The 57,671-nt window shown below is 44.6% G+C and carries 57 protein-coding genes, 5 pseudogenes and 1 other annotated feature (1 of these 63 running past the window's edge); of the genes and pseudogenes, 12 read left to right on the forward strand and 50 right to left on the reverse strand.

Features of this window, described 5'->3' with window-relative positions:
* Nucleotides 1-45: 45 nt before the first annotated feature.
* The 3 genes from DNHGIG_RS19910 to DNHGIG_RS19920 all read right to left on the reverse strand — a co-directional run bounded on the left by DNHGIG_RS19910 (nucleotide 46) and on the right by DNHGIG_RS19920 (nucleotide 1,910).
* On the reverse strand, nucleotides 46-702 hold the full coding sequence (locus tag DNHGIG_RS19910) for a CoA transferase subunit B (protein ID WP_282201235.1): 657 nt from the start codon (nucleotides 700-702) through the stop codon (nucleotides 46-48).
* Nucleotides 703-741: 39 nt separating this feature from the next.
* Nucleotides 742-1,440 (reverse strand): CoA transferase subunit A, encoded by a 699-nt coding sequence (locus DNHGIG_RS19915; RefSeq protein ID WP_282201236.1) that lies wholly within the window; start codon nucleotides 1,438-1,440, stop codon nucleotides 742-744.
* Between the two features lie 167 nt (nucleotides 1,441-1,607).
* Nucleotides 1,608-1,910, reverse strand: a complete 303-nt coding sequence (locus DNHGIG_RS19920) for a hypothetical protein (protein ID WP_282201237.1) — start codon at nucleotides 1,908-1,910, stop codon at nucleotides 1,608-1,610.
* Between the two features lie 231 nt (nucleotides 1,911-2,141).
* On the opposite strand from DNHGIG_RS19920, the gene mntR reads away from it, so the two are divergent.
* Complete coding sequence (mntR, locus tag DNHGIG_RS19925) at nucleotides 2,142-2,585, forward strand: transcriptional regulator MntR (RefSeq protein WP_282201238.1); 444 nt, start codon at nucleotides 2,142-2,144, stop codon at nucleotides 2,583-2,585.
* Between the two features lie 54 nt (nucleotides 2,586-2,639).
* Nucleotides 2,640-3,731: a D-alanine--D-alanine ligase gene (locus tag DNHGIG_RS19930; RefSeq protein ID WP_282201239.1), complete on the forward strand. Its 1,092-nt coding sequence runs from the start codon at nucleotides 2,640-2,642 to the stop codon at nucleotides 3,729-3,731.
* Nucleotides 3,732-3,820: 89 nt separating this feature from the next.
* On the opposite strand, the gene leuS is transcribed toward DNHGIG_RS19930, so the two are convergent.
* Complete coding sequence (leuS, locus tag DNHGIG_RS19935) at nucleotides 3,821-6,283, reverse strand: leucine--tRNA ligase (RefSeq protein ID WP_282201240.1); 2,463 nt, start codon at nucleotides 6,281-6,283, stop codon at nucleotides 3,821-3,823.
* A 59-nt stretch (nucleotides 6,284-6,342) separates the two neighbouring features.
* Nucleotides 6,343-6,579: a binding site (T-box leader), on the reverse strand.
* Nucleotides 6,580-6,792: 213 nt separating this feature from the next.
* Between leuS and DNHGIG_RS19940 the strand changes: the two genes are divergently transcribed.
* Nucleotides 6,793-7,086 (forward strand): SAV0927 family protein, encoded by a 294-nt coding sequence (locus DNHGIG_RS19940; RefSeq protein ID WP_282201241.1) that lies wholly within the window; start codon nucleotides 6,793-6,795, stop codon nucleotides 7,084-7,086.
* A 136-nt stretch (nucleotides 7,087-7,222) separates the two neighbouring features.
* Here DNHGIG_RS19940 and DNHGIG_RS19945 read toward each other — a convergent pair whose 3' ends face one another.
* The 13 genes from DNHGIG_RS19945 to DNHGIG_RS20005 all read right to left on the reverse strand — a co-directional run bounded on the left by DNHGIG_RS19945 (nucleotide 7,223) and on the right by DNHGIG_RS20005 (nucleotide 16,899).
* The gene (locus DNHGIG_RS19945) at nucleotides 7,223-8,527 is read right to left on the reverse strand and encodes a glycosyl hydrolase family 18 protein (RefSeq protein WP_282201242.1); all 1,305 of its coding nucleotides are present in this window, start codon (nucleotides 8,525-8,527) and stop codon (nucleotides 7,223-7,225) included.
* 155 nt (nucleotides 8,528-8,682) lie between these two features.
* Entirely contained in the window at nucleotides 8,683-9,258 is a 576-nt protein-coding gene (locus DNHGIG_RS19950; protein ID WP_282201243.1) for a cob(I)yrinic acid a,c-diamide adenosyltransferase, read from the reverse strand.
* Between the two features lie 293 nt (nucleotides 9,259-9,551).
* On the reverse strand, nucleotides 9,552-10,304 hold the full coding sequence (locus tag DNHGIG_RS19955; protein WP_282201244.1) for a class I SAM-dependent DNA methyltransferase: 753 nt from the start codon (nucleotides 10,302-10,304) through the stop codon (nucleotides 9,552-9,554).
* Between the two features lie 26 nt (nucleotides 10,305-10,330).
* Entirely contained in the window at nucleotides 10,331-10,678 is a 348-nt protein-coding gene (gene rsfS / locus DNHGIG_RS19960; protein ID WP_282201245.1) for a ribosome silencing factor, read from the reverse strand.
* Between the two features lie 51 nt (nucleotides 10,679-10,729).
* Complete coding sequence (gene yqeK / locus DNHGIG_RS19965) at nucleotides 10,730-11,335, reverse strand: bis(5'-nucleosyl)-tetraphosphatase (symmetrical) YqeK (RefSeq protein WP_282201246.1); 606 nt, start codon at nucleotides 11,333-11,335, stop codon at nucleotides 10,730-10,732.
* Entirely contained in the window at nucleotides 11,328-11,927 is a 600-nt protein-coding gene (nadD, locus tag DNHGIG_RS19970; RefSeq protein ID WP_282201247.1) for a nicotinate-nucleotide adenylyltransferase, read from the reverse strand. Before nadD ends, yqeK begins: the two co-directional genes overlap by 8 nt.
* Nucleotides 11,928-11,941: 14 nt before the next feature.
* Nucleotides 11,942-12,235 (reverse strand): ribosome assembly RNA-binding protein YhbY, encoded by a 294-nt coding sequence (gene yhbY, locus DNHGIG_RS19975; RefSeq protein WP_282201248.1) that lies wholly within the window; start codon nucleotides 12,233-12,235, stop codon nucleotides 11,942-11,944.
* A gap of 80 nt (nucleotides 12,236-12,315) precedes the next feature.
* Nucleotides 12,316-13,155, reverse strand: coding sequence for a shikimate dehydrogenase (gene aroE, locus DNHGIG_RS19980; protein ID WP_282201249.1), 840 nt, complete (start codon nucleotides 13,153-13,155; stop codon nucleotides 12,316-12,318).
* Nucleotides 13,156-13,243: 88 nt separating this feature from the next.
* A complete protein-coding gene (locus DNHGIG_RS19985; RefSeq protein ID WP_282201250.1) occupies nucleotides 13,244-13,468 on the reverse strand; it encodes a hypothetical protein in 225 nt (74 codons plus the stop codon).
* Nucleotides 13,469-13,560: 92 nt separating this feature from the next.
* Nucleotides 13,561-14,670, reverse strand: coding sequence for a ribosome biogenesis GTPase YqeH (gene yqeH / locus DNHGIG_RS19990; protein WP_282201251.1), 1,110 nt, complete (start codon nucleotides 14,668-14,670; stop codon nucleotides 13,561-13,563).
* On the reverse strand, nucleotides 14,671-15,195 hold the full coding sequence (locus tag DNHGIG_RS19995) for a YqeG family HAD IIIA-type phosphatase (RefSeq protein WP_282201252.1): 525 nt from the start codon (nucleotides 15,193-15,195) through the stop codon (nucleotides 14,671-14,673).
* Between the two features lie 28 nt (nucleotides 15,196-15,223).
* Nucleotides 15,224-16,171 (reverse strand): beta-ketoacyl-ACP synthase III, encoded by a 948-nt coding sequence (locus DNHGIG_RS20000; RefSeq protein ID WP_282201253.1) that lies wholly within the window; start codon nucleotides 16,169-16,171, stop codon nucleotides 15,224-15,226.
* A gap of 137 nt (nucleotides 16,172-16,308) precedes the next feature.
* A complete protein-coding gene (locus tag DNHGIG_RS20005; RefSeq protein ID WP_282201254.1) occupies nucleotides 16,309-16,899 on the reverse strand; it encodes a DsbA family oxidoreductase in 591 nt (196 codons plus the stop codon).
* Nucleotides 16,900-16,985: 86 nt separating this feature from the next.
* Here DNHGIG_RS20005 and DNHGIG_RS20010 point away from each other — a divergent pair, with 86 nt between their 5' ends.
* Complete coding sequence (locus DNHGIG_RS20010) at nucleotides 16,986-17,642, forward strand: YjbE family putative metal transport protein (RefSeq protein WP_282201255.1); 657 nt, start codon at nucleotides 16,986-16,988, stop codon at nucleotides 17,640-17,642.
* 101 nt (nucleotides 17,643-17,743) lie between these two features.
* On the opposite strand, the gene DNHGIG_RS20015 is transcribed toward DNHGIG_RS20010, so the two are convergent.
* The gene (locus DNHGIG_RS20015) at nucleotides 17,744-18,844 is read right to left on the reverse strand and encodes a citrate synthase/methylcitrate synthase (RefSeq protein WP_282201256.1); all 1,101 of its coding nucleotides are present in this window, start codon (nucleotides 18,842-18,844) and stop codon (nucleotides 17,744-17,746) included.
* Between the two features lie 110 nt (nucleotides 18,845-18,954).
* Here DNHGIG_RS20015 and DNHGIG_RS20020 point away from each other — a divergent pair, with 110 nt between their 5' ends.
* Nucleotides 18,955-19,836, forward strand: a complete 882-nt coding sequence (locus DNHGIG_RS20020; protein WP_282201257.1) for a LysR family transcriptional regulator — start codon at nucleotides 18,955-18,957, stop codon at nucleotides 19,834-19,836.
* A gap of 161 nt (nucleotides 19,837-19,997) precedes the next feature.
* On the opposite strand, the gene DNHGIG_RS20025 is transcribed toward DNHGIG_RS20020, so the two are convergent.
* The 7 genes from DNHGIG_RS20025 to DNHGIG_RS20055 form a co-directional block, all read right to left on the reverse strand.
* Nucleotides 19,998-20,558 carry a TIGR01777 family oxidoreductase gene (locus DNHGIG_RS20025; RefSeq protein ID WP_282201490.1) on the reverse strand — a complete coding sequence of 187 codons (561 nt, stop codon included), beginning with the start codon at nucleotides 20,556-20,558 and terminating at the stop codon, nucleotides 19,998-20,000.
* Nucleotides 20,455-20,898, reverse strand: coding sequence for an NAD-dependent epimerase/dehydratase family protein (locus tag DNHGIG_RS20030; RefSeq protein WP_282201258.1), 444 nt, complete (start codon nucleotides 20,896-20,898; stop codon nucleotides 20,455-20,457). The genes DNHGIG_RS20025 and DNHGIG_RS20030 overlap by 104 nt, the downstream gene beginning before the upstream one ends.
* Before the next feature lie 77 nt (nucleotides 20,899-20,975).
* The gene (hutI, locus tag DNHGIG_RS20035) at nucleotides 20,976-22,259 is read right to left on the reverse strand and encodes an imidazolonepropionase (protein WP_282201259.1); all 1,284 of its coding nucleotides are present in this window, start codon (nucleotides 22,257-22,259) and stop codon (nucleotides 20,976-20,978) included.
* A gap of 77 nt (nucleotides 22,260-22,336) precedes the next feature.
* Nucleotides 22,337-24,001 (reverse strand): urocanate hydratase, encoded by a 1,665-nt coding sequence (gene hutU / locus DNHGIG_RS20040; protein ID WP_282201260.1) that lies wholly within the window; start codon nucleotides 23,999-24,001, stop codon nucleotides 22,337-22,339.
* Nucleotides 24,002-24,116: 115 nt separating this feature from the next.
* Nucleotides 24,117-25,091, reverse strand: coding sequence for an agmatinase family protein (locus tag DNHGIG_RS20045; protein WP_282201261.1), 975 nt, complete (start codon nucleotides 25,089-25,091; stop codon nucleotides 24,117-24,119).
* A gap of 63 nt (nucleotides 25,092-25,154) precedes the next feature.
* Nucleotides 25,155-26,525: a purine-cytosine permease family protein gene (locus DNHGIG_RS20050; protein ID WP_282201262.1), complete on the reverse strand. Its 1,371-nt coding sequence runs from the start codon at nucleotides 26,523-26,525 to the stop codon at nucleotides 25,155-25,157.
* 117 nt (nucleotides 26,526-26,642) lie between these two features.
* Nucleotides 26,643-27,833 (reverse strand): helix-turn-helix domain-containing protein, encoded by a 1,191-nt coding sequence (locus DNHGIG_RS20055; protein ID WP_282201263.1) that lies wholly within the window; start codon nucleotides 27,831-27,833, stop codon nucleotides 26,643-26,645.
* Between the two features lie 188 nt (nucleotides 27,834-28,021).
* Here DNHGIG_RS20055 and DNHGIG_RS20060 point away from each other — a divergent pair, with 188 nt between their 5' ends.
* Entirely contained in the window at nucleotides 28,022-28,360 is a 339-nt protein-coding gene (locus DNHGIG_RS20060) for a DsrE family protein (RefSeq protein WP_282201264.1), read from the forward strand.
* 111 nt (nucleotides 28,361-28,471) lie between these two features.
* Here the strand turns inward: DNHGIG_RS20060 and pyc are convergent, their stop codons facing one another.
* Nucleotides 28,472-31,915 (reverse strand): pyruvate carboxylase, encoded by a 3,444-nt coding sequence (gene pyc, locus DNHGIG_RS20065; RefSeq protein ID WP_282201491.1) that lies wholly within the window; start codon nucleotides 31,913-31,915, stop codon nucleotides 28,472-28,474.
* A 441-nt stretch (nucleotides 31,916-32,356) separates the two neighbouring features.
* Between pyc and DNHGIG_RS20070 the strand changes: the two genes are divergently transcribed.
* Nucleotides 32,357-33,085, forward strand: a complete 729-nt coding sequence (locus tag DNHGIG_RS20070) for a FadR/GntR family transcriptional regulator (RefSeq protein WP_282201265.1) — start codon at nucleotides 32,357-32,359, stop codon at nucleotides 33,083-33,085.
* A 107-nt stretch (nucleotides 33,086-33,192) separates the two neighbouring features.
* Here the strand turns inward: DNHGIG_RS20070 and DNHGIG_RS20075 are convergent.
* From DNHGIG_RS20075 to sigK, 5 genes and pseudogenes are all read right to left on the reverse strand, one after another.
* A pseudogene (locus tag DNHGIG_RS20075) lies at nucleotides 33,193-33,898 on the reverse strand (LutC/YkgG family protein).
* Nucleotides 33,868-35,325: a LutB/LldF family L-lactate oxidation iron-sulfur protein gene (locus tag DNHGIG_RS20080; protein ID WP_282201266.1), complete on the reverse strand. Its 1,458-nt coding sequence runs from the start codon at nucleotides 35,323-35,325 to the stop codon at nucleotides 33,868-33,870. Before DNHGIG_RS20080 ends, DNHGIG_RS20075 begins: the two are co-directional and overlap by 31 nt.
* 20 nt (nucleotides 35,326-35,345) lie before the next feature.
* Nucleotides 35,346-36,062, reverse strand: coding sequence for a (Fe-S)-binding protein (locus tag DNHGIG_RS20085; protein ID WP_282201267.1), 717 nt, complete (start codon nucleotides 36,060-36,062; stop codon nucleotides 35,346-35,348).
* A gap of 368 nt (nucleotides 36,063-36,430) precedes the next feature.
* Entirely contained in the window at nucleotides 36,431-36,682 is a 252-nt protein-coding gene (locus DNHGIG_RS20090; protein WP_282201268.1) for a hypothetical protein, read from the reverse strand.
* A gap of 162 nt (nucleotides 36,683-36,844) precedes the next feature.
* Entirely contained in the window at nucleotides 36,845-37,552 is a 708-nt protein-coding gene (gene sigK, locus DNHGIG_RS20095) for an RNA polymerase sporulation sigma factor SigK (RefSeq protein WP_282201269.1), read from the reverse strand.
* A 246-nt stretch (nucleotides 37,553-37,798) separates the two neighbouring features.
* On the opposite strand from sigK, the gene DNHGIG_RS20100 reads away from it, so the two are divergent.
* The gene (locus tag DNHGIG_RS20100) at nucleotides 37,799-37,963 is read left to right on the forward strand and encodes a hypothetical protein (protein WP_282201270.1); all 165 of its coding nucleotides are present in this window, start codon (nucleotides 37,799-37,801) and stop codon (nucleotides 37,961-37,963) included.
* A gap of 811 nt (nucleotides 37,964-38,774) precedes the next feature.
* Here DNHGIG_RS20100 and DNHGIG_RS20105 read toward each other — a convergent pair.
* The 14 genes and pseudogenes from DNHGIG_RS20105 to DNHGIG_RS20170 all read right to left on the reverse strand — a co-directional run bounded on the left by DNHGIG_RS20105 (nucleotide 38,775) and on the right by DNHGIG_RS20170 (nucleotide 50,442).
* Nucleotides 38,775-39,098: a hypothetical protein gene (locus tag DNHGIG_RS20105; protein WP_282201271.1), complete on the reverse strand. Its 324-nt coding sequence runs from the start codon at nucleotides 39,096-39,098 to the stop codon at nucleotides 38,775-38,777.
* A gap of 330 nt (nucleotides 39,099-39,428) precedes the next feature.
* Nucleotides 39,429-39,656: pseudogene (locus DNHGIG_RS20110) on the reverse strand (transposase); the annotation flags it as partial.
* Between the two features lie 505 nt (nucleotides 39,657-40,161).
* Nucleotides 40,162-41,709: pseudogene (gene tnpC / locus DNHGIG_RS20115) on the reverse strand (IS66 family transposase); the annotation flags it as partial.
* 70 nt (nucleotides 41,710-41,779) lie between these two features.
* Nucleotides 41,780-42,136: an IS66 family insertion sequence element accessory protein TnpB gene (tnpB, locus tag DNHGIG_RS20120; RefSeq protein WP_282201273.1), complete on the reverse strand. Its 357-nt coding sequence runs from the start codon at nucleotides 42,134-42,136 to the stop codon at nucleotides 41,780-41,782.
* A 139-nt stretch (nucleotides 42,137-42,275) separates the two neighbouring features.
* The gene (locus tag DNHGIG_RS20125; protein ID WP_282200275.1) at nucleotides 42,276-42,494 is read right to left on the reverse strand and encodes a transposase domain-containing protein; all 219 of its coding nucleotides are present in this window, start codon (nucleotides 42,492-42,494) and stop codon (nucleotides 42,276-42,278) included.
* Nucleotides 42,437-43,547 (reverse strand): annotated as a pseudogene (gene tnpC, locus DNHGIG_RS20135) (IS66 family transposase). Before tnpC (DNHGIG_RS20135) ends, DNHGIG_RS20125 begins: the two are co-directional and overlap by 58 nt.
* Nucleotides 43,548-43,595: 48 nt before the next feature.
* A pseudogene (locus DNHGIG_RS21210) lies at nucleotides 43,596-43,853 on the reverse strand (transposase domain-containing protein); the annotation flags it as partial.
* Nucleotides 43,854-43,923: 70 nt separating this feature from the next.
* Nucleotides 43,924-44,280: an IS66 family insertion sequence element accessory protein TnpB gene (tnpB, locus tag DNHGIG_RS20140; protein WP_282200277.1), complete on the reverse strand. Its 357-nt coding sequence runs from the start codon at nucleotides 44,278-44,280 to the stop codon at nucleotides 43,924-43,926.
* Nucleotides 44,274-44,591, reverse strand: coding sequence for an IS66 family insertion sequence element accessory protein TnpA (gene tnpA / locus DNHGIG_RS20145; protein ID WP_282201276.1), 318 nt, complete (start codon nucleotides 44,589-44,591; stop codon nucleotides 44,274-44,276). The genes tnpB (DNHGIG_RS20140) and tnpA overlap by 7 nt, the downstream gene beginning before the upstream one ends.
* A gap of 319 nt (nucleotides 44,592-44,910) precedes the next feature.
* On the reverse strand, nucleotides 44,911-46,443 hold the full coding sequence (locus DNHGIG_RS20150; protein WP_282201277.1) for a beta-barrel domain-containing protein: 1,533 nt from the start codon (nucleotides 46,441-46,443) through the stop codon (nucleotides 44,911-44,913).
* Nucleotide 46,444: 1 nt separating this feature from the next.
* The gene (locus tag DNHGIG_RS20155; protein WP_282201278.1) at nucleotides 46,445-48,655 is read right to left on the reverse strand and encodes a peptidase domain-containing ABC transporter; all 2,211 of its coding nucleotides are present in this window, start codon (nucleotides 48,653-48,655) and stop codon (nucleotides 46,445-46,447) included.
* A gap of 46 nt (nucleotides 48,656-48,701) precedes the next feature.
* Nucleotides 48,702-49,925, reverse strand: coding sequence for a M48 family metalloprotease (locus tag DNHGIG_RS20160; RefSeq protein ID WP_282201279.1), 1,224 nt, complete (start codon nucleotides 49,923-49,925; stop codon nucleotides 48,702-48,704).
* Between the two features lie 77 nt (nucleotides 49,926-50,002).
* The gene (locus DNHGIG_RS20165; RefSeq protein ID WP_282201280.1) at nucleotides 50,003-50,209 is read right to left on the reverse strand and encodes a Blp family class II bacteriocin; all 207 of its coding nucleotides are present in this window, start codon (nucleotides 50,207-50,209) and stop codon (nucleotides 50,003-50,005) included.
* A gap of 41 nt (nucleotides 50,210-50,250) precedes the next feature.
* Nucleotides 50,251-50,442, reverse strand: coding sequence for a hypothetical protein (locus tag DNHGIG_RS20170; RefSeq protein ID WP_282201281.1), 192 nt, complete (start codon nucleotides 50,440-50,442; stop codon nucleotides 50,251-50,253).
* Nucleotides 50,443-51,055: 613 nt separating this feature from the next.
* Between DNHGIG_RS20170 and hfq the strand changes: the two genes are divergently transcribed.
* The gene (gene hfq, locus DNHGIG_RS20175) at nucleotides 51,056-51,301 is read left to right on the forward strand and encodes an RNA chaperone Hfq (RefSeq protein WP_282201282.1); all 246 of its coding nucleotides are present in this window, start codon (nucleotides 51,056-51,058) and stop codon (nucleotides 51,299-51,301) included.
* Between the two features lie 100 nt (nucleotides 51,302-51,401).
* On the opposite strand, the gene DNHGIG_RS20180 is transcribed toward hfq, so the two are convergent.
* Both DNHGIG_RS20180 and ku read right to left on the reverse strand, forming a co-directional pair.
* The gene (locus DNHGIG_RS20180; RefSeq protein ID WP_282201283.1) at nucleotides 51,402-51,551 is read right to left on the reverse strand and encodes a hypothetical protein; all 150 of its coding nucleotides are present in this window, start codon (nucleotides 51,549-51,551) and stop codon (nucleotides 51,402-51,404) included.
* Nucleotides 51,552-51,643: 92 nt separating this feature from the next.
* Entirely contained in the window at nucleotides 51,644-52,294 is a 651-nt protein-coding gene (gene ku / locus DNHGIG_RS20185; RefSeq protein WP_282201284.1) for a non-homologous end joining protein Ku, read from the reverse strand.
* Between the two features lie 248 nt (nucleotides 52,295-52,542).
* Between ku and DNHGIG_RS20190 the strand changes: the two genes are divergently transcribed.
* The 3 genes from DNHGIG_RS20190 (at nucleotide 52,543) to DNHGIG_RS20200 (ending at nucleotide 56,007) form a co-directional block, all read left to right on the forward strand.
* Nucleotides 52,543-53,733 carry an MFS transporter gene (locus DNHGIG_RS20190; protein WP_282201285.1) on the forward strand — a complete coding sequence of 397 codons (1,191 nt, stop codon included), beginning with the start codon at nucleotides 52,543-52,545 and terminating at the stop codon, nucleotides 53,731-53,733.
* Between the two features lie 243 nt (nucleotides 53,734-53,976).
* On the forward strand, nucleotides 53,977-54,894 hold the full coding sequence (locus DNHGIG_RS20195) for an ATP-dependent DNA ligase (protein ID WP_282201286.1): 918 nt from the start codon (nucleotides 53,977-53,979) through the stop codon (nucleotides 54,892-54,894).
* A 354-nt stretch (nucleotides 54,895-55,248) separates the two neighbouring features.
* Nucleotides 55,249-56,007 (forward strand): DUF3050 domain-containing protein, encoded by a 759-nt coding sequence (locus DNHGIG_RS20200; protein WP_282201287.1) that lies wholly within the window; start codon nucleotides 55,249-55,251, stop codon nucleotides 56,005-56,007.
* Nucleotides 56,008-56,270: 263 nt separating this feature from the next.
* Here the strand turns inward: DNHGIG_RS20200 and DNHGIG_RS20205 are convergent, their stop codons facing one another.
* The 3 genes in view from DNHGIG_RS20205 to DNHGIG_RS20215 are tightly spaced (at most 13 nt apart) and all read right to left on the reverse strand, a layout consistent with a single transcriptional unit that may run on beyond the window.
* Entirely contained in the window at nucleotides 56,271-56,804 is a 534-nt protein-coding gene (locus tag DNHGIG_RS20205; RefSeq protein WP_282201288.1) for a TcpE family conjugal transfer membrane protein, read from the reverse strand.
* Nucleotides 56,805-56,810: 6 nt separating this feature from the next.
* Nucleotides 56,811-57,083 carry a hypothetical protein gene (locus DNHGIG_RS20210; protein ID WP_282201289.1) on the reverse strand — a complete coding sequence of 91 codons (273 nt, stop codon included), beginning with the start codon at nucleotides 57,081-57,083 and terminating at the stop codon, nucleotides 56,811-56,813.
* Between the two features lie 13 nt (nucleotides 57,084-57,096).
* Nucleotides 57,097-57,671, reverse strand: the 3' portion of a protein-coding gene (locus tag DNHGIG_RS20215) for a metal-dependent hydrolase (protein WP_282201290.1). 13 nt of this gene lie beyond the right edge of the window; 575 of the gene's 588 nt are visible here — the last part of the coding sequence; the start codon falls outside the window, past its right edge — the gene reads right to left on this strand; it ends in the stop codon at nucleotides 57,097-57,099.

A 57,671-nucleotide genomic window follows, 5' to 3' on the forward strand; every position in this document is an offset into this window, starting at 1 on the left:
TTGTACCTTACGCGATCAAGATTCCTTTTCTCGTTTCCACAAGGTTTATATCTCCATGGTCGTTATCTCATCGGAGATGATCAATTGCGGTTCTGTTACTGCTTGTATGTCTTCAGGTGTGTACCCCGGGGCGACTTCTACGAGCAACAGCCCGTTTTCTGTTACATCGATGACAGCAAGGTCTGTTATGATGCGATTCACTACGCGTTTTCCTGTCAAAGGGAGGGAACATTCTTTTAGAATTTTCGGTTGCCCCTGTTTATTCACATGTTCCATTGTGACGATCAGTCGTTTGGCTCCATGGACGAGATCCATCGCGCCGCCCATCCCCTTGACCATCTTGCCAGGAATCATCCAGTTCGCCAAATCCCCTTTTTCCGAAACTTCCATCGCCCCCAAGATAGCCAGATCGATATGTCCACCGCGGATCATGGCGAACGATTCCGCGCTGTCGAAATAGGCGGCTCCGGGAATAGCGGTGACTGTTTCTTTGCCTGCATTGATCAAGTCAGGGTCTTCTTCCCCTTCAATAGGATAGGGACCGATGCCAAGAAGTCCGTTTTCGGAATGAAGGACAACTTGAAGGTCTTTCGGGATATAATTCGCTACCAGTGTCGGCATCCCGATACCCAAGTTCACATAGAAACCGTCTTGAATTTCTTTCGCTGCACGCTGCACCACTTGTTCACGCGTTAATACCATGGGAAACCCTCTCCTTCCATCATCCGGTATCCTCTCTTCTCATGTGCGCGGGCGAACCGTCCGCCTTTCAATCCTCTTCTCCGGTTTCTCATTCAACACGATGCGTTGAACGTAAATGCTCGGGGTATGAATTTGATCCGGATCCAATTCACCCACTTCAACAATTTCTTCCACTTCGACGATTGTAATTTTCCCTGCGGCCGCCATGATCGGATTGAAATTGCGGGCGGTTTTCCGATACTGCAAATTCCCCATTTTATCTGCCCGCCACGCTTTGATCAAAGCAAAATCAGCCGTAAGTGGATATTCTAGCAAGTATTCCTTCCCATTGATCACGCGTGTTTCCCGACCTTCAGCGATCGGAGTTCCTACACCTGCAGGTGTATAGAACGCTCCAATACCGGCACCGCCGGCACGAATTCTTTCCGCCAACGTTCCTTGCGGATTCAGTTCCACTTGCAGTTCCTCGTTTAAAAACTGTCTTTCAAATTCCTTATTCTCACCGACATAGGATGAAATCATTTTGCTGATTTGGCGTGTTTGCAAGAGCAATCCCAATCCCCAATCATCAACGCCACAATTGTTGGATATACAAGTGAGCCCTTTGACTCCTTTATCACGAAGTGCAAGAATCAAGCTTTCCGGAATTCCCACGAGCCCGAACCCGCCAACCATCAATGTAGCCCCGTCGTGAATATCCGCCACCGCTTCCGCAGCAGATGGGAACACTTTGTTCATAGGTTCACCCTCCCATAGTGTAATATGTAGCGAACATATATTAATAGTACCAAATGGAAGCGCATTCATAAAGGTAATAGATTTGATTTCAAGCAATTTTTAATAAATTATAGCAAAACCCTCCCCATCTTCATAATAGATGGAAAGGGCTTTTCATACAAACGTAATCACCAAATAAATCCTGCTCCGAAACCGAACCCGGGATATAGTCCATAAATACCGCCAAACGGAACAAAAAATCCACCAAAGAATACATGGGCAATCTTATTTTCGGCGTTATTGGATTTATAGATCCCATGTACATTCTCGGACTTCCGTCCATTTGACTCACTTGCCAGTTGTGTGACATTCGTAAGAACGATTCCGTCCGGCAGTACGCGGGAAACAACCCCTCGATGAACACCGTAAACCGAATGACAACGCACCCACTGCCCAAGATACTGATGCGCTATTGTCGGATGAAATCCCATAACAATCCCCCTGTATGCGCTTTTCTACATCTTACGGTCCATGCATTTTTTTCTCTTGTGGAACTGCCATCGTTAGGGAGAAAGGTGCGCATATCCTATAGCAAAAAACATACTGCACATTTTAGGCTTATGTCACATAAACTGTCTGAAGCAAAAGACGGTTATTTGCACGAATACCCTTCCCATAGTAAAATAGACAAGAAACTTTTCTCTTGAAAGCGGGGATTTCAAATGCTTACACCCAGCATGGAGGATTATCTGGAAAAAATCTATGAACTAATGAAAGAAAAGGGATATGCCCGTGTTTCTGATATAGCCTCCTTGCTGTCTGTGCAACCTTCTTCTGTTACGAAGATGATTCAAAAATTGGATGAAATGAATTATGTCACATATGAAAAATACCGTGGCATTATCTTGACACCTAACGGCGAGAAAATGGGCAGACTGATGAAACAGCGGCACAAGATGTTGGAGGAATTTCTACGCATGCTGGGCATCTCGGAAGAAACGATTCAAAAAGATGTCGAAGGGATTGAACATCACGTATCCCCCAATACGATGAATCGCTTACAAAGCTTGGTATTCTTCTTCGAAGACAATCCGAATTGTTTGCGTGAGTTTAATGAATTCCGTAAAAAGTTCGAGGAACTGGATAACGAAGGAGATAAAAAGTAGCCTCACCTTTTCCAGGTGGGGTTTTATTTCGAGCGTACGAGGAGGAATGGGAACATGTCTCGAAAATTACGCGTTGGCGTCATCTTCGGCGGAAAATCGGGAGAACATGAAGTTTCGATTCTTTCCGCGAAGTCTGTGATCGAAAACTTGAATCCTCTTCTTTATGAAATTTTGCCCATTGGCATTACGAAAGAAGGCATGTGGCATACAGGTATAGGAGCATATACAGCACTAGGGACGGAACCGCCAAAACAACTTCTTCAACAAACGAACCATTCTGGATCGGAAAGTATGATCACATTTGGACCTGCTCCTACACTAACAAGCGCAACGGCTGAGGCGATCGATGTCGTCATTCCCGTTCTTCATGGTCCGTATGGGGAAGACGGAACTGTGCAAGGACTGTTTGAACTATTGAATATCCCGTATGTCGGCGCCGGTGTATTGGCCTCGGCAGTTGGCATGGATAAAGCGATGATGAAAGCCGTCTTCGCTCAGGCAGGCCTTCCGCAATGCAAGTATGTGACATTTTTACGCAGCCGTTTTGACAAATCTCCTGAGATCCTTTTAGATGAGATCGAAGAAACACTCGGTTATCCTTGCTTTGTCAAACCTGCGAACATGGGTTCTTCAGTCGGTATCTCGAAAGCGAAAGACAGAACATCCCTGAAGGCTGCCATCCAAAATGCGGCAAAATACGATCGCAAATTGATCGTGGAAGAGGCTGTTGACGCCCGTGAAATCGAAGTCGCCGTACTTGGCAACGATGAACCGCGCACATCCGTACCCGGAGAAATCATCTCTTCTTCCGAGTTTTACGATTACAACGCCAAATATAACGACGGGAAATCCACACTGATGATTCCCGCCGATCTCACGCAAGAGCAGACAGAGACAGTCCGTCATATGGCAAAAATCGCTTTTCAGGCGATCGACGGTTCCGGCTTATCCCGTGTGGATTTCTTTCTTGAACGTAAGAGCGGCAAATTTCTAATCAATGAGATCAATACATTCCCAGGGTTTACGATCTATTCGATGTATCCGAAACTGTGGGAAGCAACGGGAATCCCTTACGATAAGCTGTTAGATGAACTGATTCGGCTTGCGCTCGAACGTCACCAGGAAAAAAATCAAATGGGCGAGTGAAATCATACTGATAAAGGAACCCCAGAGGCATACAAGCCTGCTGGGGTTCTTTTTGTTCCGACGTGAAATACGTCTTTCTATACACAATCTTAACTGACCACGAGGTTGACCAATTTATCAGGGACAACGATCCATTTTCTGATCGTTTTTCCTTCCAATTGTTCTTTCACTTTCTCGCGGTTAAGAACGAGCTCTTCTAATTCTTCGCGTTTAAGTCCTCTTGGGACGACAACCTTGTCACGCAATTTCCCGTTGATCTGAATTACATACTCGATTTCTTCCTGCACCAACGCCGCCGGATCGTACTCAGGCCATTTTTGTTGATGCACGCTCGTTTCATGACCGATCTTATGCCACAATTCTTCGGTGATATGTGGTGCAACGGGCGCCAACAAAAGGATCACAGTCTCAATCGCATCCAGCTTTGTTCCCACATCCGCATCTTCGGGATAGGAATAGATCGCGTTAACGAGCTCCATGATCGCGGAAATCGCCGTATTGAACTGATAGCGTGTGCCTATATCCTCCGTTACTTTCTTGATCGTCGCATGTGTCACTTGAAGCAATTTCTTCTCTGCAGGAGAGGTCGCCGAAGCGGGTTGACGTACGGCGAACATCTCGCGGTGTTGCTCCACCATCCGCCAAACGCGGCCGAGGAAACGATGTGCCCCCTCTACCCCTTGATCGCTCCAATCGAGATCACGATCGGGCGGCGCGGCAAACAGAATGAATGTTCTGGCTGTATCTGCCCCGTACTTCGCGATTATTTCTTCCGGAGAGACAACGTTCCCCTTCGATTTCGACATCTTCGCTCCATCTTTGGTGACCATCCCCTGTGTCAAGAGGGATTCGAACGGCTCGTCAAATGAAACCAGACCTGCATCGTACAACACTTTTGTGAAGAAGCGCGAATACAAGAGATGCAGGACAGCATGTTCGATACCGCCTATATATTTGTCGACTGGCAACCAGCGGTTCACAGCTTGAGAATCGAATGGTTTCGTATCATCCTTCGGTGAAATATAGCGTAAATAATACCATGATGAATCGATAAACGTATCCATCGTGTCCGTCTCGCGCGTTGCCGGTCCCTGGCATGTCGGACAGGTCGTATGCAGGAATTCCTCATTCGTTTTGAGAGGGGACAGATTTCCTGCAGCGAATGAAACCTCTTTCGGCAAAATCACCGGAAGCTGTTCTTTGGGTACAGGGACGGTTCCGCAACGGTCGCAATAGATGATCGGGATCGGCGCTCCCCAGTAACGTTGGCGCGAAACTAACCAGTCGCGAATGCGGAAGGAAACCGCCGCTTTTCCGACACCTCGTTCCTCAAGATGGGCCACGATTTTCGTCAACGCTTCTTGATTCGACAGTCCGTTAAACTTGTCCGAATGGACGAGAACACCTTCACCTGTGTATGGAGTTTCTAACGGTTTGTTCAATTCCTCACCCTGCGGTTCGATCACCACGCGAATCTCCAAACCGTATTTGGAAGCAAAAGAGAAGTCGCGCTCATCGTGAGCGGGAACCCCCATGACTGCCCCCGTACCATAGTCGGGAAGTACATAATTCGCGATCCAAATGGGCAGTTTTTCCCCCGTTAAAGGATGAATTGCGTAACGTCCGATAAACATGCCCACTTTTTCCGCATCGGCTGCCGTTCGCTCGATATCGGAGGTCTTGCGAATCTCTTCCACGAAACGGGTGACTTCTTCCTCTTCCTCCGTTCCCTCTACCAACAGTTTCACCAGTTGATGCTCAGGCGCCAAGACGAGGTATGTAACGCCATATAACGTATCAGGACGTGTAGTGAAGACCGTGATCGAATCGTCGGATCCTTCGATTGCAAACTGTACTTCGGCACCTTCGGATTTGCCGATCCAGTTGCGTTGCATCGTAATGACTTTCTCCGGCCAGCCGGTCAACTTGTCGAGATCCTTTAACAAACGATCCGCATAATCGGTAATGCGCAAGAACCATTGTTCTAAATCACGCTTGACGACTTCTGTGCCGCAACGCCAGCAAGCGCCGTCTTCCACTTGTTCATTGGCAAGAACGGTCTGGCAGTCAGGACACCAATTCACCGCTCCTCTCTTTCGATAAGCCAATCCTCTTTCATAGAAAAGAAGAAACAGCCATTGCGTCCATTTGTAATAATCGGGCGAACAGGTGGTCACCTCGCGTTCCCAATCATAGGAGGATCCCAATTCTTTTACTTGTTTGCGCATGAAATCGATATTGTCATACGTCCAAACAGCAGGATGCACTCCATTTTTGATCGCAGCATTCTCTGCAGGCATACCGAACGCGTCCCAGCCCATCGGATGCAAAACATTGTAGCCCTGCATCCGCTTGAAGCGAGCGACGACATCCCCTATGGAATAGACGCGGACGTGCCCCATGTGCAAACGTCCGGATGGGTATGGGAATTGTTCTAAACAGTAAAAATACGGTTTATCGTCTTCATCCGAAGTTTTAAATGCGCCTGTTTCTTGCCAGATTTTCTGCCACTTTTTCTCTATATGAGCAGGTGAATATGTATGTTCGTTCATTCTAGCCCTCCTTCACGTTCCATTAAAATAATAAAACCTCCCACCCCCAGTAATCAATGACTAGGGACGAGAGGTTAGGATCATCGTAACCTTTCCCGCGGTACCACCCTTTTTAGCACAAGAATTCTTGTGCTCACTCAAGCATCCAATAACGCGGATGAAACGGTGCCAAGTACTACGGTTCTTCCCAGACACAGCTCCGAGGCGAGTTCACCTTCGTGACATGACCGACTCGCACCAACCGTCGGCTCTCTTGACATGCACATCAGGCTACTGATCCTCTTCATCACATCATTCGACAAAGATGTCGTATTCGATTTTTTGTTAGTATACTCACATTGTTTCCACTTTGTCAATAAACGAAACATCAAATGCAGAATTTTACATGAAGATGCATTTTCATTTTTATAAAAGAACTAAAAATTCTGAGACCAATTTGCAAAAATGGTTGTCTGACTGTTGATATTTTTAGTTATAATTCATATAATTGTCTCAAAGGAGGGGATGCCATGGAACACATTTTGTTCGATGAAATGGAAACGACCCGTACACGTCACATCGGTTTCATCAGTGGGGGAAAACGTTTTGACTTCATGTTGACTTTTTCTGAACACTTTCTCGGTAAGACCGTTGTGCTGTGTCTGCAGTCGAAACGGGGAGATCTTCTCGACAGTCACGATGTTCACGATGTCGATCTTCTCTGCCGAAAATTCGCCATGACTCCCGAAGATGCCTCACACTTATCCAACGCATTGCAAACGATGATCTCCGATGAATTCATTCGCCCACAATATATGGATTGACATACAGAAAACGAGAAAGCGATTCCACTTTCTCGTTTTTCTTTTAATTACGAATATTGACTCTCTCATCAACCGCCCGAGACGTTTTAATAATATGGGAATCGGTGGTATGCGCGCGCATGTGACAGCGGGATGATCATGAGAATTGACCGACCTTTTGACGTACAGTGAATGTTTTCTCAAGAAGCGCCCAATTCTGCGGAAAGGGACAACCGAGAACCCAATAACTGATCCCCCGCACTCCCATTTCTTGAACAAGATGAAATTTCGCCATGACAGAACGCGCATCTTCAAACCAAACCTGACGAAATTCTCCTCGCTCTCCGCGATACGTATAGGTAGGGGATGCGGACGCATGATGCCATTGAATCACAGCCCCCTGATGAATCGCCATGTTCACAGCCGCCTTTGGAGCGATTCCTCTGGCACGTATGCCGGGAACGAACGGGGTTGACCAATCATACCCGTAGAGCGCCATTCCCATGAAAATCTTGTTGGCGGGAATCAAAGAAATTGCATACTGTAATACCTTTTTCACAAGATGAAGCGGTGCAATCGGTAAAGGAGGACCTCCTACAGATCCCCAATCATATGTCGTAATCATTACGCTATCAGCGAGCGTACCTAATGTATTATAGTCGAAGGCTCCCATCCAACGGCTCTGGAAATCATCATTCATCTTAGGTCCCAGTGTAAGCGACACAGAAATTCCTTTCGGTTTCATGAAAGCGGCAAGTCCGCGAATGAAATCATTATACAATTCTCGATCTTCCGGATACATATGCTCAAAATCGACATGTACGCCCTGATATCCCTTTCTGCGAATGACGTGAAAGATGTTTTCATAAAGGGTTTGTTTGATACCCTCTCTATTCATGATCGCACGGGCGAGTTCAGGGTTGAAACGGTTCCCGTCAAAATTGCTGACGGTCATATGCGGCATCACAGCCTGACGTTTCACTTCAGACAACAAATGTGTATCGGATACATCCACGAGACGGCCGTCCTGAGTAACACGATAACTATATGTGGACAAATAGGTGATATGCGGAGCGACATCACGAATGACTTCTGCGTCTGCTTGTGTACCTGTTGGTATGATGTACGCGTTCACTTCAATCTCTCGTTTTTCACGAATCGGAACAGGTAACCAAACCGTTTGTCCTTGTTTGAATCCAGTCCGTTGTATGCTTTCGTTCGATCCTACAATGATTCGCGGTGGAACGCGAAATTCCCGTGCAAGAGTATCGATCGTGTCTCCTTCCTGTATGATATAAGGAACGAGAGTGGCCGCTGGTCCGGCCGGAATCAAAAGATGTAAACCAGGCACGATTCTGTCGCTTGGGAGTTCATTCAGCTCCCGAATCTTTTCCGGCGTTCCCCCATAATCTTTCGCAATGGAAATAAGGGATTCCCCCGGTTTGACAACATGTACAAACAAGCATATCCCCCTCCTGAAAAACTGTTCACGGAGCGGGGTGTACCCGCCCTTACAGCGCATTTTCGATTACATATGGATCTACCATAGGCTATTCGGGGGCTTTCGTCTATGTGCAAAAAAAAAACCACACAGGTGTGTGGCAGAATATGTTACACTTACTTGAAAACTTCTTCCCCGCCTTTATATTCGGTATCAGTTACACCTGTACGTACATTGCTCGCGCGAGCCATCGCAAAAAAGAGATCGGAAAGGCGGTTTAAGTAGCGGCGAATCTCCTCATTGATGGGTTCCATTTCGGCAAGTGTGACCACGCGTCTTTCCGCTCTTCGTGCGACGACTCGGCAGATATGTAAAGCGGCCGACGGCCCGGATCCCCCAGGAAGAATAAATCGTTTGATCGGTGGGCATTCGCCATCATACTTATCAATCAACTTTTCAAGCTTTGTCACATGATCGCCATTGATTTTGTACGATAGGTCGTACCCTTCCGGTGCTTTCACAAGTGCCAGATCAGCGCCGGAATCGAATAACTCGTGTTGAATTTCTGTCAAATCTTGTACCATGTCATGGAACTTTGCTTCTTCCGTTTTCAGAAGAACGAGCGCCTGTCCGACGAATGCATTCAATTCGTCGACCGTTCCGTAAGCTTCTACACGGACAGAATCTTTCTTGACTCGCCCCCCGATAACACCAGTCATTCCTTGATCTCCTGTACGCGTATAGAGTTTCATATGTGCCCTCCCGTTTTAAATAGAAAAGTCTGCATGAAAAATGGTATGGCGGGCGTTTCCTTTGCACTCGCGCTTGATGGCGATCCCCTCGCTCTAAATATGTCGCGAGATGAACTTCCATCTCGTTTGACGCAAAAGCGTACGCCCGACCTGAAAACAGTTTTAGTCTGTCTGGTGTCAAACTGCGGCATGGAGTTATTATGAAAAGGCTCCCGAAAAAGCCTTAAATGGCACCAAACGTAGCGGCATCACGATAACGATTGTAAGTAAGTCACGTTGACCAGGCGTATATGTCACTTACGTGCAACAAAGAACCAGCGTTCCGATGTGTCTGTAGGCTTTTCAAAGCTGAAATCAGCAAATACTTCGACCGTTTGAAATCCCGCATCGTACAACCATTCCACAACCCGTTCACACGGGTACGCCCTTTGAAGGTGTTGTTCTTGAAAACGACGATACAAACCGTCACCAACTTCGGCAAAGAATGTGATGTCATATTCAACGAGACAACGGGTACCATCAAAAGAGCTTTGCCAAATATAAGCGATTTCCGGCCGCACTTCATAAAACACCTGATCACCTAAAAGATGCTCCAATTTGTACGGCGTATGCATGTCAAAAAAGAATAACCCGCCATGATGAAGCTGACGGTATACCGCATGGAACGTTTGCTGCACGTGTTCTTCTTCCAATAAATAATTGAGTGTATCACAAAAACTGATCGCCACATCCACGCATGTTGGAAGATGCAATTCACGAATATCTTGCTGCAAAAACGTGGGAAAAAGGTGTTTCCCCTCTCTTTTTCCCTCTGCCATGGCAAGCATATCTTCCGATGCGTCAACTGCAAATACGCGATATCCTTGCTCCGCCACTCTGATGCTGATCGTTCCGGTACCACACCCAAGATCGGCAACGATTCGGGGCTTTATTTCGTAACGATCAAGTATTTCCGCAAACATCTGTAACCAAAGATCATACGGGGCATCTTGCATTAATAGATCGTAATATTCCGCAAAATCCCCATACACAAGATTCTGACTCACAACATATGCTCCTAACGTGGCGTTTTTTAAGAGATACTGAGTTGTGTGGCATCTCCCCACACGCGTTCAAGATTGTAGAACTCGCGTTCCTCTTGGCGGAATACATGCACGACCACATCGCCGAAATCCAGCAAGACCCACCGTGCTTCGTCGAAACCTTCCATGCCCTTCATCATCAAGCCGCGTTTCTCCAGTTTCTCGCGTATTTCCTTGACGATCGCTTGCACTTGTGTGCTCGAATTCCCGCTGCAGATCACGAAATAATCGGCGATCACAGACAATCCCCGGATATCGAGAATCACGATATCTCTCGCTTTCTTGTCTGCGGCTGCATTCGCTGCCAATTGCGCCAATTCCACCATCTTGTCACTCATTTACATGCCTCCTAGGAAAAATTAAGAACTCCATACTACTTACTACATATTTTATGTAGAAAATGATGAAACGCTCCCGCCTGTCCGAATTTTCTTCGTTTGTACTTGCTCCCAAAGCTCATTTCTCGCGAGAACGGTCAATGGAAAGATCGGTTGATTGCATTTGATGAGAAATTGAATGGTACCGTCCATCTGCCGAGCTAGCGCTTCTTCCAGATCATGCTCTGCGATTTGACGCAGCTGTTCAACTCCCGGGTAACTGCGTCCCGGTTCGATCGCATCCGCGAGACACACGATCTTTTCAAGCAATGACATCCCCGGACGGCCAGAAGTATGATAACGTACCGCGTTTCTTACGTCTTCATCCTCAATACCAAACCATTCAGGTGCATTTGCTGCCGCGATAGGCCCGTGCAAAAGCTCCTTTACTTCAAAAAACGACGGGTCAACTCCGGACTCCTTAGCCGTTTGCGTTAAACGCTCGACCGGCCATTCGCGAGCAAAATCATGAATCCATGCGGCGAGACGCGCCTTTTCCACATCGGAACCGAATCGTTTCGCCAGTTCTTCAGCCATCTGCACCACGCCACAAACATGTTGAAAGCGGCGGGGACTCAATTCCTTTTGCACTTTCAAACGGATGCTGCTTTCATCCATACAAACGATTCTCCTTTATGTAGCATATCACGCGATCAGGAACCAGATGGGCAACAGACAATCCCTGATCCAAACGTTCGCGTAGCCACGTTGAAGAAATCTCAAGGCCCGGCATGTCAACGAAATGAATATGTTTCCGCCACGATGCGGGCAACAATCGTAAATATTGTTCAGACATCGCTTGATTGAAACCCGGCCGTGTCACCGCGATGATGTCGGTCAGTTCGATCACGCGATCCGCTTTCTGCCAATTGGGAAGATCCAGCAACATATCGGCACCCATGATGAAGAAAGGATCATGGGAAGGATGCGTGCGGCAATACCAAGATAAAGTATCTACCGTATAAGACGGTTGATTTTGTTTCAGTTCCCAATCGAGCACCTCATATTCATCATATCCTTGTATAGCCAATTGTACCATACGGTACCTGTGGATACCCTCCGTAATTCGTTTGTCACGTTTATGCGGAGGAACACCTGCAGGAATGAAATAGACTTTATCCAGGTTGAGCGCTTCTTTGGCTAACATGGCCACAACGAGATGGCCTGTATGAATCGGGTCAAAGGTTCCGCCGAAAAGTCCGACTCTCATCCGTCTTCCCCCCATCAGCGAGGAAGTTCGATCTGTTTCTTTTCCACAGACTCCCTATAAAGCACGATCGTCTTGCCTATCACTTGCACCAATTCGGATTCGGTACCTTCCGCAAGTTGATGAGCGACTTCATCTTTATCTTCCTCACAATTATTTAAAACGGCTACTTTAATCAATTCGTGTGCTTCAAGAGCAAGGGAAACCTGTTCCAGCAAATTTTCCGAAACACCGCCTTTTCCCACTTGCAGAATGGGATCAAGATGATGTGCCAAAGAACGCAAGTAACGCTTTTGTTTTCCTGTAAGCATGCGCTTCTCCTTCCTGTAATCTGTTTATTCTTCCGATGACACCCGCATGAACCCGAACCCCGTTTGCCAGTATAGCATTCCTAAAAACAGGATTCCACTGTCTGTCTCATTACATCCACCGGAGCAGGTAAACCGGTCCACAGCGTGAATGCTTCTGCCCCTTGATAAACGAACATCCCGATTCCGTTATGTATGATCGCACCTTTTTGTTTGGCTTCTTTCAACAGTCGGGTTTCCCGAGGATTGTAGATCAGATCCGAAACCACCATGCCTTGACGGATACCTTTCGTATGAATGGGAACTTGATCCAAATTCGGATACATGCCGAGGGAAGTCGTATTTACCAAGAGATCGATCTCCGGTACCACATCTGGAACTTCATCAAGATGAATGGCTCGAACTTCCATTAGGTGTCTCAGATGTTCGGCAATTTTTTTTGCATGTTCCCAAGTCCGATTGGCGATCAGCAACTTTTTCACGGGTACCAATGCCATTTGCGCGGAAATGGCCCTCGCGGCACCACCTGCCCCCAGAATCAGAACCGTTGTATCTTCCAGCTTAAGCCCCACCTCCTCCCGTAAGGACCGAAGATAACCGATTCCATCCGTGTTATATCCGGTAAGAACTCCATTCTCATTGACAATTGTATTGACAGCACCGATCAATTTGGCCTCCGGTGAAATTCTGTCAAGGAAACGCATGACTTCCACCTTGTGCGGGATCGTCACATTCACACCACGCAAGCCCATCGCACGAATTCCTTGGACAGCGTCAGCCAACCTCTCCGGAGAAACATCGAACGCCAGATAAGCAAAATCCAACCCCATATGGTGAAAAGCAGCATTGTGCATCTGCGGGGACTTGGAATGTATCACAGGGTGTCCAAATAAACCGGTTAAACGAGTCGTACTTGTGATCACGAGATAACGACCTTCCTTTCCTCTTTGCAATAATATACCATAGAAAAAAGCTCTCAGGTTAACACCCGAGAGCTTTTTCACGAATCATTTATAAGCGGAAATCCATATGTAAGATGATCGCCCGATCCCGAAATTGGAAGCTCAGATCATGCAAATGATACGATTCCAAAGACGGATCCGCTTCCCTTGCCAATTCCACTTCTCTGCGCAGCCTGTCCATGAATTCTTCGATACGTAAATTTTGACCGGAAAACGGATTCTCAATCCTTCTTTCAACCTGACGTTTACGCGCATATTCGGGTATCACATTCATGAGATTCCACCCTCCGTTCTATGAGTTTGTGTACTCCAACTTATGCGAACGGAAGGTTGGAATATACCACTTTATAAAACACGTTGAAATTGTCAGATGATCGCTTTCCGCACGGAAACATGAATTCCTCGGGGCACATGCACGCGTAAGTCGGCTTCTTCTTTCCCGCGCACAGAGATCCATCCGAGACCAGCGATCACGATATCGACAGCAGGCCCCTTGCGAATCTTGAACTTGTGAGTGACAAGATCGCGCAAGGTTGCAGGGTCATCAGGCCCCGGCGGTTTGAGCAGTTCTCCCAGATGTTTCTCATATAAGGCGTCTGCATTTTCAAGTTTCGTGCGATGCATCGATAGCTGATTCGCGAAATACCCGACGAATGATTGGGAGCCACCGGCGACAAAATCAAACCGGACGAGTCCGCCCACAAATAACGTCTGTCCGCTGTTTAACTGATAGATCTTCGGATTGATCACTTTTTCCGGCGTGATCAATTTTAAAGATTCAGGGGACACGAGATCGGTCAGGCGAGATGTAGTCAAAACGCCTGGAGTATCGACGATGACATGATGAAATTGTGGGATCTTCATCTTAACGGTCGACAATGTGGTGCCAGGGTAGCGGGACGTTGTCAAGCCAACATCCTGCGATTCGCCAAACAGGTGTAAGAGTTTGTTTACGAGAGTCGATTTGCCGACATTGGCTGTTCCAACCACATAGATGTCCCTTTCATTTGCATACGATTCGATCAGTGTCTTCACTTGTTCGACACCAATCCCCCTGCGCGCGGAAACGAGAATGACTTTGTGCGTTTCCAACCGTTTTTTCTTCACTTCATCCATTAGCCATGTTTCTACTTTGGCTAAATTGGTTTGTCGCGGTAATAGATCGATCTTATTGGCCACCAGGACGAGAGGGTTCTCCCCTACAAATCGTTCAAGTCCCTGAATCCATGAACCTTCGAAATCGAACAAATCCACCACATTGAGGATCAGTGCTCGCTTTCCGCCAAGTTCCTTGAGAATCCGTTCAAACTCTTCTTTTTGTATCGAAACGGGCGAAACTTCATTATAATGACGGATACGAAAACACCGTCGGCACAAAATCTGTTCTCGCTCTTTCGTCGATTGAGGAATATAACCGGGAAGTGCAGGGTCTACCGTTTGCAAGGGAGCCCCACAGCCCATACAAGTCGTAATCATTCAGCGTACATCCTCCCACGTAATCAGACCGCGGCGGCGCAACATGTTCAATACCAATCGTTCGGCCATACGGAGAATTTTTGTTCCGATCCATTCTTTCGTCGCGACGGGGACGACAAGGATCGTGTACATCCCCATACGTTTTCCGCCTAACACATCGGTAAAAATTTGATCACCGAGGACGACCGTCTCTTCCGGTCGGGTACCGAGGATGGAGAGCGCGCGGATGAAAGGTGCATTGCGCGGTTTACGCGCGTTGTAAATGGCGGGAATGCCGAGCGGCCGGGCAAAGTCTTCCACGCGGGCCGCCCGATTATTGGACACGATTACCACTCGAATGCCGTATTTCTCTCTTACCTCTTCCAGCCATTTCGTGACCTTAGGAGTCGCTTGCATAGCATTCCATGCAACGAGCGTGTTGTCAAGATCGGTGATCAGTCCCTTAATCCCCGCTTTCTTTAGGGCCGCCAGGTCGATATGATAAATCGATTTGACATACAGATCCGGGACGAACCTTTTTAGCATGCCCCCTCACCTCGAACTTTTGATCGTATTATTTTCCCCACACGAGCGCCATAGCTGCCCAAGTCATCCCTCCGCCGAAAGCTACAAGAACCACACGGTCTCCGGTTTTCAGTCGTCCTTCATCCAACGCTTCCCTCAGCGCGATCGGTATGGTTGCAGAAGAAGTATTCCCGTATTTATGGATATTCACATACACCTGTTCTTCTTTCAAACCGGTACGACGTCGAGCTTCCTCTATAATTCGTACGTTCGCCTGATGGGGCACTAACAGATTCACGTCCTGAGATTCCCATCCGGCCTTATTCATCACGCGCTTTGCTGCTTCTCCCATCGTCCGGGTAGCGAACTTAAACACTTCGCGCCCGTTCATCTCGATGGCAGCCGTATGTTCTCGTTTCAGCAGTTCTGCTCCCGAACCGTCTGCCCCCAGTTCGAAAGAGAGAATGCCAAACTCTTCGGGTACTCGTTCAATGACTGCTGCGCCCGCACCGTCACCAAAAAGAACGCACGTGTTGCGATCCGTATAGTCAGTGATGGTTGAAAGGGTTTCCGCACCGATGACTAAGACTTTTTGATAAGCGCCTGTCATAATGAATTGTGCGGCTACACTAACCCCATAAACAAAACCGGAACATGTAGCTTCCAGGTCAAAACATGCGGCCTTGCTCGCACCGATCCGTTCTTGCACTAAACAAGCGGTAGGCGGAAATGTCAGATCGGGAGTTACAGACGCTACTATAATCATATCCAATTGTTCCGCAGCCACACCCGCGTCCAACAACGCACGTTCAGCCGCACGCGTAGCCAAGTCAGATGTGCGCTCTCCATCGGTGACGATTCTTCTTTCTCGAATCCCCGTCCGTGTCACAATCCATTCGTCGCTGGTATCCACCATCTTTTCCAAGTCGTGGTTCGTTAAACGTTTCTCCGGCAATGCCACTCCTATCCCTGTAATCCCTGCACGATACAGATTCACGTTACCTATCCCCCTTGATTCATTCGTTGCTTGATTTCAGTATACTACATTTTAGTATCAGATACTAATACTTATTAATAAAAAATGTCGCGCTTACATCTGGACTCTACCGTTAAGAAAAAGAAAGCCCGATGTGATCACGGGCTTTCGGTCTCCATTGACAACAAGCTCTTAACATCTTCATAACGAGGCAAGTCTTTAAAATGATGAACCTGTATCGTTCCGCCTTTTCCCTGAAAGGAAGGGATCGTCCAGATCTTCTCTTTTGCAACATATTCATATTTCTGTAGAAGTGAACGCTTATATGTGCCCGATTCCTTTTTTTCATGAAAATCCTGCAGGTTCAGGTTCAAACCTGTCAGAATTTCGTCGATCACTTTGGGATCGGCTAGATCTTTGCCTTCTCCAAAACGTGCACGAAACGCCGCTTCATGATAAGCCCACTGTTTTTCGGGAGAGAGTTCCGCCACATAAAAGCCCGCTTCATGCGCTAATGTGGTATCTGTTTTTCTCATTGGGCGGTACGGAAGTTCGAGTTCGGCCATCATCGTAGCCAAAGCCTCTTTCGCCGTTTCCTTGTAACCTTCGGGTTTGGCGGGAGGATCAGCATCTTCCGGCATGGTCCACGGGATATATTCGATCGTAACGCCTTCACTCAAAAATCGTTTAATCATCGGGATTTCACTATAACAAAAAGGACAATTATAGTCATAAATGAATTTGAGCACGATTTCACCTCCAAGAACCAGCATAACATTCCAGTCGTAAAAAGGACAACAAGTGAATAATGTAGAATGAAAGAGGGGGCCACATAATGCACGATTTGCTTCAATTGCTTTCCGTTATCCTTGTGGATATGATCCTATCCGGAGACAATGCCATCTTGATTGCCATGGCTACCTTCTCATTGCCACCGCATATGAGAAAGAGCGCCATATGGGTCGGTTTGGGACTGGCCATCATCATTCGAATCAGTTTGACAATCACCACTACATTTCTGTTACGAATTCCTTTTTTGCAAGCGATTGCAGGTTTTATACTATATACCTTATCTCTTCGCCTCCTCATGGTTTCGAACGACAACACACAGTATGCAAAGGATCAATCCACATGGTTAGGTGCGGTTTGCACCATCGTATTTGCGGATATCACCATGAGTCTTGACAATATATTGGCGGTCGCCGGGGTTTCAGAAGGCCATATGTTTTTTATTATCTTGGGCTTAATGTTCTCCATGCTATTTCTCGTCATATCGAGCCGCATCATCAGTTACATCATGGATCGTTTTCACAGTATCTTATGGATCGGAGCGGGGATCATAGCTTGGGCGTCTGGGAAAATGATTGCACATGACAGGGCGTTTCACCAGATCACCCATCCACACTCGATTCTTCTGCCATCTGTTGCCGTCATGATTCTACTTATCATGAACCTCAGAAATAATAGAAGGCCAATCAAACGGTTCCGTTAGAACTCAAGATGAAAAGCAAACTCCCTTGGCGGTGTAAGCAGCAAGGGAGTTTGCTTTTCATCCGAAACCTGGGGAGTATTTTTCTCAGAGTTTGGTCATCATCATTTGGGCATTTGTCCAATATAGAGAGATTCTGGACGAATGATACGATTGTTGGCCGCTTGTTCCAAGATGTGAGCGCACCATCCGACCGTACGGCTGACTGCAAATGTAGGCGTGAATAACGTATCCGGCAAACCGACCGCCCTCATGACCGCAGCCGCATAAAATTCGACGTTTGTATTTAATTTACGGCCCGGCTTATATTCTTCGAGCAGCTTGAGCGCTACCTTTTCCACATGTGTTGCGAGAGCAAACCATGGATCATCCGCGGACAATTGGGAGGCAACGACTTGCAACGCTTCCGAACGGGGATCCCTCGTTTTATAGACACGATGGCCGAATCCCATAATGCGCTCGCCGTTTTCTAATGCTTTGCGCAACCAGGGTTCCGCGTTTTCAGGCGTACCGATCTGCTCCATCATTTCGATGACTCCGGACGGTGCACCGCCATGCAATGGTCCCTTGAGAGCACCGATCGCTGCCGTGACGGCTGAAATCAAATCGGAACGAGTGGAAGAAACAACGCGTCCGCTAAAAGTTGAAGCGTTCATCCCATGCTCTTGCGTAAGGATGAGATAAGCGTCCAAAGCACGTACATGTGCCTGGTTAGGTTCCGTACCTTTTAACATATATAAGTAGTTTGCCGTATGATCCAGGTCGGAACGAGGCTCCACCGGTTCACGTCCTTCCAGTCGAGCTTGGCGGTAAGCGACAATTGTCGGAACCTTTGCCGTTAAGGAAATGACTTGATCCATGGTTGGCGGCCAATCATGTCCTGCGTTACCGAGCAAAGATACGCCTGTCCGCAATACGCTCATCATGTCCACATCGGACGGAATCAAGTCGATTGCTGCTTTCACATATGAAGGCAATGTCCGATTCGCGACCAGTTGAGACTTTAACCTGTTCAGCTCTTCCCGATCCGGGAGATGACCATACCATAAAAGGTGAGCAACTTCTTCAAATGTTTTCTCGATGGCCAGGTCTCGTGCCCAGTGATTTCGATAGACGAGAAGACCATTGATACCATCCACTAAACTCAATTCCGTTTCTGCAACAACAATTCCTTCTAATCCTATGGAAATCACTTGTTGACTCATTAAAACTACCCCCTTTTTCTAATTTTCAGTATATCGTAACATTTATTAAAAGGATAATTGAGATTAGTAGAGTATTTGATTATAAAATATAATCGATCACGAGGTTGAATATGGATACGAAACTTTTGCGTACATTTGTCGTCATGGCAAAAGAACTGAATTTTCACCGAACAGCCGAACGATTGTTTCTGGCACAACCCACTGTCAGCGTCCACATTCGACAACTTGAAGAATACGTAGGTTATCCCCTGTTCGAACGCACAGGACGGAAAGTTCGCTTAACTGCTGCTGGAGAACGGTTTCTTATTCATGCCAACCGTATCCTGGAAGCGCACGATGATGCTCTTTCTGACATGACGCGTTGGAAAATGGGGTTTGATGACCGGCTAGATCTGCTGATTTCTCCTCTTTGCGCGGAGATTTTACTCCCGGCTATTTGGAAGCAATTTACTTCGATGTATCCGAATGTAGAAGTGAGAATTTATACGACATTGTCACAATCCGTCGGCCCTGGAATCGCTGCAGGACGCTCACACCTCGGTATTTCTCTTGTACCTTCCAAACATCCTGAAACGGTCACTTGCAAATTATATAATGATCCTGTCGTTTTCATCGCTCCCGGAACGGTGAATCCTGATCGTGCGAATTTCCGTGAACTTCTGTTGGAGCATCCGTTACTGACAAAAAACCATCCCGATTACTGGGAAGATATCTTGTATCAATTGCATGATCTTCAAATTCCAATCCGTCCTATGACCGTAAGTCAGGTACACATCACACGCAAGCTGATCATAAATGGTCTCGGCGTTTCTTTTTTACCTTTGTCGGCGGTGGAGGAAGAATTGATGAACGGAAAACTGGTCAGGATCGCGACGCCGGACCTGCATCTACCGAGAGCAGCCACGTATGTAATTACTCCGAGAAACAAAGAGCTGCCGCGCTCCGCGAAAAATTTCCTCGTCCTGCTTAATGAGTTGCTGGACCGTCGATGACGGATATTCTCCCAGTCTGCCGCACATAATGAATCTTGTGTTCAACATCATGCGGGATTTTACAATGAAACGGAGGATCGTTGACAGATGTCCAGAATCGTTCGCTGTGAAGCAATCACTCCGACGCATACGCCTGTACAGGGCAGTCATGAACTTTTCCGTTACGCTCTCTTCGCTAACAAATCGCGAATCGCTTTTTCCAATGAATCATGTTGAAATGTATAACCCAATGCTCTTAATTTTTCAGGCAAAACTTTTTGCCCTTTTAGAACGATCTCCGACATTTCACCCAATAGCAGACGAAGGAGCGATTCAGGAACGGGGAGCCAATGGGGGCGACGCATGGTTTTTGCGATCATTCGGCCAAACTCATCCATCCTTACAGGTTGAGGAGCAGTCAGATTCATCGGTCCGTCAATCCTTTCATCCGCTATACACCGTTCCAAGACGCACGCCACATCATCGATATGAATCCAGGAAATCCATTGTGTTCCATCCCCAACACGTCCACCCAAGAAAAAGTGATACGGCGCGATCATCCGCGGAAAAGCTCCTCCATCTCTCCCCAGCACAACCCCTAGTCGTGCTAATACCACACGGGTCACATCACTTGCTCGTTTAGCCGCGTTTTCCCATTCTCTCGTCACCGTTGCCAAGAATCCTTCCCCTGCTTCCGCTTCTTCCGTATAAGTAGCCGACCGTGAAGATCCGTAATAGCCGATGGCAGATGCATTGACAAAAACACTGGGTTTCATGGGTACCTTTATAATGGCGGAAAATCGCTTGTGTCAGATCCACCCTTGAATGCAGGATCTTTTTCTTTCGGGCATCGGTCCATCTCCCGGACTGAATCGATTCACCTGCCAGGTTAACTATCGCATATGGGCTGTTTATGTCGGCCAAGATCTGGGCGATCTCTGATGGACGATAGACAAAACAGCGACCGTAATCGACATGCTGATCTTTGCGAGATGCGATCCATACGTCGTACCCGGATTCATGCAAATGACGGGATACATGGCTTCCTATAAATCCAGTTCCGCCGAACAAAATCACTTTCATGTGCGACACCTGCCTTTTAAATCCTCTTACCTCCAGCCTAACACTCGTTTTACCGAGGAGCAAGCGGCGCCCTCCATTCAGCCAACAAGTTTGCCCTCTGAGACTACGACTTTTCCCTTCTTAATCACCGTATCGACGTGATTGATGCCAAAGTGATACGGAAGATAAGCTAGATTGGAAGCGTTATAGATGACGAGATCTGCCTGTTTTCCTGTCTCCAAACTGCCAACAACGTCCCCCCTCCCGATCGCATATGCGGCATTAATCGTCATCGCTGTGATCACTTCTTCCGGCGTCATTCCTAAATTCAAACATCCGAGAGTCATCACGAACTGTAATGACTCCGTGGGCGAACTCCCTGGATTGTAATCGGTCGATAACGCGACGGGCAAACCCATTTCGATCATCTTGCGGGCGCGGGCGTGGTTGTTCGCTCGCAAATTGAAAGAAGTTGCGGGAAGACACACGGCGATTACACCTGCACGTTTCATCGCATCCAACCCTTCATCGGTCGCCGCCAGCAAGTGTTCGGCGGAAATACACCCTAATTCGCCCGCAAGTTGTGCGCCTCCCAATGGCTCAATTTCATCCGCATGAATCTTGATCCCAAACCCCATTTCTTTGGCCGCCGACAAAATCTTTCTCGCTTCCTGTACCGTAAATTCGCCCTGTTCACAAAACACGTCACAAAACTCGGCGAGACCCTGCCGCTTCACTTCCGGAAGCATCTCCTCTACGATCAAATCTACGTATTCTGAAGAACGTCCCTTATATTCCGGAGGAACCGCATGAGCTCCCATAAACGTTGACACGATTTCGACAGGATGATGTTCATTGAGACGTTTCGCGACACGAAGTTGCTTCAATTCGTTTTCCAGATTCAGTCCGTATCCGCTTTTCGCTTCGACCGTTGTAGCCCCAAACAACAACATCAGATCAAGGCTTTTCCGTGCTTTTTCATAAAGCTCGTCTTCCGTGGCATTGCGTGTAGCTCGAACCGTACTGAGGATTCCTCCTCCCATTGCAAGGATTTCGAGATAGGAAACTCCTTTCAATTTCAATTCCAGTTCATGTTCGCGGGAACCGGCATGAACCAGATGGGTATGCGGATCGATGAGACCGGGAGTCACAAGTCGCCCTTGTGCGTTCAATTCTTCACGAACTGATAGACCTGAGATTTTTCTGCGTACGTCTTTTTCCTCACCAGCGGCGATTATTCGTCCATTCGCAATAGCGACAGCACCATTTTCAACCATTGAAATTTCCGACATTTCATGGCCTTTGCGTGGACCTTTTTTCCCCTGCATCGTGACCAGTTGACCGATATGATAAACCAGCAAATCAATCTGATTCGCTTGCATATGAACCTCCCCGTAACGTCTGGCGGCCTGACACATCTAAGGCCGCTCAGATGGAATGAGTTACTATATGGACAGAATTAGATATCGAGCATCGGTACGCGTACACCTTTTTCTTTCGCCGTTTGTATCGCAAGATCATACCCTGCATCCACGTGTCGAATGACTCCCATACCCGGATCTGTAGTAAGCACGCGGGAAAGACGTTCTTCCGCTTCTTTTGTCCCGTCAGCAACGACTACCATACCGGCATGCAGAGAGTATCCCATGCCGACACCACCCCCGTGGTGAACTGAAATCCATGTAGCCCCTGCCGCTGTGTTGATGAGAGCATTAAGGATCGCCCAGTCGGCCACCACATCGCTTCCATCCTTCATCGCTTCCGTCTCGCGGTTGGGAGATGCCACGGAACCGCAATCCAAATGGTCGCGTCCAATGACGATCGGCGCGGAAATTTCACCTCTTCGCACAAGCTCATTGATGGCTAAGCCCATTTTCACGCGCTCACCGTACCCAAGCCAGCAAATGCGTGCAGGCAATCCCTGAAACGCAACTTTTTCTCTCGCCATCGTTATCCAGCGGCGGAGATGTTCATTCTCGGGGAATAGTTCCAAAACCAGTTCATCCGTTCTATAAATATCCTTCGGATCACCAGATAATGCCGCCCAGCGGAACGGCCCTTTTCCTTCACAGAAGAGGGGGCGAATATAAGCAGGAACAAACCCCGGAAATTTGAAAGCATCTTTCACGCCTTCGTCAAAAGCGACCTGACGTATATTGTTTCCATAATCGAATACGACCGCACCCATTTTCTGCAGATCCAGCATCGCCTGAACATGAACGGCCATCGAATGTTTGGCCAAACGCACGTATTCTTGTGGGTTTGATTCACGCAACTTAGCTGCTTCTTCAAGAGAATAGCCCGAGGGAATATAACCGTTCAACGGATCATGTGCTGACGTTTGATCTGTGACGAAATGGGGAACGACTCCTCGTTTAACAAATTCCGGGTAAATCTCTGCCGCATTGCCGACGAGCCCAATGGAAAGCGGTTTGCCTTGTTTTTGGGCTTCCCTTGCCAACTGGAGCGCTTCGTCAAGATCATTGACCATCACATCGAGATAACGCGTATCGATGCGTCGTTGAATCCGCTTCGGATCCACCTCAACGCAAATGACTACGCCCTCGTTCATCGTCACAGCAAGCGGTTGAGCCCCACCCATTCCGCCAAGCCCCGCCGTCAATGTCAACGTCCCTTTTAATGTGCCCCCCGCGTGTTGACGGGCAGCCTCAGCGAACGTCTCATACGTACCTTGCAAAATCCCTTGGGTACCGATGTAAATCCAACTGCCAGCCGTCATTTGACCGAACATCATCAAGCCGTTCTTTTCTAATTCACGGAAGGTTTCCCAGTTCGCATATGCGGGTACAATCACGGAGTTAGAGAGTAAGACGCGCGGTGCAAACGCATGCGTTTTAAAAATTCCGACCGGTTTTCCCGATTGAATCAACAACGTTTCATCCGCTTCCAAATGTGTTAAACATTCGACAATCTTATCAAAACATTGCCAGTTCCTTGCGGCTTTTCCTATCCCCCCGTAGACCACGAGATCTTCGGGACGTTCCGCTACTTCCGGATCCAGGTTATTCATTAACATGCGAAGTGCAGCTTCTTGTTGCCATCCTTTTGCTGTCAATTTCGTACCGCGCGGAGCACGGATCGTACGCTTGGCTTGAACGGTCATTGTTCTACTCTCCTTTTGCTGTCTTTATGATGAAGATAAAATTGTGAAACCAGCCGACCGGCCGTATTCAACTTAACCCTGTTGCTTTTTGATTCATTAGCAACATGCATACGGATTACTGTTTGCCGCGTTTCATAATTCCCGTAAGGAAGGTTAAAATCACATGGAGCCCCATACGGACAGTTGCCTTGCGAGGATCCTGCAAAGGATCGATACAGACGATATCGAATCCCTTTACTTTCGGGTGTTGCCCCAATCTGAATACGGCTTCTAACAGTTGCCAGGAAGTCATTCCGGACGGCACCATTGCAGGTACGCCAGGAGCGTATGCTTGATCGAGAACATCCATATCGACCGTCACATAGATCGCTTCCGTCCCCTTATCAGCAACTTCCAGCGCCTGATCGATAATCGAATGGATCCCCTCCAGCGCCACCTGTCTTGCTGTGAATTGAGTGATTCCCTGGGCGGCTGCATACTCCCGATACGGCTTGGAATTTGCGAAACTGTGAATCCCGACTTGTGCGATTTGGCACCCTTCCACAGTTCCCGATTCGATCAAGCCGCGGATGGGCGTACCATTCGTCGGCCCTCCGTCTTCCAAATTTCTGACATCCATATGCGAATCAATTTGTACGATTCCGACTTTTCCACCAAAACGTTTCTTAAACGCTTTTACAGAAGGGCAGGTAATCGAATGATCTCCTCCTACGATCAACGGAAAAATTTCAGGTAACGTTTGATATAGATGGGTTAATCCCTGTTCGATATTGATGTGACACTTGTACAAATCCGTTACATGCATCTGAATATCTCCCATATCCCGAGCATGCAACTCTTGCAGATCCACATCATGATCGATGTTATATGTGGTAACCGTTGTGAACAATTCACGCATTGCATTTGGCGTCATGGACGCGGCTGACACGCTAATCGATGTTTTCGAAAGGGGGATACCGATAAATCCGATACCAACCGCTTCTTCTCCATCCCACGGAAGCAGCCATTGAGCGACTTTGGTTTCGAACCGATCACGCCAATTGGAGCGGCGTATGATTTCCGGTGGATTGAGAAACTCGATTTTTTTCAAGTGAAAACACTCCTTCAGGTATGAGACTCACTCAAACTCAAAAGTCGATGATTAAACATTCACTTACATTGCTGGCGGATGGTGCCGCATGTTCTCTTCTGAAAGCCTTCTCTTCATCGGATAATAATACAGGGCAGCCGGTATGATCATCCCGACAATCCAAGCGATATCCGCACCGTTCAGATATTTTGCGACAGGGCCAACAAATAGCTCTGTATTCATGAACGGGAACTGTATGAGAATTCCTAAAATATATGAGCTTATTGCGATCCAGTTCACTCTCCCATATTCTCCGTTCGGATCAAAAATAGCCTGAATGTTGTAATCTCCTTTACGCAAGAGATAATAATCCACTAAGTTGATCGCAGTCCAAGGAACCATAAAGTACAAGAGAAGCAGCAGAAACTTCGAGTAATTTTCCAAAAAGTTCCCCTGACCCCAAATGCCCACGATCGTACCGACCATCGAAACGATCAGGATAAAAATCACGCGTGTTCCCGAAAAGACCTTCCAATTCGCAAACGCACTGATCGTTGTTACAACAGACATGAAGCCACCATATAGATTCAAAGTGTTGATGGCAAGAACCCCAAGCACGATCAGAATATATGTCAGGAATGAAACTCCAGAGCCGGACAAATTCCCGAAATATCCAATCATATTTTCGGATTCCTTGGGTGCAACCAACGCCGCGAGAGAACCGAGGATCATCATCCAACTCGAGCTGATCACCGAACCGCAATAGGTGTACCAAAACGTCTCTTTTAATGATGTATCAGATGGTAAATAACGGGAGTAATCTGCTACATACGGAGCGTACGCAATCTGCCAAGTCGCCATTATGGAGAGGACAAGCAGGAATGGCCCCCATGCAAACGCCGGCAGATTGGTATTCGCTTGAATCGGTTGTGATAACAAACGGATGGACAAATACAGAAACAAAACGAAAAACAGATAAGACACAACCTTTTCAAATTTGTGAATAAAATCATACCCGTAAATGACGAGCAAAACCGCCAACATGTTCACGATGATAACGCTTACATTTTGCGGTACGTGAAACGCGGCGGAAAATGCCTGAGCGCCAAGAACCCCGCTCGTTGCGAAAAATCCTACATACATAATGACGACCAGAATGAGAGGAAGTACGGCACCGACGACCCCAAACTGGGCCCGGCTTTGGATCATCTGAGGGATGCCGAGCTTAGGCCCTTGGGCGGAATGATAAGCCATGAAAATACCCCCGACCGCATTTCCGAGAATGATGGCCACAATCGCAGACCACAGATTGAGTCCGAGAGTAATCGCAAGTGCACCTGTAACGACCGTAGTAATCTGAGCGTTCGCAGAGAACCAGATGGCAAACAGATTGCGTGCGCTCCCATGCCTCTCAGATTCCGGTATGTAGTCGATACTACGCCTTTCGATCTGCATGTGAATCCCTCCTTAACCTGAGAAAAGAACGGTTATTGATTATTTAAAACATTCCGCCTGCTTATCTTTATCATACGGGGATCCGGTTGTTTTTTCTTGCGCAGAACTTGCGGAAAACTAGCACAATCTTGCTGAGCGGTAGGCGGTCGGGCTGTAACGCGTATATTTCTTAAACATGCGACTGAAATAGTTGGCATCTTCAAATCCAACCCGATATGCGACCTGCTGTATAGTTAAATCTGTCGTTTCCAGAAAGTGAATCGCCTTTTCGATTCTTGTCTTATTCAAAAAATCCAGGAAACTCATTCCGGTTTCTTTTTTAAACAGGTGGCTAAAATGGTATTTACTCAGACAACAATATTGTGCGATTTCATGTAAAGAAATTCTTTTTTGATGGTTCTCTTTGATATATCGGATCGCCTGGCGAATCACGGGAGAAACTGCAAACATATGGGTACTCGCCACCTGTTCCGTCAACTGTCTCCCGTATTCGCATACTTTTTTCACAAAAGTATCGTAACGAACCGTATGATATAAATCTTGGATAAATCGGGCATTCTCAGACAAAATGGTCGCAGCACTGACGCCATACTCCAGAACCAGGCGGGACATCATCATTACCAAGTCAATCACTTCCGATTTAAACATATCTACGTTATGTTTATACGCTTGCGCCATTCTTTCCAAGAGAATTTTTAAATAAGCGACGGTTCCCTCTTCATCCCCGATACGAACACGGGCCAGTAATTCCGCCTTCTCTTCTTGAGAGAGAGGATCTTTCCAATGATCTCTTACGTTTTTCTTTTCATACTGGAATATCAATCTGTTTCCCTGAAAAAATCGATCAATCATCGAGTTTTTTGCTTCCGCAAACGAGTAATGAAGCATAAGAGGATCTTCATAATAGGTTCCAATTCCAATGGATACGGAAATCTGTTTTCGATCGGCTGATTTTTGAATACGTCTAGCCATTTGAAAGATTCGTTCCCTGATGTTTTTTCTAAATCTTTCTTCGTTAGGAAGTTCCAATAGGACAGAGAGCACTCCTTCTTCGATCCAGACCCATACGAAGGGGACATGCAAAGCTTCATGTACCGCATCGACCAAACTTCTACCAATCTCTATTTTCCACGTTAAAGGTTTGCCAAACGCCAATTCTGGATATCTGTCAATCGAGACGAGCATGACAAGCTGCGGACGTACATCAATCCTATACTTCCGCTGCATATCAGAGAAGGTTCCTTCATGAACGAGTGTTCCGGACAATAACAAATAACAAAAAGCGGCTTGCGCAGGATCAAGTTTCACGATGTACACCCCCATATGTTTGCAAGTGTTTACTTATATGGATCATTCCTTTAATCAACATCGATTCTCTGAAAACAGGTTAACAAACAGAAACATAGATACTTACTCGCACTTGTACGTACACATATGAAAACATATAATCGTTCCAGGATGTAGTCATTCATTGCAAAAAGAAGGAGGATTTTTCCGTGAAAAACAAAGTAATCCTGGTCGCTTCCGACAAATTCGGAAAGGGAGATGAAGGCTTAGGGGAAACAGTAATGGAGACTTTTTTCGTGCTTTTGAAACAGAAGGAAGAAAAACCTGCGGCTATTTTTTGCATGAACCGAGGAGTATTTACATTAACGAACGATTCCCTCGTCGCCCCCCATTTAAAAGAATTGTCTGATGCAGGGGTTCCTGTTCTCGCTTGCAAAACATGTGTCGATTATTACCAATTGGAAGGTCGGCTTTACACAGGTGAAATTTCCGGAATGAATCACTTTATCGATTTGGCGAGTAAATATGAAGTTTTCACCATTTCCTGACCATTAGGTCTTCCCGGTCTCGGAATTTTTTCTCTGATTCAATAAATAGAACCGTCATCGCTTGCGGCAATGACGGTTCACCTGAATATTGAAAGATTGCTTGACAGTAGCTTAGCCCAAGATTATCATCAGATCTCCCGTTTCTAGACGATCTCCCTCTTGAACCAGGATTTCCTTCACAACCCCGTCAATCGGCGCTTGTACTTGCGTTTCCATTTTCATCGCCTCGGTGATGATCAGGTGCTCACCTTTCTTCACCTTATCTCCCTTCTCCACAAGTACTTTGACGACGTTGCCTGACATCAGCGCCCCGATTTGTTTGATATCTCCCTGATCGGCTTTTCGGCGGACAACTGTTGTTACATTCGCGGATTCATCGCGAACGACCACCTCGCGGGGCTGACCGTTAAGTTCGAAGTAAACGGTACGTGTTCCGTCCGGATCAAGACCTCCTACACCGATCAGCTTGATCATCAATGTTTTTCCGTCTTCGATCTCAACCGTAATCTCTTCCCCCGGACGCATACCATAGAAGAACGTTGGCGTATCAAGGACAGAGACATCGTGATATTTCTCGAAGTGATTCATCATATCAAGGAAAACCTGCGGGTATAAGGCATATGACACCAAATCGCGCTCTTTAAGCGGGCGATTGATTTTCTCTGTAAGCGTTTTACGCGACTCATCGAAATCGACCGGCTCCAGCATTTCACCCGGGCGGCATGCGAGCGGTTCTCTCCCTTTAAGGACGATCCGCTGCAGCCATTCAGGAAATCCTCCCGGCGGCTGTCCCATATAGCCCATGAAGAAGTCAACGACCGACGCAGGAAAATCGAGCGTTTCGCCTCGTTTGCGAAGCTCTTCTTCCGTCAAGTTGTTCTGCACCATAAACAGTGCCAGATCGCCGACCATTTTGGAAGATGGCGTAACTTTAACGATATCTCCAAGCATGCGGTTCACTTCTGCATATGCTTTCTTCACTTCTTCCCAACGATCCCCGAGACCCAAGGATTCCGCTTGTTGTCTAAGGTTTGTATACTGTCCGCCCGGCATCTCATGCAGATATACATCCGCAGTGGTCGTCTTTAACCCTTTTTCGAAGGCTTGGTAATATTCGCGAACCACTTCCCAGTAATCGCTTAATTTCTGCAACTCTTCAAGATTCAATCCTGTCGCACGCTCAGACTGTTCAAGCGCGGCCACTAGGGCGTTCAGACTGGGTTGTGAAGTGAGACCTGACATCGAGCTGATCGCGCAATCTACAATATCGACTCCCGCTTCAGCCGCCATCAGCAGAGTCGCTACCCCGTTACCGCTCGTATCATGCGTATGCAAATGTATAGGTATGCCGATCTCTTCTTTTAACGCCTTGATTAAATGATAGGCGGCATACGGCTTCAACAGGCCCGCCATGTCTTTGATGCCGAGGATATGGGCTCCTGCCCTCTCTAATTCTTTCGCCATGTTGATATAATACTTCAGATTATATTTTTCACGCCGCGGATCCAGAATGTCTCCCGTGTAACAGATCGTCGCTTCCGCCACTTTGCCGATCGAACGAACCGTATCGATGGCAACGGTCATATTCGGCAACCAGTTCAAGCTATCGAAAATGCGGAAAACGTCGATTCCGTATTTTCCTGCTTCTTCGATAAACTTCTTGACGACATTGTCAGGGTAATTACTATACCCGACCGCATTCGCACCACGGAGCAACATTTGAAATAAAATATTCGGGATTTTTTCGCGCAGTTGCTCCAGCCTTTCCCACGGATCCTCCTTGAGGAAACGCATGGACACGTCGAATGTCGCTCCTCCCCACATCTCGAGGGAAAAGAATTTGGAACCGATTTTGGCGGTCGCTTCCGCGATTTGCAGCAAGTCATAGGTTCGAGCACGCGTCGCGAACAGTGATTGATGCCCATCACGAAATGTCGTATCCGTGATTAACACGCGTTTCTGATCTTGAATCCATTGGGACAGCCCGTCCGCGCCAAGGCGATCCAAAAGTTGTTTTGTTCCTTCCGGGGTAACGGAATCAAAAGGAAACTCCGGAACAACGGCTTTCTTAAAGAACGGTTTCTTTTCTTTCTTCGACATCCCCGGGCCCACATTGACTGTTGAATTGGCAATGAACTGTAATAATTTTGTCCCCCGATTCAATCGTTTCTTAAAATTGAATAGTTCCTGACGCTTCTCAATAAATGAAGTATCATATTCCCCTTTAAGAAAATCAGGATGACTTACAACATTTTCGAGAAACTGAAGATTCGTTTTCACGCCACGAATTCGGAACTCCTGAAGGGATCGCTTCATTTTTGCCGCCGCGTCGTTAAAATCGATCGCCCAGCTAGAGATCTTTACGAGCAGAGAGTCATAATAAGGCGTAATCCGTGCTCCGGTGAACCCGTTTCCTCCATCAAGACGAATTCCGAAACCGGATGCCGAACGATACGCCAGAACTCGTCCCGTATCAGGCATGAAGTTATTTTCCGGGTCTTCCGTCGTTACACGGCATTGAATCGCATATCCGCGCTTTGTCACCGCTTCTTGTGAAGGAATTCCAATTTCTGCAGATGAAAGCAATTGTCCTTCCGCTATGCGAATCTGTGCGTGTACGATATCCACTCCGGTAATCAGTTCGGTGATCGTATGCTCCACTTGAATCCGCGGGTTCACTTCGATAAAATAATAACTCCCGTCTCTGGTCAGCAAAAATTCCACCGTTCCCGCGTTTTTATATCCAACTTTACGCATCAACTGAACAGCTGAATCACAGATTCGGTATCTCAAATCTTCATCGATGAAGGATGGGGCTACCTCGACCACCTTTTGATGACGCCTTTGAATCGAACAATCTCTCTCGAACAAATGAACGACATTTCCGGACTGGTCAGCAAGGATCTGGACTTCGATGTGTTTCGGGTTTTCCAAAAATTTTTCCATATAAACGCTCGCGTTGCCAAATGACGCCTTCGCTTCCGATGAAGCACGCGCAAAAGCTTCCTCCAGATCGGCTTCATTGCGGACGACGCGCATGCCTCTTCCGCCACCGCCCGATACTGCCTTGATAATCAAGGGAAAACCGTGTTGCTTCGCAAATTCTCGCGCCTCTTCCAGTGATTCGACCGGCTCTTCTGTACCCGGAATGACGGGAACCCCTGCCTCGATCGCCACGCGTCTCGCAGACACTTTATCGCCAAACATCTCCAGATGTTCAGGAGTGGGTCCGATGAAGACGATTCCATTTCGCTCACACGCTCGGGCGAAATCTGCGTTCTCGGAAAGAAATCCGTATCCGGGGTGAATCGCGTCACATTCATTCTTCTTCGCGATCTCGATAATCCCGTCGATATCCAGATAGGCTTCGACTGGCCCTTTATCTTCCCCGACCAAATAGGCCTCATCCGCTTTATAACGATGAAGAGACAAGCTGTCTTCTTTTGAGTAGATGGCTACCGTACGGATCCCCAGTTCTGTACAAGCGCGGAAAATCCGAATGGCGATCTCCCCCCGGTTTGCCACCAAAATTTTTCTAAACCTTCTTTCTTTTATCATCGGTTTCTCTCCCCCTCTTTCACGACAACGATTCATGTCTGATTCATGAGTCGTTTTATTCAAGACTCATTATAGTCAAAAAAAATTTATTTTTCATCTATTCATCTTAGAAAATTCAAGAATTCGCATAAATATTCTTTGTTATGATCAGTCAATCTTTGTCCCTTGCTGTAATTCTCAAATGTAATGTGTATAGGCAACTATATATGTTTTTATTATGAGAACGGGTGCAAAGCTTTATGTAGCGAAAGAACGATCAACTTTTATCCGACAGTTGCAACACTCCCAAGACGCGTAACCGTGTATTCTTCCAACACACGATACCCGAAACAAAAGCTTAGAAAAACCGTTTTTTATACAAAATCACCTCTTCTCAACACCATTCACTAATATGTGATATAATTTCTTCTATGATTTATGAAGTCGGTGAGGTGTATCATGAAAACGCCTTTTAAGGTGCGTAAAACTTACGAAGAAGTAGCCGATTATCTGCGCAACCAGATTGTGTCCGGTGTTTACAAACCTGGGGAACGTCTTCCTTCCTTGCGAGAATTGGGGGAAATGTTGGGGGTGGGACAATCCACCATACGGGAAGCGATCGGCTCCTTGATAACGATGGGTCTCGTATCGATCCGGCAAGGAGAGGGAACCTTTGTCACGCAATTTGAACCGGAGGAATTGCTGGCAATGCTTGAATCGATACGCCCCGTGACGAAACAGGATATTATTTCACTACTGGAAGTGCGTAAAATCATTGAATCAGGGATCGTTCGTTTGGCTGCGGAACGGCGGACAGAAGAGGATTTGCAATTCATCAAAAAAGCGGTTGAAGAATTAGAAGAAGCTCACCGTTCCGACATACGCAACAAGGGGGATCAGGCAGACTGGGAATTTCATTTTGCGATCGCCAATGCGTCACACAATGAGATTCTCGTATCGATGATGCATTCGATTTCGGAAATCATGAAACGCACAATGAAGCTTGCTCGTCAAAAGATCTATGAGATGCCTGGCGTACCGGAAAGGTTACTGCAGGAACATCTGGATATATATAAAGCTATAGAATCTGGAAACGGAGAGCAAGCAGAAAAGATGCTCTTAGATCACCTTCGCAGAGTAGAAACGATTATGGTGGAACAATCGAACGCAGAATCCGCCGAATCGTGATCTTCCAAATTTGTATGCCAGATCAAAAGAAAACCACTCCATGTTAGAGAGTGGTTTTTGTTTACCATCAAGCCTTTTCCCTTTCATGGCTTGATTCTTCTTCATTATTATTTATCTTCCACAACGATGTAAGCGGTTCGAACAGGACCATGTACACCAACGATCAAGTTCATTTCGATATCCGCACTGTTGCTCGGCCCCGAAATAAAATTTATACAAGACGGAAGTGCTTCTCCGCGCTCCACTCGTTTGTGGATTTCGTGCGTAGCTTGTGTCATCCTCGGGACGATGGTGCTTTTAGGTACGATCGCAATATAAGATTTTGGGAGCAAGCTGACGGAACGTCCTTTCCCACTTCCGCTAAATAGGACTACCGTACCGGACTCCGCCAATGTGATATCGCTAAACGTGATACCGATGTCTGCTTTCTCAGCTATTTCGATGTTTCGAACGCCGATTTCGGGGTCCCACACATGAGTGCAGAAACGTTCCCCATTTCTGAAATACTGAATGTAATTCGTATTCGTCAAATCGCGGATCGTCCCAAATGACGACAGATTGTCCCTCTAATTCCTCGATCGTTTCAAATAGAACTTGCGGCAATGTCTCGGTTGTCGCCATTTTGAAAAGTGTATGAATCCGCGCGCATTGTTCTTTCAACTCATTGACCAGTTCATCCTGTGTATACCCATTGTATACCTGCCACTGAGGGGTGAAACTGTAGTGAGGCCTTATCACTCCTTTCGTTCTCCGGTTCCTTCCCAGTTTTTCGGCGATACGATTTAAAAATCTTTCTTGATTGTAGATGGCCATGATTTTCCCTCTCTTTTTCGACGTTTTTTAAACCAATCCCGAAATGACTCTCTACTCGGAGCTGGAAAGTCACGTATATCTGTCCATGGTTTCATCGGTCCCGGGCCTTTTGTTATCATTTCGTCTTTCGTAAACGGCCCCAGAACACCGGGTACTACTTTTTCTCCGAGAGCAAACATCCTGGGAGACCGTGCAGCCAAAGCAAATCCTTTCATGGCAAGCTTTTCCCCAAAAGATGATTTTCCTTCATCCTCGACAATTCTCCTTCGATGTCGTATCAGCAATTCGTGCAACGGAATTTTAACAGGACACACTTCCGTGCATGCGGCACAGAGGCTTGACGCATAGGGGAGCTCTTTGTATTCTTCGTAGCCGCCAAGAAGGGGAGTTAAAACCGCTCCGATTGGTCCCGGATAAATGGAACCGTACGAATGTCCGCCAATATGACGATATACAGGACAAACATTAATACACGCCGCACAACGGATACATTGAAGAATACTTTGAAATTCTGTTCCTAAAATATCGGATCGACCGTTATCTACAATGACAAGATGAAATTCTTCGGGACCATCGACATCCCTCTCTCCTTTTGGACCCGTTAATCCGGTCACATAACTTGTCAACTTTTGTCCGACGGAGCTTCGACACAGCATACTCACGAGAATGTCGAGTTCTTCCCAAGTCGGTACAATCCGTTCCATTCCCATGACTGTAATTTGGGTTTTCGGGATTGTCGTACAAAGACGGGCGTTACCTTCATTTGTAACAAGGCTAATGGTCCCTGATTCTGCAATCGCGAAGTTGCAACCAGTGATACCGATATCCCCCGATAAAAAGATCGGGCGCAGTTTTTTCCGTACAAACGCTGCCATCTCTTCCGGTTTCGACGAACCCTTATATCCGACATGTTTTGCAAAAGCTTCACGGATCCTCTCCCGATCTTTATGCAAAGCCGGTACGACGATATGTGAAGGGGCATCATGGTCATCGACCTGAAGGATAAACTCCGCGAGATCGGTTTCTATCACTTCGCAACCCATTTCTTCTAATGCCATATTCAAACCGATTTCTTCAGTCACCATCGATTTTGATTTTATAATTCTTTTTCCATTTCTTTTTCTTACGACGCTTTTGATATAGTCATTCGCTTCTTCCGCCGTTTGTGCAAAGAAAACATGTCCGCCCGCCTTTTCAACATTCTCGCTGAGTTGCATCAAGTAGTAATCTAAGTTTTCCAGTGTATGTACACGGATTTGCTCAGCAAGTTTTCTCCATTCTTCCCAGTTACCCAGTTCGTCGATTGCTTGTAACCGTCGATTGCGCAGTCCGTCTTGCGCAGAACTTACAGCCGTTCGCATGAACGAATCTTTGATGCCTTTCTCTACTCTCTCGAAAAACGGTTCATCTCCAATTTGAATCGACATCGTAACACACCTCATCCTCATTATCTTTGATTCAACACTTCTGCTATGTGCATGACTTTGATGGGCTTTCTTTTCCGTTGAAGCCGACCTCCAATATTCATCAAGCATCCACAATCGGCCCCGATTAAAAGATCGGCTCCCGTCTCTTCGATATGACGAATTTTCTCATCCACTATCTGTTCAGAAATAGGAACCATTTTCACTGAAAAAGTACCTCCGAATCCACAGCAATCATAGGCATGTGGAAGTTCAGTCACATGGAGACCCCGCACGTGATGTAACAGTTTCATGGGTGCATCTTTGACTCCGAGAAGTCGTATCATATGGCATGATCGGTGGTACGTCGCGTTCGCCTTAAGGCTGGAGCCTACATCCTCGACCTTTAGTACATCGACCAAAAATTGAGAAAATTCATATGTTTTATCTGCAAGTACTCTCGCCTTCTCCTTCCATATGTGATCATCTGCAAATAGCTTCTCATATTCATGAAACATCATCGCACAAGAACCAGACGGTGCCACGACATATTCTGCATGTTCAAAAGTACGGATCATGTGTTTGGCAATCTCTTTTGTTTCATTCTGATAACCGCTGTTATATGCCGGTTGTCCACAGCATGTCTGTTCCGTTGGAAAATCGATTTCACATCCAAGTCTCTCAAGAACTTCCACTGTAGCTTTTCCAACTCCAGGAAAGAATACGTCATTTAGACATGTAATGAATAAGGAAACTCTCATCAGGAACTCTCCCTTCTTTCTTGTTCGGGTGATATAATCATCAGATGACCATATGATAACACAAAATCTCATCAATTTAAAAGCCAATCTTTCTTTTCTCACTTGGAAGAGGAGACGTTAACTTTGTTTCGTTTGGACATACGATTTTCTATGTTCATTTTTTAAAAAAATTACAAAAAACGAAGGCTTATTTGCCTCCGTTTGTAATGAAAAGTCGGATCAAAGGGGAACGAATTTCGTCTCCAACTATAAAACTTTTTGGAACGACCGGTACATGTGTACGTAAATCGTTATATATCACTCATTTTAAGGTTCGGTTATCAACCGTTAGGCTGTCATGCCAGCTTCAATAAGGGACTCGTTTTCATTTAAAAGGTAATATCCTCTTCCTCAATTTCGGCGAGATCATAAGTAATACCAGACTCTTCTTCATGAACAAGCTTGTAGAAGTAATTCAGATCTTCAAAACGAACCATCGCTTCATCCTCACCCGTTACGAGAATGAATCCTGATTCTCTGCCAAAGTTATAAACGGAAAGCACACTTTCCAAATGCTCCCCTTCCGGGGTAACAATGTCTCCAACAAAACGTCTATTTTGGCTATCAACGATTTTAAACATCGTATCATCTCCCTTCTGATTTAGTTTAGTGATGTTATCCCGGAGATGACACTGTTTCCTCAAGATTTTATTTTCAAACCCTTTGCTGTCAGTAAGAATGATGCAAAAACTTAACCCTAATGCTTAGAGCATCAGGGTTTTTCGTTCTTCTCCCTAAATGGATTACGAACGTCCTTCACCGCGTGGGCGAAGTTCATGAAGTAACTTCGTGAGTGCCCTTTTCTCAATGCGGGATACATAGGAACGGGAAATCCCAAGTTCTTCTGCAATTTCTCGTTGTGTTTTCTCATCCCCGTCGGGTAATCCGAAGCGTCCGCGAATGACTTCCTGTTCCCGTTCATCCAAGAGAGACAGACGTTCATGGATCTTGGTTTTCTCCAATTTTAACTCGACTTCGTCAACCACATCATCCGTATCGGAGCCCAGAATATCTATCAATGTGATTTCATTACCCTCTTTATCTGTACCAATCGGGTCATGTAAAGATACGTCTTTACGCGTTTTTTTTAGAGATCGCAAATGCATGAGGATTTCATTCTCTATACAGCGAGCAGCATATGTTGCAAGTTTTGTTCCTTTATTCGGTTGAAAACTTTCAATTGCTTTGATCAAACCAATCGTCCCGATCGAAATGAGGTCTTCGCTGTCTTCTCCCGTATTTTCAAATTTCTTAACGATATGAGCGACAAGTCTGAGATTATGCTCCACAAGAACGTTGCGTGCATCTTCGTTTCCTTCACTCATCAGTTGTAAGTATTTTGCCTCTTCTTGTTCAGGCAACGGCTGCGGAAACGCGTTGTTTTTAATATAGGAAACAAAGAGCGTCAGTTCCCGAATCAGCAAAGCCATCGCAGCCAGGAATCCGGGCATGTTGTTCTGCCACCTCCACCCGTCCACATTTGATAACGTTCCGTGGTTCAATATATGAGGATGGCATGGGCATTTGTGCCTGTCTGAATAAAAAGGGTTCGTCTTTCACATGGATTCCGTCATGCATGTGATCCGCCCGTTATCGATTCCTATTATAATAAATGGATTCTATTCCAATAGACTTTGTCCATACCTTTCTTATTCTCCTGACATAAAATAAATCACCTCAGTAAAGGAGGGATGGAAATGCCTCGTCGTAGAATGGTCATTACTCTCAGACCGGGTCAAAGTATAGTGGTTCGTTGCGATCCTATGCGTCGAGATCGTGAACGTGAAAGGGAACGAGAAAAAGAACGTGAAAGGGAACGTCGTCGCCGTCGCCGTCGTCGCCGTCGTATGCGCCGCCGTTGATGGTAAATAAGTGAGCACCTGTAGGTTACAGGTGCTCTTTTATTTGAACCCTTCGATTTGCGATGATTGCTACCGACAAAACTTCCGATCGTTTTGCCTTCATTTTTGCAGGAGTGTTAATGCCTGATGACTGAAAGGCAACAAGTTCCATGCTTCTTATAATGGAAGATTTGCGCAATAGAAAGAATGGGTAATCCTTTTTTTCTGATGTACCATCAGACAATCCAACGAAGTGATTTCAATATCCGCTTCACCGCTTCTTTCTTCGACATTATTTTTCTCCACACTCAACCCTTTAAGGTGTCTCATTTTCATTTTGATGGTTCTAATAAATGAGAGCATGTTATACATTAAGTAGTGGGTAGACCCAGACAAAAACCCTACTCCATAGAAGTGGTGTACCGGGTATGACTGAGATGGACAAGCCGTGAAAAACCCCGATAAATCAATGATATTCACCTATCGCTACCCGAGCTATTCTGAACGAATTGGGGACGTGGTGACGAGTTTAGTCCCCAATTCGTCCCCAACCGTCACCACAAAAACAAATACCAACTCCATCGTTCTGAGGAGTTGGTATGTACAAAATTTATTAATAAAAAATAGATCCCACCGAGAAGAAAGCCTTGAACTACGAGGATTCAAGGCTTTCTTAATTTTAACTTCAGCATATCCCTTGCATACTTAATTGCTCATGATCTTCCTCATACCAGTTGAGTCCGATATACTGTGTAAAAATGGTTCAGTGATCTAGAAAAAATTGAGCCATTTCGCTTCCTCTTTGGTAGAATAAGGTTGCCGACCAATCTACTTAGGAGGAATGGAAAATAGCTTTACCTCTAAATGCGACAAGAGCTCCATCAGAAGTATCTCCTATCTTAGTAGCCCCTACATCTACTGCACATACTGGACAGACATTATCTTGGAAAACAAAATCACGTATGTCATCGTCATAATAAAGTTGTTCATCAATAATTTCTCCATAATTAAGATCAGAGTTAGGATCAATTGGCTCCATCTCCTCTGGAGCAACAAAAGATCCTGTTAGATGATCAACATGTGGTTTCAAAAGCTCCCCCAATACATTTTCAAGTTCTTTGTCCAATAGTTCATTATCATTTGGACTATAAGACATAAAACTCCCCCTTTAATTACAATATACAATATATATTCATTTACCTTTTGGTATTTTCCTTTAAAAATTTTGAACTTTTTTAGCCTCAGACATTATTATTACCTAATTCTGTAACGCGTTTGTTAACACCGACCTATAATTGACCCAGAAACGCCGAAAAAGGAATGACCCACTCCCGTCGAATATATCCTCTTGAAAATGTTGCCAAATATTTCCATGGAAAATGCGGACAGTAAGCTACAGAACACCACGCACAAAGACAAAATAAAATCGCCGGGGTGGGTCATTTTTAAACCGGCGAAGGTGGGTCAATTATATCCCGGCCTTGACATCTGGGCGAGTTCTTGGTCTACCTTTACCAGGTCCTTTAGCCTTTCCACGTTTCTCCTCAAGCCCCTGAATTCCCTCAGTTTCAAAATGTTTAACCCATCGGCGAACCATTGAATGTTCAATGCCTAATTCTTTTGCTATCGTCTTATACCCCATACCCTCTTTCATGTACAAATCCACTGCTTTTTTCTTAAACGCTAAATCATAAGTTTTTCTCATTTTCCCCATATAAAAATCCCCTCCATAGTAGACAGATTAGTATGCTTTCTTTTTTCTGTCTACTATAAGGGGATCATATCAATCGTAGGGTCCCTTTTTTATTTCATCTTTTTTTCTGTGGTTTGAATGAAGGGATATTACTAGGAAGACCGACCCTCATAAAGAATTTCGCATAAGCTTGCGAAAGATGCTCTTTATAAGGTGAAACCAACCTTCTCCTTGGAGTCCCTCTACTTACAAAGTCAACCACATATTCAAACGGTAAAGTAAATACATTTCTGAAGTCCAAGATACCAATTTCTCGACGATGAGAAGGTTCGTCACACTCAGCAATCATGTGATATTTATGCTGAAATCCATTTCTTATGCTTTCTAAATTATTACAATCATTAAATTGTTGATAATGTTGCTGCATCACACTTAGAGGTGTCACTGGAGTAACCTGAATCCATGGAGTCTTTTTATTTTCCAAATCACATGATTGCGTAAGAATAACCACATCATATGCCTCAAGCGGTAGGCTTTCTGACCAAGGGAGAAGCTGATCTAAGGAATCTTTGTCTTTCATATCTAGGTTAGGTAGTTTCTCAAAGAGATAGGTAAGATAGAAATAGGGATGTAATCCATTTTCTTTCGCTGTCTCTATGATACTGTAAATGATCGCACTCGCCTTTGCACCACGCGGGGTATTGGAGAACAACCAGTTTTTGCGACCGATCACAAACGGTTTGATCGCGCGTTCACTTCGGTTGTTATCGATCTCCAATCGCCCATCTTGTAAAAACGCCTCTAATTTTTCCCACTGGTTCAGACAATACAAGATGGCCTGACCGAACGCACTTTTGGGCAGCACTTTCGGTTTCTGAGTACGAAGCCATGCCAAAAAAGCATCCAACACAGGGCGGCTGCGTTCTTGACGGATATGGTAACGTTCCTCAGGCGTGCACTCCTTTAAGTCACGTTCAATAGCAAAGAGTTGATTGCAGAAAGTAAGTCCCTCTTTGGCTGCTACCGGTGACGAGCGCTTCGATTCAGGCAGCGCCTTGAGTGCCTCATCGAATTTGCGCCGGGCGTGAGCCCAACAACCGACCAGGGTCACATCCGGTATCCCATGGTAACCCGCATAGCCATCGACGTGCAGGTATCCTTTGAAACCGGAAAGAAACTGACGCGGGTGTTTGCTCGCCCGTGTCGTCTGGTAGTCATAGAGGATGATGGGCGGATCTTCTCTCCCGGTACGGTACAGCCATAGATAAGAAGTTGTCTGTGCGGCCCGGCCCGGTTCACGGAGCACTTGTAAGGTCGTCTCGTCTGCGTGCAAGATGTCCCGCTTGAGTAAGTGCTCGCGCATGCGATCATAGAGCAGACTCAACCAGGTATTCGCTCCGTAGAGGATCCAGTTGGCCAGGGTCTGACGAGACAACTCAATCCCCAGGCGTGCAAACTGTTGCTCTTGCCGGTAGAGAGGCATGCTCTCCACATATTTTTGACTCATGATATAGGCCATACTGGAAGCAGAAGCCAAACTCCCCGGAAAGACAGGGGCAGGCATAGAGGCTGTGACAATCGGCGTGCTTGTCTCCACACGCTCACAACGGCGGCAGGAGTAGAGGTAACGGACATGCTTGACCACTTTGACTTCGGCCGGAATGATCTTCAGCTCTTGCCGTATCTCCGTGCTCATTTCATGCAAAGAACCACCGCAACACGAACAAACCTGCTCCTCAGATGGCAGGCGATACTCGATCGTCTCCACAGGCAGGTTTTCAAGCAGGGTTTCCCGGTGGCCGCGTTTTTTGGAGCGGCGGTACGTAATGGTTTCGAGGGTAGGCTCCTCTACAGTGGGATCTGCCTCCACCTCGGCTTCGTTAAAAAGCTCAAGCTGATCGGCATTCGTTCGTTCGCTCGAAGAGCCAAACCGGCGCTGTTGGCTAAGACGAAACTGCTCCTCATACCACTTCAGCTTGGCAGTGAGTTCAGCAATTTGATTTTTCAGCAAATCGAGTTCTTTTTGGAGATCTTCAATTGTAGTAGGTGTCGGGTTCGGCGTATGATTTTTCATAATACTATTGATTTCGACAACATACCGCGAATTCCTTTTTTTAATCCCAAAGTCTAATTGGGTGTACATATCATAGTATCGTACGCGCAGTGACGGCAGGGTGAGCTTGTCGCTGTTCGAGAGATAGACCATCGAGCAGCCAACGCAACTCTCGACGACTAATTTTTAATGGTACGGAGCTCGCTTCTTCCGGCCACTGAAACTTCCCTTTCTCTAACCGGCGGTAATAGAGCCAGAAACCGTTGTGTTCCCAATGGAGAATCTTCAGTTTATCTCGCTTTCGATTACAGAAAACGAAGAGACAGGGCGAGAAAGGATCGAGTTCAAACTCTTCCTTGACCAGTACGGCTAACCCGTCAATCGATTTCCGTAGATCAGTGCTTCCGCAGGCCAGATACACTCGCTCTACGCTGGCTTCACTTAGCATAACGTTTGAAGTGTTCGCACGACGTCGGCCAGCAGCGCAGGATCAAAGCCAGGCTGGATCTCTACGGTTGCTTGCCCTACTCTAACGGTAAGCGTAAAATAATCCCCACCTTTTGAAGAGATGGGGATTTTCGTATGATTTACGTATTCTTTTTTATAGCCCGGCAGGTAAGCGGTAGGCTTTCTGACCAAGGGAGAAGCTGATCTAAGGAATCTTTGTCTTTCATATCTAGGTTAGGTAGTTTCTCAAAGAGATAGGTAAGATAGAAATAGGGATGTAATCCATTTTCTTTCGCTGTCTCTATGATACTGTAAATGATCGCACTCGCCTTTGCACCACGCGGGGTATTGGAGAACAACCAGTTTTGCGACCGATCACAAACGGTTTGATCGCGCGTTCACTTCGGTTGTTATCGATCTCCAATCGCCCATCTTGTAAAAACGCCTCTAATTTTTCCCACTGGTTCAGACAATACAAGATTGCCTGACCGAACGCACTTTGGGCAACACTTTCGGTTTCTGGGTACGTAGCCATGCCAAAAAGCATCCAACACAGGGCGGCTGCGTTCTTGACGGATATGGTAACGTTCCTCAGGCGTGCACTCCTTTAAGTCCCGTTCAATCGCAAAGAGTTGATTGCAGAAATTGAGTCCCTCTTTGGCTGCTACCGGTGACGAGCGCTTCGATTCAGGCAGCGCCTTGAGTGCCTCATCGAATTTGCGCCGGGCGTGAGCCCAACAACCGACCAGGGTCACATCCGGTATCCCATGGTAACCCGCATAGCCATCGACGTGCAGGTACCCTTTGAAACCGGAAAGAAACTGACGCGGGTGTTTGCTCGCCCGTGTCGTCTGGTAGTCATAGAGGATGATGGCCGGACCTTCTCTCCCGGTGCGGTACAGCCATAGATAAGAAGTCGTCTGTGCGGCCCGACCCGGTTCGCGGAGCACTTGTAAGGTCGTCTCGTCTGCGTGCAAGATGTCCTGCTTGAGTAAGTGCTCGCGCATGCGATCATAGAGCAGACTCAACCAGGTATTCGCTCCGTAGAGGATCCAGTTGGCCAGGGTCTGACGAGACAACTCAATCCCCAGGCGTGCAAACTGTTGCTCTTGTCGGTAGAGAGGCATGCTCTCCACATATTTTTGACTCATGATATAGGCCATACTGGAAGGAGACGCCAAACTCCCCGGAAAGACGGGGGCAGGCATAGAGGCTGTGATAATCGGCGTACTTGTCTCCTCACGCTCACAACGGCGGCAGGAGTAGACGTAACGGACATGCTTGACCACTTTGACTTCGGCCGGAATGATTTTCAGCTCTTGCCGTATCTCCGTGCTCATTTCATGCAAAGAACCACCGCAACACGAACAAACCTGCTCCTCAGATGGCAGGCGATACTCGATCGTCTCCACTGGCAGGTTTTCAAGCAGGGTTTCCCGGTGGCCGCGTTTTTTGGAGCGGCGGTACGTAATGGTTTCGAGGGTAGGCTCCTCTACAGTGGGATCGGCCTCCACCTCGGCTTCGTTAAAAAGCTCAAGCTGATCGGCATTCGTTCGTTCGCTCGAAGAGCCAAACCGGCGCTGTTGGCTGAGGCGAAACTGCTCCTCATACCACTTCAGTTTGGCGGTCAGTTCCGCATTTTGCTTTTTCAGCCAATCGCATTCTTTTTGGAGATCTTCTATTGTAGTAGGGGTCGGGTTCAATGTATGATTTTTCATAATACTATTGATTTCGACAATGTACAGCCAATTCCTTTTCCATTCAAAAAAAATAGGTGGATGTGTGGAATCATACGATTGTGCGCGCGGTCACCGCAGGGTGAGCTTGTCGCTGTTCGAGAGATAAACCATCGAGTAGCCAACGCAACTCCCGACGACTGATTTTCAACGGTACGGAGCTCGCTTCCGCTGGCCACTGAAATTTTCCTTTCTCTAACCGGCGGTAATAGAGCCAGAAACCGTTGTGTTCCCAGCGAAGAATCTTCAGTTTATCTCGCTTTCGATTGCAGAAAACGAAGAGACAGGGCGAGAAAGGGTCGAGTTCAAACTCTTCCTTGACGAGTACGGCTAACCCGTCAATCGATTTCCGTAGATCGGTGCTTCCGCTGGCCAGATATACCCGCTCTACGCTAGCTTCGCTTAGCATAACGTTTGGAGTGTTCGCACGACGTTGGCCAACAGTGCAGGATCAAAGCCAGACTGGATTTCTACGGTTGCTTGCCCTACTCTAACGAGCAAGGTGTTTCTAGACTTGTCAGTCTGCCCGTCCACTTCTACCGATATCCATTTGGATGATGGGGTCACAGCGGCTTCTTTGTGTTCAATCTTCCGGAGCCAGTACCGGAACTGATGAAGCTTCAACTGATGAGCTCTACACCATGCTGATGCGCTCTGTCCGCTAGCCCGAAAAGCAGCGATCCGTACCTCCCACTCTTTTCTTAATTCTGCATGGGACATTGAAAGTTCTCCTCTCCGAATATCTTGAGGAGATTATCTCAAATACAATACGAGGTTAGTAGGTGGGAAGTATTTGACGCTTACTTAGAAGCGAAAATAGAAGGTCTTTTTCTCGCTGACTTAAAGAAAAATCCCATGAGAAGTGAGTAACTTCTTATGGGACACAAATTCATTATTCAGAATCATGGCTCGTCAAGAACCGTTAAAACGTTATGGTTCTCCGTTCTCTAAAGATATGATATTTACAACATAGTAACGGATCTTGCTACACCCGAAAAAAGAGAAGAATTATCCTTCCCACATTAGAAATGATAAAATATCATTCTTTTAAATTTATCTTTTCCAATAAATAATACAAAATTTTCTTAGTTTTTGTGATTACATGTGCTTCACAGGCCATTCCTACTTTTATGTTTGCTGGTATACCTTTATAACTATATAAGGGCTTGTTATCTAATGTTGCTTCAACTGTATAGAAACTATTTCCTTGCTGATCGGTTTTAGAATCTGTTCCAATTCTAGAAATTGTACCTGTTAACTCTCCATATTCTTGATACGGTAAAGCTAAAAAGTGATATTTTATTTGTTGACCTACCTTTATATTCGCGATATCTTTGTTTGATACATAAAGCTCTACTCTATATTGTGATGAGTTCTTGGGAATGATAGTTATTACTTCATCACCGCTTTGTAGAAGATCTCCTTTATTAATTTCTTTAATTACATTAACCACACCATCAATAGGAGAAGTTACTGTACAGTTTTGAAGGTTTATTTCATTGTCATCAAGATCTTTTTGAAGCTTATCAATATTAGTATCATCTTCTTTAATTTGATCGTCCAACTTTGTTAATGTATCAATTTTATATTGTTGCTGTGCAACCTCAACACTCATTTCCTTGCCGCTAGACACATTCAAAGTATCCCTTGCTTTATCTAGAGAATTTTGAAGTTCCGCTAATGTTTTTTTATTGTCAGTGATTTCAGTAGAGATGTCCAATAAAAATTTACTTTTGTATTCCTCTAGATCCAAGTTAGCACTATCCAGATTATTTTTAGCATCTTTTACATCTTTAGGAGCTATAGCTCCTGCGTTTTCTAATTGTTGATCTACATCATACTCTTTCTTCTTTTGATCAACTATACTTTTTAATTTTTGTATATTGATTTTATAATCTTCCCACCTATCAAAGAATTTCTTGTTGTTCATATCAAATGGATTTGTATTTTCATCAATAGATTGCTTTAAGCGATTCAAGTCTTCGATATTTTTGCTATACTGATTAATTTGTTGTTGGTAATATTGCTGATCTAGTGAAGCTTGTTTACTTGCTTGAACGATATCTAATTGAGAATTGGTAGTCTGTTCTATTAGTGCTTTTTTATCAATTTCATACTTAATATATTTATAAAAATATGGTTTTTCGTTTTCTGATGTTTCATCAAAATAATTTCTATCATCCAAAATGCTTTGTTTTAGCTTTTTTAAATTATCTAGTTCACTCTTTGTCTTTTCCAACTCTTTTGTCATGTTGGCTTTTTGGACATCTAAATCTTTGTGCTCAATTGTATAAAGAATATCACCTTTTTTTACCTCCTTTCCTTCTTCAAAAAAAATTTTTTCCACTTTTCCTGTAATTCTATTTTTTATCGTACTAATTTTGTTGTTAGGTCTAACGATTCCGTTCGCCTTTACATAATCATCAATCTCTCCGAAATATGACCAAATTATAGTCCCTATAAGAAATGCAACTAATATGTACAAAAATAAAGTTGTAATTGGGAGGGGGTTGGAATCTAACAGTTCTCGACTATCTGTCAACTCACTTATATCCTGAATGATCAATTTCATTCTAAAGTAACATCCCTTCCGTGACTGCTACTTCATTATTTAAGTGATAATCTGACTCTTGCTCCTTCCACAAGTTATAATACATACCTCTCATACTAATTAACTGTTCATGAGTTCCACTTTCTATGATCTCACCATTATCCATCACAAAAATTCTGTCACATCTCCTAACAGTACTTAGACGGTGAGCAATTATAATGGTTGTAATTCCATCGTTAAATTCATGTATTATTTTTTCGATTACCTTCTCTGTAATGATATCAAGATTACTTGTTGCTTCATCCATAATTAGTATGTCGGCTTTTTTAAGGAGTGCTCTAGTGATAGCCAGTCTTTGTTTTTGTCCTCCGGAAAGATTAGATCCATTTTCATCCAAAACAGTATTATATCTTAAAGGTAGTTCGTTAATAAAATCATGGGCACTAGTTACCTTTGCTGCCTCTATAATCTCTTCCTGCGTAACATAAGCTTTTCCGAGAGAAAGATTATCTCTAATCGTTTCACTAAAAAGAAAAATATTTTGCGGAATATAAGCTATTCCTTTTCTTAGACACTCAATATTAATATCTTCGATATTATAACCATTAATTAATATTTCCCCCTTTTCACATGAATAAAATTTCATGAGTAATTTTGCTAAAGTAGATTTACCCGATCCACTTTTACCAACAAAGGCAACTTTTTCCCCATGGTTAATTGTTAAATTAATATTTTTTAAAACAAGTTCTCTAGTTCCATAACGAAAATCAACGTTTTTAAACTCTATTTTTCCTTTCAAATTAGAAGGAATGATCTTTTGATCTTCATGTTCACTTTTTTCTGATTCAAGATCTAATATTTCTCCTAAACGATCAGAAGCAACCATCGCAGTTTGAATGACTGATTGTACATTAATTAAGTTTTTAATTGGATCTAAGAAGTACGCTAATAAGGAATTGAATACAATCAACTGACCTACTGACATTTTTCCTTGCATAACTTGATAAGCACCTGTCCATAGGATTACAGTTCCACCTACTGCTGCAACTAAATCCGTTAAGGAAGACTGAGTATTTTTTAGCCCTCCACTCTTAAAATTACTTTTAAGTAATCTAATAAATCTTTTCTCTGTTTCTTGACTCACCTCCCTTTCCGCTGTAAATGCTTTTATTGTTTCGATTCCGTGTATTGATTCGACAAGATAAGATGTTAAATGAGCACTATTTTCCATTTGTTTCATGTTTAAATTCTTAATGGGTTTCCTTAATGTATAAACAATACAGGCGTAAAAAAGAGCAATAATAAGTGTAATACCAAATAACAAACTATTTTGGGTATATAAGATAATACCCCCAGCAACAGCCATTAAAGAGTCAATCATTACCGTCAGTGTAGTGCTCGATATAGCCTCTCTTACTTTCGATGCATCAATAAACCGTGAAACGATTTCTCCAACTTTTCTTGTACTAAAAAAATTAAGCGGTAAATCAAGGACATGCTGATAGTAGCCTAAAACTATGGAAACATCGATTTTTTGACTTAGGTATAAAAGTAAATGACTGCGATATGCATTTAGTAGTACTTTAAAAACCCCTAAAAGAATAACCCCTATTGAGATAACATGTAGTGATTTTTCTAGATTGTATTGTAGGATATCATCTAATAGATATTTAAAATAAAACGAACCTAAAATTCCAAGGATAGTATAGATTAATGATGCTAAGAATATATTGAGTAAAAGCTTTTTTTGAGGTTTCAATAAAACGAAAAATCTAGAAAATATCCCCTTAGTTTCATCCCCCTTTTTAAAATCTTCGGTGGGTACAATCAAAATTAAAATCCCTGTCCAAAGTTTAAAAAACTCTTCAGGGGTATATTTAACAATACCTTTTGCAGGATCAGCAATAATTATTTCTTTCTTACTAATACTGTGTATGACTACAAAATGTTGTAATTTCTGTTCCACCACAACATGGGCAATGGAAGGAAGAGGAATTTCATCAAAGAAACTGTCTATATTTGCTCTTACACCCTTTGCTGAAAAACCAAGTTTCTCTGCAGCTTTAATAATTCCATAAACGGTTGTTCCTTGTTTATCCGTACCAGCCATTTCTCGAATTTTCGAGATAGGTAATCGCAGTCCATACTGCTTGGCAATAGTGGCTAAACATGCCGCTCCACAGTCTTTTATGTCTAACTGTTTTACGCAAATATACTTTTTAAATATATTCATTGAAGCACCACCACAAATATTAACTTTCCTTTAGTACAATTAGATATCATATCAGAGGGATATCATGTTCCCCTCTTTCTTGAACTAGTTCTATCTTCCGGTTAGAAATTTTCGCCTTTTTTCTAACCCACTCTATTCTTTGTTCTGTAGAAGGATGGGTTCGAAGGATTTCCTGAAAACGATTAAATCGAAAAAGTGAATGGTTTAATTTTGTTAATTTATAAAGAGCTGAGATGAATACTTCTGGATCAATTCCTATCTGTAATACAAAAGAATCAGCCTGTCGTTCTTGGGATCTTGAAATTGCTAAGAATAAAATATAGAAATATAAAATAAATAAAGCACTTATAATACAAATTCCAACCCAGAAGGGGATTATATGATTATAGTAATCTAGCAATAACCCCACAATTCTAAATAAAACATTCCCCAATAATATAAAACCAAGTCTAATCATTAGATGATTTTTTTTAATATGACCAATTTCGTGCGCTATAATAGATTGCACTTCATCTTCTGTGAAATTTTCTAAAAGATAATCTGAAACATATATTCTTTTTTGGATATAACCTGTTACTAACGCATTAGCGATTTTTCTATTTTTGGTTGACCATATGTAAATCTTACAATTTTGGATATTGGCTTTCTTAAGTATATTAGCTAGTTTTTGATTGAGTTCATTGGAATTCATAGGTACTGCCTTTAGTACAATACCAACAAATAATGGCGTCACTAATAGAACAATAAAGATAATGGACATTGAGGAAATAATGTTCAAAATTTTATCTGAAAATAGTCTCGATTTTAGTTCCGATGGAAGTATCATTTTTATTAAAGGGATAATTATGATAGGAAAATAGAAAAACACTAGAAAACGCAAATGGTTATACAAAAGTTCTTTTTTTGTTTCATTAGTACCACGAATCATTTGTTTTGTAGGATGCAAAATTAGTTGATTTAAAATAGAATTAACAAATATTAGGATTACTAGCGACAAAAAAAAGATTGCTTTTCCCCATGAACCAAGCGGTTTCAAAAATACCCGCATATGTGGTAGCATAATCATTCCAGTCAAAAAAACTGAACTTATAGAAAAGATATTATAAATATATTGATTTAGAACATTCAACTTATTAATTGCAATCTCAATAGCCCCTGTTTTTTCATATGTATTTTTTCCAATTATTCCAATCACATACGATACTAAAGCGTTGACTATGATTAGTAATAAAGAAATCAACATACTTAAACCAATTGTAAAATTATACATGTTATTCCCTCTCATTCATTATCTCTTTTCAAACCCAAAGAAGGGGCAAGAATACTCTTGACCCCCCCTTATTTTTCTTACCAACCAGTATAGGCATCAAAAGCGTACCCTGCTGCGCCGATAATTCCGCCAATAATTCCACCAGGTACAGCTCCAACTCCTTCAGCGAAAGCGCCTAAACCAGCTCCAGTTGCTACTCCTCCTAACGTTGCCGCAGTAAAATCGCTCCACGACCAATCCCCACCAGAAATGGAAGTAAGTTCATCAAATGATAGCTCTCTCATAATTTGCACCCCCAATTCTAAAGTAAAGTCGCTACTTATTCTTACCACCCTTGGTCTGCAGCGTAAGCACCAGCCCAAATTTCGCCACCAAGAATTGCTCCCCCGACTGCTCCTAGGGGTCCAGCAGCCATAAAACCAAGTGTTGCTCCAGCACCAACATCAACGAGAAAGTCAGTTAAATAAGATGACCCACCGTTAATTTGTAGCTGTTCATTTAATGTCAGTTCAGTCATGTTGTATCACCTCCTATAATTTGTTTTAATTGGTAATCCTAAATTGTAAATCCAATGATTTGGACTTACTGCTTAAATTATCCTATTATTCTATAATAATGGTCAAATTCTAATTTTTTAACGTATAAGTAGTATATCCCAATTTTTTTGATTGAAATCTCTTTTTTTCTCATTATATCTCAGTTATTTTGTATTCCTGTAAAATTATTGGTAAAATTTATTATTATCTACATTGTTCCATGTTTTCTTCAGATGAAAGTTGAGTCCGATATAATGTGAAAAAATGGTTTAGTAATCTAGCAAAATTTATCCATTTCGCTTCGCCTTTGGGTTGTCGTCCAATCTACTAAGGAGGAACGGAAAATTATCAGATAAACCTAAACGACAAAATTTTGCACGGGCGATGAAGCAGTAACTCAATTGATCGAGCAAATAAAATAAATAGTGCTTCAGGTCTAGGTTACAGAACAGCTGATAGCAATTACCTTTGTTTATGGGGTTTGGCCACCGAATCTACAAAACGGCGATTCGACTGTTTCCTTTTCCCTAGCGCTTGATTTCCCTTTCCTTCATCCTCTATTTAGCTTATATTGTAGATAATGGAGGGAAAATCATGGCGAACCAAACACTTGTAAACGAAACGTCTAAAAATGGAACAAAGCAACAAATCAATGTGCAAGATAAAATTCTGAACGATCTTCGCACCTCAAAAAAGCAAGTTAAGATTTTCATGATTAATGGCTTTCAAATGATCGGTACGATCGAAATGTTCGATAATTTCACGATCTTATTGATCAACGAAATGGGCAAACAGCAACTTCTTTACAAACACGCGATTTCGACAATACAACTGGGCTAAAGTTAATGAGAAACAAAAATGCTCGTATCTTTAATGAAGATACGAGCTTAGGTTTCAATCCTTGGAATTCGCTATCATCAAAGCAAAAACTTTAAAATATCTACTTATCATTCTTCGTTTTACGCCTACGCCGCCTCGGTTTTTCTGGGACAGCAGAAGACGACTCAACAGACGTTCCTACATCTGTTCCCGTTGCAGCCATGGCTGCTTCTGATGGTTCCGCTTTTTCTTTCATTCGCACAATACTCATTTTTAACGTTTCCATGAGATCAATAACGTTCGCCCGGGGAGCAGCGGGTTTCTCCATTTCAACGTTCTGGATTTTTGCGTTAATGAGTGCCTTTAGAGCTTCCTGATAGTTGCTCTTATAGCGTTGCGAAAGGCCCCGCTGATCTGCTCAATCAATGTTTTAGCCATCTCAAGTTCCTCTTCATTGACCACTATCTGATCGGTTTCCGTGATCCCCGGTACTCCTTCCACATTCCTTATCTCGTCCGGATAATGAATCATGTTTAACACGAGGCATCCGTTGTGGAGGCGCACCACTGCCAAATGCTCACTTGTACGAAATGCTACCTTGGCGACGGCTACCTTGCCTGTAGCCTCCATCGCGTCATGAAGTAGCTTGTAAGGTTTGGCTCCAAACTCGCCGGGTCCGATATAGTATGTTTTTTCAAAGTAAATCGGATCAATATCGTCTTTATTGGTGAAATGCATGATTTCGATCGCTCGCAAGGTCGGTAAAGGCAATTTTTCTAAATCATCGTCTGTAAGTACGACGTAATTCCCCGGTGCGTATTCATATCCGCGTATGATTTCATTGTTACTGATTTCGCGGTTACATACGGGACACCACTTTTTATACTGGATCGGACTTCGGCATTCTTCGTGCAGACTGCGAAAACTGGTGGTGTGATCTTCTGTAGTCTTATATAAACTGACCGGGATATTGACTAAACCAAAGCTGATACTTCCTTTCCACATCGACCGCATAACCATCCCCCATTTCTTATCCATAAAATGCCCGAAAGTATTAGAAGAAAATCATGAGGGATTCATTCAATATTCCTTCGGATATAAGTGGAATCAAGGCTTCAGCGTACTCAAAATCGCATACATGAATAATATTACAATATTCTCTATTTACATAATAATGTGATATATTTCATAACTAAACCATTGCAAATTCTTACAATCATCCTATAAAAACAGAATAGGAGGATTAACAAAAGGGTGGCGTCTTGCCTACCAAGAAAGGATTGATTTCATTGTCACCGTTGATGATTATTTTTCTGGCCACCATGAATGTTTTTGTTCTTCTCTATGCACCCCAACCCCTTCTGCCTTTGTTTGCACAGTATTTTGATATTTCGATTCCAACAGCAAGTTTGACAATATCCGTCACGATTATCGCGTTAGCAGCCGCTTCTCTTATCTCGGCACCTCTTTTTGACTGTTGGGATAGGAAAAAAGTGATTCTGTTTTCGAGTGTCGCTCTAATAATACCGAGCATCATGTTGTACATCCCCCAACCTTTTTCAATGGTACTATTCTGGCGCGCACTGTATGGCCTCTTCATACCTGGCGTAACAGCGGTGATTATGGCCTACATCTCGGAAGAATTTCCAGTGGATCAAAGAGGCCGCGTAATGGGGGTTTACGTCAGCGCCAACGTGGCAGGAGGACTAGTCGGGCGCGTCATATCGGGACCGATTTCCGAAACCTATTCATGGCAAACGGTTTTCGGCGTCATTGCGGTTTGTTCAAGCGTAATCGCGTTTCTTGTATTGAAGCTTTTGCCACCTTCCCGCCACCAATCGAAACGAAGCGAACAAAGCTTTTTGCTCCACTTTCGTAATCCAGCTTTGGTGGGGGCTTTCTTGATCGGTTTTTCGCAGTTCTTTGCGTTTATCGGATTCTTCACTTACATTCCTTTTTATGCAAGTGGAGCTCCCTTTCATTTATCCATTACACAAATTTCGCTTTTGTATGCCACCTACTCATTTGGGATCTTTTCCGCGCCTTTTGCTGGTTTTCTGTCTGATATAATTGGCAGACGATCCACCATGGCGCTAGGACATCTGATTGGTGGAGTAGGAATCCTGATTACACTCTATTCGTCAGTTCCGGCCCTAATCGTCGGATCATCATTGTTGACGCTTGGAAACTTTGCCTCTCAATCGGCAACTACGGCCTTTGTAACGGACATTGCGGAAGAATCGAGGGGAGCTGCCACATCATTATACCTGTTCTTTTTCTATGTAGGAGGAAGCTTAGGAGCATGGATACCAGGGATATTGTGGAAAGTATTCGGATGGCACGGTCTCGTTTCCTTAACGGTAGGTACAATTGTACTGGCCTTACTCAGCAATTTGATTCTTGCGAGCAGAAATAGAGGTAAGTTTCATTTTCAAAATGATTTTGGAACTTAATATAAGCTGTCAACTCAATTTTCCCCTAGCTGTTAGAAATGTTTGTTACCTTTACCCTTAGTTGTGATATTCGGAAACCACTCATTGTGGTTTCCGAATATTCTAAGTGAATGTTGGTATGAAAGAAAAATTTGATTAGTCATCTCAACGATATCCCTAGTTCGCCCCCTATAAACCTTCCAATCGTCCCCTATAGAATCTTTTCGCCCATCATGCGAAAATACACAAGCGAGGTGTGTGCTTGTGCTCTTTCAACCCATAAAACCGATGTTAGCTTCCATGCAGAAGACGTTCGATCTAAGAAACCCTGAATATATATATGAACTCAAGGCGGATGGCTGGAGGTGCCTTCTACATAAGCAAGGACGAAAAATCGAAGTCTTTACTCGTCACGGGAAACGAATCACAGAAAAATTCCCGGAATTTCAAGCTGTAGCGGATCACATAAAATCATATGAGGCGATTATCGACTGTGAGGGCGTGTGTTATCGAGATGGCCGAACCATCTTTGATGACATTAATTATCGCGGCCGCTTAACCGATCCGGCTAAAATCGCTGTTGCAAGCGAGCAAATGCCGGCAACATTAATCGCATTTGATGTACTCTATTCGAATGGTACAGAACACATAAAAAAGGATCTGATCTCCCGAAAACAAATTCTTCAGGAAATCATTGAGCCTAGTGATGTGATCACACCAACTCTTTTCGTAGATGAGATAGGCGATTGGCTTTTGGAATGGACGAAACAAAACCATTGGGAAGGCATTGTAGCGAAACATAAACGATCACAGTATTTTTTGGATAAACGAAGCTCAGAATGGGTCAAAATCAAGAATTTCTGTACGATCGATGCAGTCATATTGGGATACCGTCTTAAACCGAATTTCGGACTCATTGTCGGACTTCATTTTCCAACTATCTCTTATAAGCCGGTTTCCACTGTGGAGTTTGGCTTTAAACCAGAGGAAAAAGAAGCTTTTTTAGGAGTCGCGAAGCAAATACACACATTCAGAGACCGAAATGGTGTACAATGGGTAGAACCATTGCTTTGTTGCGAAATTCAGTATTTGGAGCGAACAGAGAATCACAATTTACGGATCACATCGTTTAAAAGATTTCTCCCTCACAAGAACCCGGAAGATTGTAAATGGATATCTTGAAGTTGCCAAAGAGTGTCGTTGTTAACGCCGTAAACGTATGACGTGGTATCTCACGAAGTGATTGTGCCGGTTCATGCGCATCAGTTACGGCATACCTTTATCTCGGGGCTGGTAAACCGACATCGGATCACCGTAAACTCTTTCAGTTTTTTTCTTCCAGTTGCGAATGGTTCGCTAATGAAACCACCAACGGTCAATTCAAGATCGAATGCAAATACCTATACCTTTGCGGTACGGACAATTTTCGGTTAGACTTTGTAGAAGAGTACTTCCGGGAAATGACTGATAATTTAATACCCTGAGTTATTGAATGCAACACTAGTAACACAATCAAAATAAAGGAGATTTTCTTATATGGAGTTAAATGATTTGGAAATTATTCGTGATGAACTCCTTGCCCATCCTATGTATCAAGAAATAAATACACCAGATAGGGTACGGGTGTTAATGAAACATCATGTATTTGCTGTCTGGGATTTCATGAGTTTACTAAAAAGACTTCAAAGATCTGTAACATCAATTTCAGTTCCTTGGTTGCCATATGAAACACCTTCATTTACCCGATTTATTAATGAGATCGTGCTTGCAGAGGAATCCGATGAAGATGGAAGAGGAGGATATGCTAGTCATTTCCAGTTATATCTTGAAGCTATGGAGGAGTCTAGGGCTGATGTAACTCCAATCAAGACCTTTCTGAATGCTATAAAAAATGGTGTAGATTACAAAAAAGCTTTAGATAATGATGTTATTCCTTTGACTGTGGCAAAGTTTGTCACCTTTAATTTAAATTTAGCCTTAAATGGACAGGTTCATGAAGTAGCTTCTGCTTTTTTCTACGGGAGAGAAGGTTTAATTCCTGAAATGTTTAAACTTCTAATCGATTCATTGGAAAAGGAAGGTGCTTCTAACGAAAGGCTGAATTACTATTTAAAACGACATATTGAATTAGACGAAGATGAGCATGGTCCTCTTGCGAAAAAACTTCTAAACGATCTGTGTGAAGGTGATCCGAAAAAACAAGAAGAAGCAATAAAAATCTCTAAGATTTCACTACATATGAGAAAAAATCTGTGGGATGGAGTATTGAAGGAAATTCAAGACAAAGGACTTTAAAAACTGATGTAGCAAATGTAATCTACTCACTAGTGTTGCATTCAATAACTCAGGGATTCAGTTTTCGTTCCTAACAAATTATATGCCGATCCTCTTGACCATGAACCAAGATCGGCAAATCCCTTGCCCCTTCGAACAGGTATATCTATACCGGAAAACTTAAAATCCCCCTTCACTTTAAAAGTGAAGAGGGAGAAAAATTAGCTTCTCTTTAATTTTGGCGGTAGACGTTTCGGCATGACCTTCCCATCCTCCGTGATTTCTTACCACCCCGGAGACAAGCGTTTCCCCCTGTGCTGTATGATCACCTCTCCTTTTTTCACTTTCACGTGCGCTGGCACCCTCAACTCCAGCTGCGTCACCCGTCCCTTCGCTGGCAGACTGGCCACCCGACCATCTTCTACGAGAGACACCCGCGCACTCCACGAGACCGATTCCGGTCGTCCTTTCGGATTCGGGCGAAATTCCCATCCGTCATGAACCTTTGAGCGAAACAGGTATCTCACAAAGTCATACAAATAAGCTACCACTGTCTTTCCTTCGGGATCCAGTTTACTTAACTGGTAGCCGATAATTCCGGCTACACCAAGACCCAAAAGCAAAGGACTGACAGGAATATAGTATTTGAGGAGAGGTCCTATGATGAAAGAGCAGGGCAACCATAAGACAGCCGTGAGGATCACGGTATCCCCCGTTATCTGTACACCTCGTGGTAAGCGAATCCGCTGCCGCCCCTGACCAATCGATGACAGGGACGGACGGATACGATATAGGTTCCGATACGTACGATAGGCCATAGGTGATCACTGTCCTGTTCCGGCACTGCCACCGCCGCCACCCAATTTATTGGATGCGCCGCTGAAGATCGACTTGAAGATGTTGATCAAGCTGGCGGGGTCAATAATAAACCACAGAGCAACACCAAACAGCATGAGAGTGGAAACTAATTGGGCGTATTCGTGACGGTGAAGCATTTTGAGCAATCGGCCACCCATCATAACAAACAGCAGTATAACGAAAATACTCAGGATCAGTTTGCCCAGGTTGTCAATGGGGCCAATTCCGGTAGTTGGCATGTATCATCACCTCTCATTTATTAATGAAAGTTTGAATGGCAGACGGCATCAATCGGATGATTCCGTCTGTTATAGGTCCTAGCAACGGCAACTGCGTGACATCGGGGTGCAGATACAGTGTCAGTAACCAGAAACTACACAGAGTCATCACTCCTCTCAACAAGGTTTCGGCAAATGACTCTACAGGGATGGATAGAAACCTCGGCAACAAGCGCACCCGAATGCGTAATGGCCATAGTAATTCGACTCCTTCCTCGTTGAACAGATCTATCAGCGGGTGACTTGCATAGCCAATCCATATAGCCCAACGGATCACATCCGACACCGGTAGGAGCTGCAACACTCCCCACAAACCAGCCAGAAGCAAAAGTGAGTGGGTCAGGGTCCGGTGTCGGATTCCCAGCCCACTTAACGCTATTGCAAGAGGCCATATCCTCTGTCCCACATAGGACTGGGGCTGATCCACGTCGGCCGCCGGTCCAGCAAAGTAGGCTCCTAATAAAGCCACGGCTGTCTGCCATGTGAGAACCGGCTGGTGCGTGTGTATTAACAATGACTCGGCACCAATGAGTGCGGCCACGTGATGAG

Origin of the sequence: Collibacillus ludicampi (assembly GCF_023705585.1) — a bacterium.
GTDB classification, from domain to species: Bacteria; Bacillota; Bacilli; order Tumebacillales; family BOQE01; genus Collibacillus; species Collibacillus ludicampi.

Excerpts from the sequence above, each read along its gene's own strand:
- nadD (WP_282201247.1), bottom strand. The coding sequence starts at position 11,927 with ATGAGAGTCGGACTTTTCGGCGGAACCTTTGACCCGATTCATACAGGC.
- DNHGIG_RS19920 (WP_282201237.1), bottom strand. The coding sequence starts at position 1,910 with ATGGGATTTCATCCGACAATAGCGCATCAGTATCTTGGGCAGTGGGTG.
- DNHGIG_RS20020 (WP_282201257.1), top strand. The coding sequence starts at position 18,955 with ATGGATACGAAACTTTTGCGTACATTTGTCGTCATGGCAAAAGAACTG.
- DNHGIG_RS20080 (WP_282201266.1), bottom strand. The coding sequence starts at position 35,325 with ATGTCGATTCAAATTGGAGATGAACCGTTTTTCGAGAGAGTAGAGAAA.
- rsfS (WP_282201245.1), bottom strand. The coding sequence starts at position 10,678 with ATGAGTGACAAGATGGTGGAATTGGCGCAATTGGCAGCGAATGCAGCC.
- DNHGIG_RS20090 (WP_282201268.1), bottom strand. The coding sequence starts at position 36,682 with ATGTTTAAAATCGTTGATAGCCAAAATAGACGTTTTGTTGGAGACATT.
- yhbY (WP_282201248.1), bottom strand. The coding sequence starts at position 12,235 with ATGCTTACAGGAAAACAAAAGCGTTACTTGCGTTCTTTGGCACATCAT.
- yqeK (WP_282201246.1), bottom strand. The coding sequence starts at position 11,335 with ATGGATGAAAGCAGCATCCGTTTGAAAGTGCAAAAGGAATTGAGTCCC.
- DNHGIG_RS20070 (WP_282201265.1), top strand. The coding sequence starts at position 32,357 with ATGAAAACGCCTTTTAAGGTGCGTAAAACTTACGAAGAAGTAGCCGAT.
- leuS (WP_282201240.1), bottom strand. The coding sequence starts at position 6,283 with ATGAACGAACATACATATTCACCTGCTCATATAGAGAAAAAGTGGCAG.
- DNHGIG_RS20205 (WP_282201288.1), bottom strand. The coding sequence starts at position 56,804 with ATGGCCTATCGTACGTATCGGAACCTATATCGTATCCGTCCGTCCCTG.
- DNHGIG_RS20180 (WP_282201283.1), bottom strand. The coding sequence starts at position 51,551 with ATGAGTATTGTGCGAATGAAAGAAAAAGCGGAACCATCAGAAGCAGCC.
- DNHGIG_RS20165 (WP_282201280.1), bottom strand. The coding sequence starts at position 50,209 with ATGAGAGAGCTATCATTTGATGAACTTACTTCCATTTCTGGTGGGGAT.
- DNHGIG_RS19985 (WP_282201250.1), bottom strand. The coding sequence starts at position 13,468 with ATGAATGTGATACCCGAATATGCGCGTAAACGTCAGGTTGAAAGAAGG.
- DNHGIG_RS20010 (WP_282201255.1), top strand. The coding sequence starts at position 16,986 with ATGCACGATTTGCTTCAATTGCTTTCCGTTATCCTTGTGGATATGATC.
- DNHGIG_RS19940 (WP_282201241.1), top strand. The coding sequence starts at position 6,793 with ATGGAACACATTTTGTTCGATGAAATGGAAACGACCCGTACACGTCAC.
- tnpB (WP_282201273.1), bottom strand. The coding sequence starts at position 42,136 with ATGCTAAGTGAAGCCAGCGTAGAGCGAGTGTATCTGGCCTGCGGAAGC.
- DNHGIG_RS19950 (WP_282201243.1), bottom strand. The coding sequence starts at position 9,258 with ATGAAACTCTATACGCGTACAGGAGATCAAGGAATGACTGGTGTTATC.
- hfq (WP_282201282.1), top strand. The coding sequence starts at position 51,056 with ATGGCGAACCAAACACTTGTAAACGAAACGTCTAAAAATGGAACAAAG.
- DNHGIG_RS20150 (WP_282201277.1), bottom strand. The coding sequence starts at position 46,443 with ATGAAATTGATCATTCAGGATATAAGTGAGTTGACAGATAGTCGAGAA.
- yqeH (WP_282201251.1), bottom strand. The coding sequence starts at position 14,670 with ATGATTACGACTTGTATGGGCTGTGGGGCTCCCTTGCAAACGGTAGAC.
- mntR (WP_282201238.1), top strand. The coding sequence starts at position 2,142 with ATGCTTACACCCAGCATGGAGGATTATCTGGAAAAAATCTATGAACTA.
- hutU (WP_282201260.1), bottom strand. The coding sequence starts at position 24,001 with ATGACCGTTCAAGCCAAGCGTACGATCCGTGCTCCGCGCGGTACGAAA.
- DNHGIG_RS19995 (WP_282201252.1), bottom strand. The coding sequence starts at position 15,195 with ATGCTAAAAAGGTTCGTCCCGGATCTGTATGTCAAATCGATTTATCAT.
- DNHGIG_RS20085 (WP_282201267.1), bottom strand. The coding sequence starts at position 36,062 with ATGAGAGTTTCCTTATTCATTACATGTCTAAATGACGTATTCTTTCCT.
- DNHGIG_RS20170 (WP_282201281.1), bottom strand. The coding sequence starts at position 50,442 with ATGACTGAACTGACATTAAATGAACAGCTACAAATTAACGGTGGGTCA.
- DNHGIG_RS19910 (WP_282201235.1), bottom strand. The coding sequence starts at position 702 with ATGGTATTAACGCGTGAACAAGTGGTGCAGCGTGCAGCGAAAGAAATT.
- DNHGIG_RS20105 (WP_282201271.1), bottom strand. The coding sequence starts at position 39,098 with ATGTCTTATAGTCCAAATGATAATGAACTATTGGACAAAGAACTTGAA.
- sigK (WP_282201269.1), bottom strand. The coding sequence starts at position 37,552 with ATGCCCGGATTCCTGGCTGCGATGGCTTTGCTGATTCGGGAACTGACG.
- DNHGIG_RS20050 (WP_282201262.1), bottom strand. The coding sequence starts at position 26,525 with ATGCAGATCGAAAGGCGTAGTATCGACTACATACCGGAATCTGAGAGG.
- DNHGIG_RS20155 (WP_282201278.1), bottom strand. The coding sequence starts at position 48,655 with ATGAATATATTTAAAAAGTATATTTGCGTAAAACAGTTAGACATAAAA.
- DNHGIG_RS19930 (WP_282201239.1), top strand. The coding sequence starts at position 2,640 with ATGTCTCGAAAATTACGCGTTGGCGTCATCTTCGGCGGAAAATCGGGA.
- hutI (WP_282201259.1), bottom strand. The coding sequence starts at position 22,259 with ATGCAAGCGAATCAGATTGATTTGCTGGTTTATCATATCGGTCAACTG.
- DNHGIG_RS19915 (WP_282201236.1), bottom strand. The coding sequence starts at position 1,440 with ATGAACAAAGTGTTCCCATCTGCTGCGGAAGCGGTGGCGGATATTCAC.
- DNHGIG_RS20210 (WP_282201289.1), bottom strand. The coding sequence starts at position 57,083 with ATGCCAACTACCGGAATTGGCCCCATTGACAACCTGGGCAAACTGATC.
- DNHGIG_RS20160 (WP_282201279.1), bottom strand. The coding sequence starts at position 49,925 with ATGTATAATTTTACAATTGGTTTAAGTATGTTGATTTCTTTATTACTA.
- ku (WP_282201284.1), bottom strand. The coding sequence starts at position 52,294 with ATGCGGTCGATGTGGAAAGGAAGTATCAGCTTTGGTTTAGTCAATATC.
- tnpB (WP_282200277.1), bottom strand. The coding sequence starts at position 44,280 with ATGCTAAGCGAAGCTAGCGTAGAGCGGGTATATCTGGCCAGCGGAAGC.
- DNHGIG_RS20200 (WP_282201287.1), top strand. The coding sequence starts at position 55,249 with ATGGAGTTAAATGATTTGGAAATTATTCGTGATGAACTCCTTGCCCAT.
- tnpA (WP_282201276.1), bottom strand. The coding sequence starts at position 44,591 with ATGTCCCATGCAGAATTAAGAAAAGAGTGGGAGGTACGGATCGCTGCT.
- DNHGIG_RS20015 (WP_282201256.1), bottom strand. The coding sequence starts at position 18,844 with ATGAGTCAACAAGTGATTTCCATAGGATTAGAAGGAATTGTTGTTGCA.
- DNHGIG_RS20030 (WP_282201258.1), bottom strand. The coding sequence starts at position 20,898 with ATGAAAGTGATTTTGTTCGGCGGAACTGGATTTATAGGAAGCCATGTA.
- DNHGIG_RS20100 (WP_282201270.1), top strand. The coding sequence starts at position 37,799 with ATGCCTCGTCGTAGAATGGTCATTACTCTCAGACCGGGTCAAAGTATA.